Annotated in this window: 53 protein-coding genes and 1 pseudogene (1 of these 54 only partly in view); 33 read left to right on the top strand and 21 right to left on the bottom strand. The window is 71.5% G+C overall.

The window, feature by feature from the left end; genetic code table 11:
- Together AV521_RS17035 and coxB are read right to left on the bottom strand one after the other, a co-directional pair.
- Positions 1-409 (bottom strand): annotated as a pseudogene (locus tag AV521_RS17035) (cbb3-type cytochrome c oxidase subunit I); the annotation flags it as partial.
- Positions 406-1,365, bottom strand: coding sequence for a cytochrome c oxidase subunit II (coxB, locus tag AV521_RS17045; RefSeq protein WP_076089234.1), 960 nt, complete (start codon positions 1,363-1,365; stop codon positions 406-408). The pseudogene AV521_RS17035 and the gene coxB, both read right to left, overlap by 4 nt.
- A 359-nt stretch (positions 1,366-1,724) precedes the next feature.
- On the opposite strand from coxB, the gene AV521_RS17050 reads away from it, so the two are divergent.
- The gene (locus AV521_RS17050; RefSeq protein WP_076089236.1) at positions 1,725-3,101 is read left to right on the top strand and encodes a cysteine desulfurase/sulfurtransferase TusA family protein; all 1,377 of its coding nucleotides are present in this window, start codon (positions 1,725-1,727) and stop codon (positions 3,099-3,101) included.
- 16 nt (positions 3,102-3,117) lie between these two features.
- On the opposite strand, the gene AV521_RS17055 is transcribed toward AV521_RS17050, so the two are convergent.
- Positions 3,118-4,092, bottom strand: coding sequence for a carbohydrate kinase family protein (locus AV521_RS17055; protein ID WP_076089238.1), 975 nt, complete (start codon positions 4,090-4,092; stop codon positions 3,118-3,120).
- A gap of 130 nt (positions 4,093-4,222) precedes the next feature.
- Here AV521_RS17055 and AV521_RS17060 point away from each other — a divergent pair, with 130 nt between their 5' ends.
- Positions 4,223-4,432: a hypothetical protein gene (locus tag AV521_RS17060; RefSeq protein ID WP_076089240.1), complete on the top strand. Its 210-nt coding sequence runs from the start codon at positions 4,223-4,225 to the stop codon at positions 4,430-4,432.
- Between the two features lie 101 nt (positions 4,433-4,533).
- On the top strand, positions 4,534-6,042 hold the full coding sequence (locus tag AV521_RS17065; protein ID WP_076089242.1) for a hypothetical protein: 1,509 nt from the start codon (positions 4,534-4,536) through the stop codon (positions 6,040-6,042).
- 96 nt (positions 6,043-6,138) lie between these two features.
- Here AV521_RS17065 and AV521_RS17070 read toward each other — a convergent pair whose 3' ends face one another.
- On the bottom strand, positions 6,139-6,495 hold the full coding sequence (locus tag AV521_RS17070; RefSeq protein WP_076089244.1) for an iron-sulfur cluster assembly accessory protein: 357 nt from the start codon (positions 6,493-6,495) through the stop codon (positions 6,139-6,141).
- Between the two features lie 264 nt (positions 6,496-6,759).
- Here AV521_RS17070 and nadA point away from each other — a divergent pair, with 264 nt between their 5' ends.
- Positions 6,760-7,956: a quinolinate synthase NadA gene (gene nadA / locus AV521_RS17075; protein ID WP_076089572.1), complete on the top strand. Its 1,197-nt coding sequence runs from the start codon at positions 6,760-6,762 to the stop codon at positions 7,954-7,956.
- A gap of 70 nt (positions 7,957-8,026) precedes the next feature.
- Here nadA and AV521_RS17080 read toward each other — a convergent pair whose 3' ends face one another.
- The 5 genes from AV521_RS17080 to AV521_RS17100 form a co-directional block, all read right to left on the bottom strand.
- Positions 8,027-11,128 (bottom strand): efflux RND transporter permease subunit, encoded by a 3,102-nt coding sequence (locus AV521_RS17080; RefSeq protein WP_076089246.1) that lies wholly within the window; start codon positions 11,126-11,128, stop codon positions 8,027-8,029.
- 129 nt (positions 11,129-11,257) lie between these two features.
- Positions 11,258-11,938, bottom strand: a complete 681-nt coding sequence (locus AV521_RS17085; protein ID WP_076089248.1) for a response regulator transcription factor — start codon at positions 11,936-11,938, stop codon at positions 11,258-11,260.
- The gene (locus tag AV521_RS17090; protein WP_076089250.1) at positions 11,935-13,155 is read right to left on the bottom strand and encodes a histidine kinase; all 1,221 of its coding nucleotides are present in this window, start codon (positions 13,153-13,155) and stop codon (positions 11,935-11,937) included. Before AV521_RS17090 ends, AV521_RS17085 begins: the two co-directional genes overlap by 4 nt.
- 154 nt (positions 13,156-13,309) lie before the next feature.
- Entirely contained in the window at positions 13,310-13,588 is a 279-nt protein-coding gene (locus AV521_RS17095) for a hypothetical protein (RefSeq protein ID WP_076089252.1), read from the bottom strand.
- A 33-nt stretch (positions 13,589-13,621) separates the two neighbouring features.
- Positions 13,622-14,413: a PspA/IM30 family protein gene (locus tag AV521_RS17100; protein ID WP_076089254.1), complete on the bottom strand. Its 792-nt coding sequence runs from the start codon at positions 14,411-14,413 to the stop codon at positions 13,622-13,624.
- Between the two features lie 280 nt (positions 14,414-14,693).
- Here AV521_RS17100 and AV521_RS17105 point away from each other — a divergent pair, with 280 nt between their 5' ends.
- The 3 genes from AV521_RS17105 (at position 14,694) to AV521_RS17115 (ending at position 17,238) form a co-directional block, all read left to right on the top strand.
- Positions 14,694-15,320 (top strand): DUF3043 domain-containing protein, encoded by a 627-nt coding sequence (locus AV521_RS17105; protein ID WP_107480938.1) that lies wholly within the window; start codon positions 14,694-14,696, stop codon positions 15,318-15,320.
- Positions 15,321-15,403: 83 nt separating this feature from the next.
- Positions 15,404-16,105: a bifunctional 2-polyprenyl-6-hydroxyphenol methylase/3-demethylubiquinol 3-O-methyltransferase UbiG gene (locus AV521_RS17110; RefSeq protein ID WP_076089258.1), complete on the top strand. Its 702-nt coding sequence runs from the start codon at positions 15,404-15,406 to the stop codon at positions 16,103-16,105.
- Between the two features lie 56 nt (positions 16,106-16,161).
- Complete coding sequence (locus AV521_RS17115) at positions 16,162-17,238, top strand: S1C family serine protease (RefSeq protein WP_076089260.1); 1,077 nt, start codon at positions 16,162-16,164, stop codon at positions 17,236-17,238.
- 119 nt (positions 17,239-17,357) lie between these two features.
- Here AV521_RS17115 and AV521_RS17120 read toward each other — a convergent pair whose 3' ends face one another.
- The gene (locus AV521_RS17120; RefSeq protein ID WP_076089262.1) at positions 17,358-17,570 is read right to left on the bottom strand and encodes a hypothetical protein; all 213 of its coding nucleotides are present in this window, start codon (positions 17,568-17,570) and stop codon (positions 17,358-17,360) included.
- A 79-nt stretch (positions 17,571-17,649) separates the two neighbouring features.
- Between AV521_RS17120 and AV521_RS17125 the strand changes: the two genes are divergently transcribed.
- Positions 17,650-18,852 carry a bifunctional adenosylcobinamide kinase/adenosylcobinamide-phosphate guanylyltransferase gene (locus AV521_RS17125; RefSeq protein ID WP_076089264.1) on the top strand — a complete coding sequence of 401 codons (1,203 nt, stop codon included), beginning with the start codon at positions 17,650-17,652 and terminating at the stop codon, positions 18,850-18,852.
- Positions 18,853-18,890: 38 nt separating this feature from the next.
- Here the strand turns inward: AV521_RS17125 and AV521_RS17130 are convergent, their stop codons facing one another.
- Entirely contained in the window at positions 18,891-19,874 is a 984-nt protein-coding gene (locus tag AV521_RS17130) for a class I SAM-dependent methyltransferase (protein WP_076089266.1), read from the bottom strand.
- 133 nt (positions 19,875-20,007) lie between these two features.
- Between AV521_RS17130 and cobT the strand changes: the two genes are divergently transcribed.
- From cobT to AV521_RS49300, 3 genes are all read left to right on the top strand, one after another.
- Positions 20,008-21,105 carry a nicotinate-nucleotide--dimethylbenzimidazole phosphoribosyltransferase gene (gene cobT, locus AV521_RS17135; RefSeq protein WP_076089268.1) on the top strand — a complete coding sequence of 366 codons (1,098 nt, stop codon included), beginning with the start codon at positions 20,008-20,010 and terminating at the stop codon, positions 21,103-21,105.
- Positions 21,106-21,249: 144 nt separating this feature from the next.
- Positions 21,250-23,109 carry a phosphatidylglycerol lysyltransferase domain-containing protein gene (locus AV521_RS17140; protein ID WP_076089270.1) on the top strand — a complete coding sequence of 620 codons (1,860 nt, stop codon included), beginning with the start codon at positions 21,250-21,252 and terminating at the stop codon, positions 23,107-23,109.
- 10 nt (positions 23,110-23,119) lie between these two features.
- On the top strand, positions 23,120-23,884 hold the full coding sequence (locus tag AV521_RS49300; protein WP_179023164.1) for a hypothetical protein: 765 nt from the start codon (positions 23,120-23,122) through the stop codon (positions 23,882-23,884).
- On the opposite strand, the gene AV521_RS17155 is transcribed toward AV521_RS49300, so the two are convergent.
- A complete protein-coding gene (locus tag AV521_RS17155; protein WP_076089274.1) occupies positions 23,824-24,588 on the bottom strand; it encodes a hypothetical protein in 765 nt (254 codons plus the stop codon). The genes AV521_RS49300 and AV521_RS17155 overlap by 61 nt on opposite strands.
- 60 nt (positions 24,589-24,648) lie before the next feature.
- On the opposite strand from AV521_RS17155, the gene AV521_RS17160 reads away from it, so the two are divergent.
- From AV521_RS17160 to AV521_RS17200, 9 genes are all read left to right on the top strand, one after another.
- Positions 24,649-25,434, top strand: coding sequence for an adenosylcobinamide-GDP ribazoletransferase (locus AV521_RS17160; protein ID WP_076089276.1), 786 nt, complete (start codon positions 24,649-24,651; stop codon positions 25,432-25,434).
- 67 nt (positions 25,435-25,501) lie between these two features.
- Positions 25,502-26,173, top strand: coding sequence for an RDD family protein (locus AV521_RS17165; RefSeq protein WP_256725576.1), 672 nt, complete (start codon positions 25,502-25,504; stop codon positions 26,171-26,173).
- 166 nt (positions 26,174-26,339) lie between these two features.
- Positions 26,340-27,884 carry a leucyl aminopeptidase gene (locus AV521_RS17170; RefSeq protein WP_076089278.1) on the top strand — a complete coding sequence of 515 codons (1,545 nt, stop codon included), beginning with the start codon at positions 26,340-26,342 and terminating at the stop codon, positions 27,882-27,884.
- Between the two features lie 304 nt (positions 27,885-28,188).
- Entirely contained in the window at positions 28,189-29,577 is a 1,389-nt protein-coding gene (lpdA, locus tag AV521_RS17175; protein WP_076089280.1) for a dihydrolipoyl dehydrogenase, read from the top strand.
- 61 nt (positions 29,578-29,638) lie between these two features.
- A complete protein-coding gene (sucB, locus tag AV521_RS17180) occupies positions 29,639-31,447 on the top strand; it encodes a 2-oxoglutarate dehydrogenase, E2 component, dihydrolipoamide succinyltransferase (RefSeq protein ID WP_076089282.1) in 1,809 nt (602 codons plus the stop codon).
- Between the two features lie 182 nt (positions 31,448-31,629).
- Positions 31,630-32,253, top strand: coding sequence for a GntR family transcriptional regulator (locus tag AV521_RS17185; protein ID WP_076089284.1), 624 nt, complete (start codon positions 31,630-31,632; stop codon positions 32,251-32,253).
- A gap of 277 nt (positions 32,254-32,530) precedes the next feature.
- Entirely contained in the window at positions 32,531-35,242 is a 2,712-nt protein-coding gene (gene aceE, locus AV521_RS17190; protein WP_076089286.1) for a pyruvate dehydrogenase (acetyl-transferring), homodimeric type, read from the top strand.
- 526 nt (positions 35,243-35,768) lie between these two features.
- Complete coding sequence (locus AV521_RS17195; RefSeq protein ID WP_076089288.1) at positions 35,769-36,779, top strand: YafY family protein; 1,011 nt, start codon at positions 35,769-35,771, stop codon at positions 36,777-36,779.
- Positions 36,780-36,835: 56 nt separating this feature from the next.
- On the top strand, positions 36,836-37,354 hold the full coding sequence (locus AV521_RS17200; RefSeq protein ID WP_076089290.1) for a DUF4240 domain-containing protein: 519 nt from the start codon (positions 36,836-36,838) through the stop codon (positions 37,352-37,354).
- 11 nt (positions 37,355-37,365) lie between these two features.
- Here the strand turns inward: AV521_RS17200 and AV521_RS17205 are convergent, their stop codons facing one another.
- Together AV521_RS17205 and AV521_RS46585 are read right to left on the bottom strand one after the other, a co-directional pair.
- Positions 37,366-37,599 (bottom strand): hypothetical protein, encoded by a 234-nt coding sequence (locus tag AV521_RS17205; RefSeq protein WP_076089573.1) that lies wholly within the window; start codon positions 37,597-37,599, stop codon positions 37,366-37,368.
- Positions 37,600-37,683: 84 nt separating this feature from the next.
- Positions 37,684-38,553: a peptidoglycan recognition protein gene (locus tag AV521_RS46585; protein WP_256725595.1), complete on the bottom strand. Its 870-nt coding sequence runs from the start codon at positions 38,551-38,553 to the stop codon at positions 37,684-37,686.
- Between the two features lie 509 nt (positions 38,554-39,062).
- Here AV521_RS46585 and AV521_RS17215 point away from each other — a divergent pair.
- Positions 39,063-40,247, top strand: coding sequence for a MarP family serine protease (locus AV521_RS17215; protein WP_076089292.1), 1,185 nt, complete (start codon positions 39,063-39,065; stop codon positions 40,245-40,247).
- A gap of 15 nt (positions 40,248-40,262) precedes the next feature.
- On the opposite strand, the gene AV521_RS17220 is transcribed toward AV521_RS17215, so the two are convergent.
- Positions 40,263-40,742 (bottom strand): GNAT family N-acetyltransferase, encoded by a 480-nt coding sequence (locus tag AV521_RS17220; protein ID WP_179023166.1) that lies wholly within the window; start codon positions 40,740-40,742, stop codon positions 40,263-40,265.
- Positions 40,743-40,807: 65 nt separating this feature from the next.
- Here AV521_RS17220 and AV521_RS17225 point away from each other — a divergent pair, with 65 nt between their 5' ends.
- Together AV521_RS17225 and AV521_RS17230 are read left to right on the top strand one after the other, a co-directional pair.
- Entirely contained in the window at positions 40,808-41,707 is a 900-nt protein-coding gene (locus tag AV521_RS17225; RefSeq protein ID WP_076089296.1) for a TIGR01777 family oxidoreductase, read from the top strand.
- 215 nt (positions 41,708-41,922) lie between these two features.
- Positions 41,923-43,287, top strand: coding sequence for an NAD(P)/FAD-dependent oxidoreductase (locus AV521_RS17230; RefSeq protein WP_076089298.1), 1,365 nt, complete (start codon positions 41,923-41,925; stop codon positions 43,285-43,287).
- A 111-nt stretch (positions 43,288-43,398) separates the two neighbouring features.
- Here AV521_RS17230 and AV521_RS17235 read toward each other — a convergent pair whose 3' ends face one another.
- Positions 43,399-44,868: a regulator gene (locus tag AV521_RS17235; RefSeq protein ID WP_076089300.1), complete on the bottom strand. Its 1,470-nt coding sequence runs from the start codon at positions 44,866-44,868 to the stop codon at positions 43,399-43,401.
- Positions 44,869-45,115: 247 nt separating this feature from the next.
- Here AV521_RS17235 and lipB point away from each other — a divergent pair, with 247 nt between their 5' ends.
- The 4 genes from lipB to AV521_RS17255 all read left to right on the top strand — a co-directional run bounded on the left by lipB (position 45,116) and on the right by AV521_RS17255 (position 48,252).
- Entirely contained in the window at positions 45,116-45,913 is a 798-nt protein-coding gene (gene lipB / locus AV521_RS17240; protein ID WP_076089302.1) for a lipoyl(octanoyl) transferase LipB, read from the top strand.
- Between the two features lie 140 nt (positions 45,914-46,053).
- Entirely contained in the window at positions 46,054-47,043 is a 990-nt protein-coding gene (gene lipA / locus AV521_RS17245; protein WP_076089304.1) for a lipoyl synthase, read from the top strand.
- Positions 47,044-47,273: 230 nt separating this feature from the next.
- Positions 47,274-47,471: a hypothetical protein gene (locus AV521_RS17250; RefSeq protein ID WP_076089306.1), complete on the top strand. Its 198-nt coding sequence runs from the start codon at positions 47,274-47,276 to the stop codon at positions 47,469-47,471.
- A 91-nt stretch (positions 47,472-47,562) separates the two neighbouring features.
- Positions 47,563-48,252: a DUF4191 domain-containing protein gene (locus tag AV521_RS17255; RefSeq protein WP_076089308.1), complete on the top strand. Its 690-nt coding sequence runs from the start codon at positions 47,563-47,565 to the stop codon at positions 48,250-48,252.
- Positions 48,253-48,289: 37 nt separating this feature from the next.
- Here AV521_RS17255 and AV521_RS17260 read toward each other — a convergent pair whose 3' ends face one another.
- Together AV521_RS17260 and AV521_RS17265 are read right to left on the bottom strand one after the other, a co-directional pair.
- Positions 48,290-48,790 (bottom strand): flavin reductase family protein, encoded by a 501-nt coding sequence (locus tag AV521_RS17260; protein ID WP_079249281.1) that lies wholly within the window; start codon positions 48,788-48,790, stop codon positions 48,290-48,292.
- 266 nt (positions 48,791-49,056) lie between these two features.
- Positions 49,057-49,524 carry an RDD family protein gene (locus AV521_RS17265; protein ID WP_076089312.1) on the bottom strand — a complete coding sequence of 156 codons (468 nt, stop codon included), beginning with the start codon at positions 49,522-49,524 and terminating at the stop codon, positions 49,057-49,059.
- A 210-nt stretch (positions 49,525-49,734) separates the two neighbouring features.
- Here AV521_RS17265 and glnA point away from each other — a divergent pair, with 210 nt between their 5' ends.
- The gene (gene glnA, locus AV521_RS17270) at positions 49,735-51,144 is read left to right on the top strand and encodes a type I glutamate--ammonia ligase (protein ID WP_076089314.1); all 1,410 of its coding nucleotides are present in this window, start codon (positions 49,735-49,737) and stop codon (positions 51,142-51,144) included.
- Between the two features lie 70 nt (positions 51,145-51,214).
- Here the strand turns inward: glnA and AV521_RS17275 are convergent, their stop codons facing one another.
- Entirely contained in the window at positions 51,215-52,204 is a 990-nt protein-coding gene (locus tag AV521_RS17275) for a GlxA family transcriptional regulator (protein ID WP_076089574.1), read from the bottom strand.
- Between the two features lie 90 nt (positions 52,205-52,294).
- Here AV521_RS17275 and AV521_RS17280 point away from each other — a divergent pair, with 90 nt between their 5' ends.
- From AV521_RS17280 to AV521_RS17295, 4 genes are all read left to right on the top strand, one after another.
- Positions 52,295-52,885, top strand: a complete 591-nt coding sequence (locus tag AV521_RS17280) for a cysteine hydrolase family protein (protein WP_076089575.1) — start codon at positions 52,295-52,297, stop codon at positions 52,883-52,885.
- Between the two features lie 109 nt (positions 52,886-52,994).
- A complete protein-coding gene (locus AV521_RS17285; protein ID WP_076089316.1) occupies positions 52,995-53,249 on the top strand; it encodes a hypothetical protein in 255 nt (84 codons plus the stop codon).
- Between the two features lie 163 nt (positions 53,250-53,412).
- Positions 53,413-54,330, top strand: coding sequence for a zinc metalloprotease HtpX (gene htpX / locus AV521_RS17290; RefSeq protein ID WP_076089318.1), 918 nt, complete (start codon positions 53,413-53,415; stop codon positions 54,328-54,330).
- 31 nt (positions 54,331-54,361) lie between these two features.
- Positions 54,362-54,946 carry a hypothetical protein gene (locus tag AV521_RS17295; RefSeq protein WP_076089320.1) on the top strand — a complete coding sequence of 195 codons (585 nt, stop codon included), beginning with the start codon at positions 54,362-54,364 and terminating at the stop codon, positions 54,944-54,946.
- A 16-nt stretch (positions 54,947-54,962) separates the two neighbouring features.
- On the opposite strand, the gene AV521_RS17300 is transcribed toward AV521_RS17295, so the two are convergent.
- Entirely contained in the window at positions 54,963-55,253 is a 291-nt protein-coding gene (locus AV521_RS17300; RefSeq protein ID WP_076089322.1) for a hypothetical protein, read from the bottom strand.
- 138 nt (positions 55,254-55,391) lie between these two features.
- On the opposite strand from AV521_RS17300, the gene AV521_RS17305 reads away from it, so the two are divergent.
- Positions 55,392-56,150, top strand: a complete 759-nt coding sequence (locus AV521_RS17305) for an alpha/beta hydrolase (RefSeq protein WP_076089324.1) — start codon at positions 55,392-55,394, stop codon at positions 56,148-56,150.
- 72 nt (positions 56,151-56,222) lie between these two features.
- Here the strand turns inward: AV521_RS17305 and AV521_RS17310 are convergent, their stop codons facing one another.
- Positions 56,223-56,340 carry the 3' portion of a hypothetical protein gene (locus tag AV521_RS17310; RefSeq protein ID WP_076089326.1) on the bottom strand. The gene runs 197 nt beyond the window's last position, so 118 of the gene's 315 nt are visible here — the last part of the coding sequence; the start codon falls outside the window, past its right edge; its stop codon occupies positions 56,223-56,225.

Below are 56,340 nucleotides of genomic sequence, written 5' to 3' on the forward strand. Positions count from 1 at the left end.
ATGCAGATGATCGTGGTGATGAAGTTGACCGAGCCGAGGATGGTGCCGAAGCCGGAGAAGGCCAGACCCATGATCCACATGTCGGCGCCGACGCCCGGCGAACGGACCGCGTCGGACAGCGGCGAGTAGGCGAACCAGCCGAAGTCGGCCGCGCCCTCCGGGGTGAGGAAGCCGCCCACCGCGATGGTCGAGCCGAACAGGTACAGCCAGTAGGCGAACATGTTCAGCCGCGGGAACGCCACGTCGGGCGCGCCGATCTGCAGCGGCATGATCCNNCGATCGTCTTGTGGTCGGTGGTCGTCATCCACTTGACCACGACATTGCCGGGCTGCTTGCGCCTGACCGGCAGCTCGTCCGCGTACGAGCCTTCAGCCGCCGCGGCACCCTGGGGTTCGTTGAGGATGCTCACAGGTTGTTCGTCTCCCGGTTCTTCTCGTGGCTCGTCTGCGCGATGCCGGCGGGAACGTAACCGGTCTGCCCCTTCTTGGCGAGGTCCTTGAGGTGCTGCTCGTACGCGGCCGGGGAGACGACCTTCACGTTGAACAGCATCCGGGAGTGGTCGACGCCGCAGAGCTCGGCGCACTTGCCGAGGAAGGTGCCCTCATGGTTGGGGGTCACCTGGAACGAGTTGGTGTGGCCCGGGATCACGTCCATCTTCATCAGGAACGGCACCACCCAGAAGGAGTGGATGACGTCACGAGAGGTGAGGACGAAGCGGACCGTCTTGCCCTTGGGGAGCCAGAGCGTCGGACCGGGGTTGCCCGTCTGCGGGTTCCGCGTGGCGGGCGTACCGACGTCGTAGACACCGCCGGCGTTCGCCGGGAAGTCCTTCTTGAACCGGTCTGGAATGGCGTCCAGGTTCTTGTCGGTCTTCGCGTCGCCGGGGACACCGGGGACGTTCTCGACGTAGTTGAAGCCCCAGCTCCACTGGAAGCCGACCACGTTGACCGTGACGTCCGGCTTCTTGGAAAGGTCCAGGAGCTTCGACTCGTCCCGGGCGGTGAAGTAGAACAGCACCGAGATGATGATGATCGGGACCACCGTGTACAGGGCCTCGATCGGCATGTTGTACCGGGTCTGCGGAGGTACCTCGACCTTGGTGCGGCTGCGCCGGTGGAACATGGCGCTCCACAGGATCAGGCCCCACACCAGCACGCCGGTGGCCAGCGCAGCAGCCCAGGAGCCCTGCCACAGGGAGAGGATCCGCGGAGCCTCTTCCGTGGTCGGGGTGGGCATACCAAGGCGGGGGAAGTCCTTGTATGTGCAACCGGTAGCGGTCGCCAGGACCAGGCCCGCGGTCAGTGCCTGCAGCAGCTTCCGCCGCATCGGGCGCCGCGGCGAGCGGTCGGAGCCGTTGGGACTCACGTAGCGCCTTCCCGAGAGTCTCGCCCGCGCGGTCGGCTGCGGCCTTCTCGCTGGTCGGTCGCCGCCCTGCGTCGGGCAGGGGTTTGGATGTTTATGCGGACCAAACCCTAGCCGACGCTCTCCGAGGGTTCGCGGGGAGGGGGGCATACGCGTCGCCTGTCACTCTGTTGGGGTTGGGATGGGTGCCCAATAGCTCGGGTTGTGGGGGTTTGATGGGCGGGTGCGGGTCGCGTTGTGGCTGGTCGCTCCCCCAAGTTCCCGGCTTCGCCCGAACCCGGGGGACTCCCGCCGCGGCGGAGCCCGCATATCGGGCACAGCCCCGCGCCCCTGGAATCGCGTCGGCGTTCTAACGTTGCTGTGTGTCCTACTTTGACGCTGCGTCCGGCGCTCCCCTGCATCCCGTCGCCCATCAGGCACTGATGGCCTCCCTCGACGAAGGGTGGGCCGATCCTGCCCGTCTGTACCGGGAAGGACGCAAGGCGCGGATGCTGCTCGACGCTGCTCGGGAGGCGGCTGCCGAGGCTGTCGGCTGCCGGGCGGACGAGGTGGTGTTCACGGCCTCGGGGACGCGGGCCGTACACAGTGGAATCGGGGGCGCGTTGGCCGGGAGGCGGCGGGTGGGGTGCCACCTGATCGTGTCGGCGGTCGAACACTCCTCCGTACTTCATTCGGCGGAGGCGTTCGAGGCGGACGGGGGGACGGTGACCCGGGTGCCGGTGAACCGGGGCGGTGCCGTGGACCCGTCGGGCTATGCGGCTGCCCTCCGTACGGACACCGCGCTGGCCGTCCTGCAGTCGGCCAACCACGAGGTGGGGACCGTACAGCCGGTGGCCGAGGTGGCCGAGGTGTGCCAGGCCGCCGGCGTGCCGCTGCTGGTGGACGCGGCGCAGTCGCTGGGGTGGGGGCCGGTCGAGGGCGCCTGGTCGCTGCTGACGGCCAGCGCGCACAAGTGGGGCGGGCCGTCCGGGGTCGGGCTGCTCGTCGTGCGCAAGGGGGTGCGGTTCGCCGCCCAAGGCCCGGCCGACGAGCGGGAGTCGGGGCGGGCGCCGGGGTTCGAGAACATCCCGGCCATCGTGGCGGCCGTCGCCTCGCTGCGCGCGGTGCGGGCCGAGGCGGCCCAGGAGTCGGTACGGCTGCGGGAGCTGACGGAGCGGATCCGGGCTCGGGTGCCGCGGCTGGTGCCGGATGTGGAGGTCGTCGGCGACCCCGAGCGGCGGTTGCCCGGGATCGTCACCTTCTCCTGTCTCTACGTCGACGGCGAGGCGCTGCTGCACGAACTGGACCGCGAGGGCTTCTCGGTCTCCTCCGGCTCCTCGTGTACGAGCAGCACGCTGACGCCCAGCCACGTCCTGAAGGCGATGGGTGTGCTGAGCGAGGGCAACGTCCGGGTGTCCCTGCCGATGGGGGCCGCCGAGGAGGATGTGGAGCGGTTCCTGGAAGTGCTCCCGGGGACCGTGGCGGGCGTCCGCGAGAAACTGGGCGCACCGGCCCCCGAGACGGTCGTACAAGCCGAGGAGCTCGTCGTCGACTCTCTCGGCAAGCGCTGCCCGATCCCGGTCATCGAACTGGCCAAGGTGTTCGGTGACGTACCGGTGGGCGGCACGGTCCGGGTCCTCTCCGACGACGAGGCCGCCCGTCTGGACATCCCGGCGTGGTGCGAGATGCGGGGGCAGGAGTACGTCAGGGAGGAACCGGCGGACAAGGGAACGGCATACCTGGTCCGCCGGGTGAGGTGACCGGCCTCAGGGGCGCTCAGCCCAGGTGGGCCTGAACCTCCTGGGCGGCGTCATCCCCGTACGCCTTGGTGAACCGCTCCATGAAGTGCGCCCGCCGCAACCGGTACTCCTGCGTCCCCACGGTCTCGATGACCAGCGTCGCGAGCATGCAGCCCACCTGAGCGGCGCGCTCCAGCGAGACACCCCACGCCAGTCCCGACAGGAACCCGGCGCGGAAGGCGTCGCCGACACCCGTGGGGTCGGCCTTGCGCTCCTCCTCGGCGCAGCCGACCTCGACCGGGTCCTCGCCGGCCCGCTCGACGCGTACGCCGCGCGAGCCCAGCGTGGTGACGCGGTGGCCGACCCTGCCCAGGATCTCGGCGTCGCTCCAGCCGGTCTTGGTCTCGATGAGGCCCTTCTCGTACTCGTTGGAGAACAGGTACGTCGCGCCGTCCAGCAGGACGCGGATCTCGTCGCCGTCCATCCGGGCGATCTGCTGGGAGAAGTCGGCGGCGAAGGGGATCTCGCGGGAGCGGCACTCCTCCGTGTGGCGGAGCATCGCCTCCGGGTCGTCGGCGCCGATGAGGACGAGGTCGAGGCCGCCCACCCGGTCGGCGACGGTCTTCAGCTCGATGAGGCGGGCCTCGCTCATCGCGCCGGTGTAGAACGAGCCGATCTGGTTGTGGTCGGCGTCGGTGGTGCACACGAAGCGGGCGGTGTGCAGGGTCTCGGAGATCCGGACCGACTCGGTGTCCACACCGTGCCGGTCGAGCCAGGACCGGTACTCGTCGAAGTCGGAGCCGGCCGCGCCGACCAGGATCGGCCGGGTGCCGAGCTGGCCCATGCCGAAGGCGATGTTCGCGGCGACGCCGCCGCGGCGCACGTCCAGATTGTCGACCAGGAAGGAGAGCGAAACCGTGTGCAGCTGGTCCGCGACGAGTTGGTCGGCGAAACGGCCGGGGAAGGTCATGAGGTGGTCGGTGGCGATGGAGCCGGTGACTGCGATGCGCACGACGGGAAATCTCCTGCGGGAGGCTGGATTGACAGTTCACGCTACCCGGTCGGGCGTCGGCACTGTAGGCGGCGAAACTACCCGATAGTAGATCTTTCTTCGCGGCCTTGAGCAGGCCTACGGTGCGTTCATGACGAATCTCAGATTCCGTTCCGCCGACCTGGCCGAGTTCGAGGGCGATCTCGCCGCGCTGCGCGGTGACTGCGCCCGGATGGCTCCGCACTGGACGGTCCCCGAGCACTCCGAGTCCCGGCCGGTGCCGCCGTCCCTGATCCACGGGGTGACCGTGCCGGCGAAGTCCGCGCGGCTGCTGGACGCGATGTCCGACTACGGCGACTGACGCGCGGGCGCGTTTCGCAGGGAACCGCACGCTCCCCTCCCGCGTCCCATCGCCGTCCCCCACGCGGGGGATGCGGGATACGACCAGCGAGGAGCGATGCGGTGAACACCGAGGGATCCGAGAACCGCGAGCACCCCGACGGCTCCGGGCATGCGGAGAGCGCCGCGAGCCAGGAGGGTGCGGCGGACCTGCCGGGTGGGCGGCGCCGGTCGAGGTTCGCCGTTGTCTCCGTCGCCGCGGCCGTACTGCTGGTCGGCGGTGGTGGTGCCTACCTCGCGGCGGGCAGCGGCGCGGGCGGTCGTACGGGCGGCCCCGGTACGGCGGGCGGCGGTGCCACTCCCCCACCGCTCGCCCTGGACGGCTTCAGCGGCGGCACGGGCGGCATCGCTCCGGGCGAACCGGACCCGTACGGCGCCACCTATGTGGCCGCCGGTGAGCTGCCGGCCGGTCCCGGCTCCGCCCCGGTGTACGCGCCGAAGGGCGAGGTCGGCAAGGACGCGGTGGCCCGGCTGGCCAGGGCGCTCGGTGTCGACGGCACGCCGGTGGCCGAGGGACCGGTCTGGCGGGTCGGCGGCAGGGACGGCTCCGGGCCGAGCCTGCAGGTGAACCGGGACGCGCCGGGCAGCTGGACCTTCAGCCGGTATGCGCCGGGCACCGACGACTGCAGGAAGGGTGACCTCTGTACGCACGACCCGATGGCCCCCACCGGTGCCCCGGTGAGCGTGGCGAAGGCGACCGCGGCCGCCTCTCCGGTGCTGAAGGCGGCCGGGCTGGACGACGCGAAGACCGACGCGAGCCAGGTCATGGGCGCCCAGCGGGTGGTCAACGCCGAGCCGGTGGTCGGCGGGCTGCCGACGTACGGCTGGACGACCGGCCTGACCGTGGACAAGCAGGGCGAGCTCGTCGGCGGGCACGGGCTGCTCGGGGCGCCCGTGAAGGGCGACACGTATCCCGTGCTGAGCGCCGTGAAGACGCTGAAGCTGATGGACGCGGCGCCGAAGGACGACCACCGGATGGGGATCGGCGGCTGTACCAGTGCCGTGTCACCGAAGGACCGGCTGGAGCAGCCCTGCACCGGCTCCACCGGGGTGCCCAAGCAGGGAGCGGACCGGGTCACCGTGGCGAAGGCGGTGTTCGGGCTGGCCGCGCACTCCGTCGCCGGGCGGCAGACGCTGGTGCCGTCCTGGCTGTTCGAGGTGCGGGAGCCGGCGGGCCAGGGCACGTCCACGGTGACGTATCCGGCGGTCGATCCCCGGTACGTGGCCTCGGCGACGGCTCCCTCCGGCGGGCCGAGCACGGCGCCGAAGCCGCACGGTGTGCGGGTCACCGGCTACACAGCCGACGACCGGGAGCTGAACGTGAGCTTCTACGGCGGGGTGTGCGCCGACTACAAGGCCTCGGCGAAGGTGAGCGGCGACCGGGTGACCGTGACCGTCATCGAGCGGCCCTGGCCGGACAAGGTGTGCGTACTGATCGCCAAGGAGTACGTGAAGACCGTACGGCTGGCCGCGCCGCTCGGCGGACGGACAGTGGTCGGCGACGACGGCGCCCGCATCCCCCAGGCCAAGCCGGGCTCGCTGCGCCCGGATACGTCGGCACAGGCTCGTTAGCCTCCAGGCGTCCGACGAAGGCGGCGGCCCCCGTGCAGGGGGCCGCCGCCTTCGTCAGACCGTCGGACAGTGGCCCGTGGCCACCGGTCCCCCGGCTCAGCTGAAGGAGTCGCCGCAGGCGCAGGAGCCGGTCGCGTTCGGGTTGTCGATCGTGAAGCCCTGCTTCTCGATGGTGTCCACGAAGTCGACGGTGGCGCCGCCCAGGTACGGAGCGCTCATCCGGTCCGTGACGACCTTGACCCCGCCGAAGTCCTTCTCCACGTCGCCGTCGAGCGAGCGCTCGTCGAAGAAGAGCTGGTAGCGCAGGCCGGAGCAGCCGCCGGGCTGGACGGCGACACGCAGCGCGAGGTCGTCGCGGCCTTCCTGGTCGAGCAGGGCCTTGACCTTGGCCGCGGCGGCGTCGGTCAGGATGATGCCGTCGGTGACGGTGCTGGTCTCGTCCGATACGGACATCTACATCTCTCCCGGGTTGTACGGAGACTGCTTGCCGACGAGTGCAACCGGCGCTTCCGCGGATTCATTCCGGGCCGGGCAGTCGCGTTGTCGCGTTTTTGCTTCCGCTTTCATGCTCGCACATGCCCCACGGCGTCGGCAGCGGCCTGTGGAGGGACCTGAGCGGGATTCACGTCACATCGACGTTATGGCCATCGTCAAAGTGACGTGAACCAGTTATGATAGATAGCGTCAGTTAGACGAAAAGTAGAAAGGGTGCGTGTCGTGACCACCGCCCAGACCCCGGAGCTCGACGTGCAGCCGACTCCGCTCGCCCTGCTGCTGCTCGGCCGTGAGGCCGACCCGAAGAGCGAGCGGGGCGTCGAGTGCCCCGGCGACCTGCCTTCGCCGTCCGACCCGGACCTGGTCGCGCGCGCCCGCGCGGCCAAGGAGAAGCTCGGCGACAAGGTCTTCGTGCTCGGCCACCACTACCAGCGCGACGAGGTCATCCAGTTCGCGGACGTCACAGGCGACTCCTTCAAGCTGGCCCGGGACGCGGCCGCGCGCCCGGAGGCCGAGTACATCGTCTTCTGCGGTGTGCACTTCATGGCCGAGTCGGCCGACATCCTCACCTCCGACGACCAGAAGGTCGTCCTGCCCGACCTCGCTGCCGGCTGCTCGATGGCCGACATGGCGACGGCCGAGCAGGTCGCCGAGTGCTGGGACGTCCTGACCGAGGCCGGGATCGCCGAGCAGGTGGTCCCCGTCTCGTACATGAACTCCTCCGCCGACATCAAGGCGTTCACCGGCAAGCACGGCGGCACGATCTGCACCTCGTCGAACGCCAAGCGCGCCCTCGACTGGGCCTTCGAGCAGGGCGAGCCCTCGACAACGAAGGTGCTGTTCCTGCCCGACCAGCACCTCGGCCGTAACACCGCGGTCCGGGACATGGGCATGTCCCTGGACGACTGCGTGGTCTACAACCCGCACAAGCCCAACGGCGGACTCACCGCGGAACAGCTGCGGGCCGCGAAGATGATCCTGTGGCGGGGTCACTGCTCGGTGCACGGCCGCTTCAGCCTCGAATCGGTCGACGACGTGCGCGCCCGCATCCCCGGGGTGAACGTCCTGGTCCACCCGGAGTGCAAGCACGAGGTCGTGGCGGCGGCGGACTACGTCGGCTCGACCGAATACATCATCAAGGCCCTGGAGGCCGCCCCGGCCGGCTCGAAGTGGGCCATCGGCACGGAGCTGAACCTGGTCCGCCGGCTGGCGAACCGTTTCGCACCCGAGGGCAAGGAGATCGTCTTCCTCGACAAGACGGTCTGCTTCTGCTCGACCATGAACCGCATCGACCTGCCCCATCTGGTCTGGGCGCTGGAGTCCCTGGCCGAGGGCAGCCTGGTCAACCGGATCGAGGTCGACAAGGAGACGGAGGCGTTCGCCAAGCTGGCGCTGGAGCGGATGCTCGCCCTGCCGTAGGGCTCAACAGCACGAATGCAGGGGCTCGGCCCGCAGGACGCGGGCCGAGCCTCGGTGTTCGCAGGAGTGCTCAGACGCCGGCGGGCTCCAGGGCCTTCTCCTGCTCGGCCTCCTTCTTGGCCGTCCGCTTCTTCGCCCGGCGCTCCTTGCGGAGCTCCAGCATCGCGTAGAGCGTCGGGACCAGGAGCAGGGTCAGCAGGGTCGACGTGATCAGGCCGCCGATGACGACCACCGCGAGCGGCTGGGCGATGAAACCGCCCTCGCCGGTGACGCCCAGCGCCATCGGCAGCAGGGCGAAGATCGTCGCCAGGGCCGTCATGAGGATCGGGCGGAGACGGTGTCGGCCGCCCTCGATCACGGCCTCGACCACGCCGTAGCCCTGCCCTCGGTACTGGTTGATCAGGTCGATCAGCACGATCGCGTTGGTCACCACGATGCCTATCAGCATCAGCATGCCGATCATCGCCGGGACGCCCATGGGGGTGCCGGTGGCGACCAGCAGGCCGATCGCGCCGGTCGCCGCGAACGGGATGGAGACCAGCAGGATCAGCGGCTGGGCCAGCGAACGGAAGGTCGCGACCAGCAGCATGAAGACGATCGCGATCGCCGCCAGCATGGCCAGGCCCAGGTTCTTGAACGCGTCGTTCTGGTCCGACGTCACGCCGCCGATCTCGGCCTTCGCACCGGCCGGAAGCTTCAGCTCCTTGAGCTTCGACTGGAGCTTGGTGCTGATCGCACCCGTGTTGTCACCGGTCGGCTTGGCCGTGATGGTCGCGGCACGCCGCCCGTCGATCCGGGTCAGCGACACCGGGCCGTCCACCAGCTGCACCGTGGCGATGTCGCCGAGCTTCACCGGGCCGAGGCGCAGCGCCTTCAGCTGTGCCAGCGTGGTCGCGGGCTTCGCCGAGCGCACCACGACATCGCGCTCGGTGTCGTCGAGGATCGCCTTCGCCGCCGTCGTACCGCGCACGGCCTGCGCGACCGCCGCGCCGAGCTTCTGGTCGTCGAACCCGGCCGCGGCCGCCTTGGCGTTGGCCTTCACCGAGATCCGCGGCACGCTGGTCGAGAGGTCGCTGGTGACGTCCGTGACGCCGTCCAGGCCGGCGACCGTGGAGCGGACCTGCTCCGCCGCCGTGCTCAGCGCCTGCGGGTCGGACGCCTTGACCACCACGCTCAGGTTCTGGTTGCCGAAGCCGCCACCGGCCGACACGGTGGTCGTACCGATGCCCTGGAGCTTCTTCAGGCCGTCCTCGATGTGCTTCTGCACCTTGTCGTACGACTTCGAGTCCTTCAGCATCACCTGGTACGACGCCTGGTTGGTATCGGTGCTGCCGCCGAAGGCCGCCATGAAGCCGGAGGAGCCGACGGTGACCTGGTAGTCCTTGACGCCGTCGGTGGATGCGAGGAGCTTCTCGACCCGCTGGGCCTGCCGGTCCGTCTCGGCGAGGCCGGTGCCGGGCTTCAGCTCCTGCTTGACGGTGAGGACCTCCTGCTCACCCTGGTCGAAGAAGTTCGTCTTGAGCAGGCCGCCCATGCCGAACGTGACGACGAGGACCACGATCGCGATGAGCACGCTGGTGAGGCGGCGGCGCGTGGCGAAGCGCAGGACGGGGACGTAGGCGCGCTGGAGGCGGCTGTTCGCCTCCTTCTCCTCGGCCCGGCGGCGGGCCTCCGCCGTGTCCTCGGGGGTGCCCTTCGGAGCGCGCAGGAACCAGCACGACAGCACCGGGACGACCGTCAGCGACACCAGCAGGGAGGCCAGCAGGGCCGCCGTCACCGTGATGCTGAACGAGCCGAACAGGGCGCCCACCATGCCGCCGACCAGGCCGATCGGCAGGAACACGGCGACGGTGGTGAGGGTGGAGGAGGTGACCGCGCCGGCCACCTCGCGCACGGCGTTCAGGATCGCGTCCCTGCGCTCCTCGCCGTAGCCGAGGTGCCGCTTGATGTTCTCCAGGACCACGATCGAGTCGTCGACGACGCGGCCGATGGCGATGGTCAGCGCGCCGAGCGTGAGCATGTTCAGCGACAGGCCGCGCGTCCACAGCACGATCAGGGCGAGGACGACGGACAGCGGGATGGACACGGCCGTCACCAGCGTCGAGCGGATCGACGCGAGGAAGACCAGGATGACCATGACCGCGAAGAGCAGGCCGAGCGCGCCCTCGGTGGTCAGACCCTTGATGGACTTCGAGACGGCCGGGCCCTGGTCGCTGACGACCGTGAGCTTCGCGCCGGAGCCGAGCTGCTCGCGCAGGTCGGCCAGCTTGTCCTTGACCGCGCCGGAGATGGTGACCGCGCTGCCGTCGTGGTCCATCGTCACGTTGACGGCGAGACTGGGCCGGCCGTCGGTGCGGGTGATGGAGTCGGCCGGGGCCGGCTGCTCCTTGACGGTGGCCACGTCACCGAGGCGGACGGGCTTGCCGCCGCTCTCGCCGGTGACCATCAGGTCCTGGATCTGCCCCAGCGAGGTGAAGCCGCCGCCGACCTGGACGGCGTGGTTGGCGCCGTTCTCGTCGAAGGAGCCGGCCGGGACGGTCGCGCCGCCGGCCTGCAGGGCCTGGCCGAGCGCGGCGGGGGTGAGGCCCGCCCGGGAGAGCGCGGCGTCATTCGGGGTGACCGTGACCTGCAGGTCGCGGACGCCGGTGACCTGGACACGCCCGACGCCGGAGATGTCCTTCAGCGTCGGTACGACGGTCTTGTCCAGCTGGTCGGCGAGGGCCTGCTGGTCCTTGTCGGAGGTGACGGCGAGGACCACGGTCGGCATGTCGTCGGTGGAGCCGGAGACGACCTGCGGATCGACGCTCGCCGGGAGCTGGTTGCGGGCCCGGTTCACGGCCTGCTGGACGTCGGAGACGATCTGCTTGGTGTCGTTGCCGTAGTCGAAGGACGCCATGATCACGGCGTTGCCCTCACTGGCGGTCGAGGTGACACCCTTGACGCCCGAGACGCCCTGGAGGTTGTTCTCGATCGGCTCGACGACCTGCTTCTCGACCACATCGGGCGAGGCACCCTGGTACGGCGCGATCACCGACACCATGGGCAGGTCGATGGTGGGCAGCAGCTGCTGCTTGATCTGGGGTATCGCGATCAGCCCGAAGACGAGCGCGACGAGCGACATCAGGCCGATCAGGGCCCGTTGCCGGAGGCTGAATCTCGACAGCCAGGACATGGATGAGGGTCTCTCTTCTGGGAGCGGCAGACCCTCTCACCCTGAGCCATCACAGAGAGCCGAACCGTAGGCCCAGGGTCCATTTCCTTATCCGGGCCCTACTGCGCCCGCAGTACGCCCGGGTGGAGATCAGTCCATCCTCGGACGCACCAGCCCGGACTCGTACGCGATCACGACGAGCTGCGCCCGGTCGCGCGCGCCCAGCTTGGCCATGGCCCGGTTGACGTGCGTCTTCACCGTCAGCGGGCTGACCGCCAGGCGCTCGGCGATCTCATCGTTGGAGTGCCCGCCGGCGACCTGGACCAGCACCTCGCGCTCGCGGCCGGTGAGCGCGCCGAGCCGCTCCGAGCGGGCCGGGTCACGGCCGTCGTCACCGTCGCCCTGAGCGAGGAAGCGGGCGATCAGCCCCTTGGTGGCGGCGGGTGACAGCAGGGCCTCACCGCCCGCCGCGACCCGGATGGCGTTCAGCAGCTCCTCCGGCTCGCTGCCCTTGCCGAGGAAGCCGGAGGCGCCCGCGCGCAGGGACTGGACGACGTAGTCGTCGACCTCGAAGGTGGTCAGGATGACCACGTGGACCTGAGCGAGGGAGGGATCCTCGCTGATCATCCGGGTCGCGGCAAGCCCGTCCGTCCCCGGCATCCGGATGTCCATGAGGACGACGTCGGGGCCCTGCTCCTTGGCCAGCCGGACCGCTTCGGCACCGTCGGAGGCCTCCCCGACCACCTCCATGTCGGGCTCGGAGTCGACCAGCACCCGGAACGCGCTGCGCAGCAGTGCCTGGTCGTCGGCGAGCAGGACACGGATCGTCATGCGGGTTCCCCCGGGGCCGTCGTACGGGTCTTGAGGGGCAGGATCGCATGGACGCGGAAGCCGCCGCCGTAGCGGGGTCCGGTGGTGAGGGTGCCGCCGAGGGCGGTGACCCGCTCGCGCATGCCGAGCAGTCCGTGCCCGCCGCCGGCCCCGGGCACCCCGGCCGCGCCCGAGCCGTCGTCCAGGACGGTGACCTCGATGTTCGGTCCCACGCGTACGACGCTGACCTCGGCCTTGGCATCGGGCCCCGTGTGCTTCTGGGCGTTCGTCAGGGCTTCCTGGATGATCCGGTACGCGGCCAGGTCGACGGCGGCAGGCAGTTCGGTGCCCTGGTCGGCGCGGGCGACCGCCACCGGCAGGCCCGCGTTGCGGAAGGTGGCCGCCAGCTCCTCCAGGCGGCTCAGGCCGGGGGCGGGCTCGGTCGGAGCCTCGGGGTCGCCGGACTGGCGGAGCAGGCCGACGGTGGCGCGCAGCTCGTCGAGGGCGGAGCGGCTGGCCTCGCGGACGTGCGCGAGAGCCTCCTTGGCCTGGTCGGGCCGCTTGTCCATGACATGCGCGGCCACCCCGGCCTGCACGTTCACCAGGGCGATGTGGTGGGCGACGACATCGTGCAGATCGCGGGCGATCCGCAGCCGCTCCTCGGCGACCCGGCGGCGGGCCTCCTCCTCACGGGTGCGTTCGGCTCTCTCGGCCCGCTCCCGGATGGCCTGGACGACCGCGCGCCGGCTGCGTACGGCGTCCCCGGCGGTGGCACCGATGCCGGTCCAGGCGAGCACGCCGAGGTTCTCCTGCGCGTACCAGGGCAGGGGGCCGCCGAGCATGGCTGCGGCGGTCAGCACGGTCATGGTGAGCAGGCCGACGCGCCAGGTGGTGGTGCGGTCGGTGGTCGAGGCGACGGTGTACAGAGCGATCACGGCGGACATCGTGACCGGGGCGCGCGGGTCGCCGGTGACGCACTCGATCACGGAGAGGGTGCCGGTGGCGGCGAGGACCGCCTTCGGGGCGCGGCGGCGGAAGACGAGGGCGGCCGCGGAGAGGACCATGAGGAGCAGGCCCTGGGGGTCGGGTGTGCGGACGCCCCAGGTGACGCCGTTGTTCCCGCTCGGGGTCACAAAGGATCCGGCGACCATGCACACCAGCACGCCAGCGGCGATGGCCGCGTCCAGGGCCCAGGGGTGGGCCTTGAGGCTGCAGCGGGCGCGGTCGAGAGTGCTCACGACTATGAACAGTACGGGTGCCGTGTCGGTGCCCTGTACTGGCGTGCGGTTCGCTCACCGGCGCTCGCAAGCCACGACGGACCCGCAGCCGCCGGAGCACCACGCGCCCCGGGCTGTCAGGCGTCCAGCCGCCGAACCCCTCGCAGAGACCGGCTCAGCCCGGGATCAGGCCGTCGTCGCTGAGCATGTCCCGGACCTGCTCCAGCGATGCGTCCGGTGCCGGAAGGATCAGCTCCGAGGGCTCCAGGGCGTCGGCCGGCAGAGGCGTGCCGAGGCGGCGGACGGAGTCGAGGAGGGCGCCGAGTGTGTGGCGGAAGCCGGCCTCGTCGCCGCCCTCCACCTCCTCCAGCAGCTCGTCGTCGAGCTTGTTCAGCTCGGCGAAGTGGGAGTCGGCCAGATCCCACTGGCCCTCCCCCATGATCCGTACGATCACGTCGGCCTCCTCGGCTCGGGCCCCGGTGCCGGACTACTGCTTGTCGAAGCGCGGGGTGTCCTGCGGCTGCTGCTGGGTCTGCCCCTGGCCGGTGCCGCCCTCGATGGCCTGCTGCGGGGAGCCTCCGGCCAGCTCGGCCTTCATGCGCTGCAGCTCCAGCTCTACATCCGTACCACCGGAGATGCGGTCCAGCTCGGCGGCGATGTCGTCCTTGGCCATGCCGGTCGGGTCGTCCAGGGCGCCGGAGGCGAGCAGCTCGTCGATGGCGCCGGCCCGGGCCTGGAGCTGCGCGGTCTTGTCCTCGGCACGCTGGATGGCGAGGCCGACGTCGCCCATCTCCTCGGAGATACCGGAGAACGCCTCGCCGATCCGGGTCTGGGCCTGGGCGGCGGTGTAGGTGGCCTTGATGGTCTCCTTCTTCGTACGGAACGCGTCCACCTTGGCCTGCAGGCGCTGGGCCGCCAGGGTGAGCTTCTCCTCCTCGCCCTGGAGGGTGGCGTGCTGCGTCTCAAGGTCGGTGACCTGCTGCTGGAGGGCGGCGCGCCGGGACAGCGCCTCGCGGGCCAGGTCCTCGCGGCCGAGCGCGAGCGCCTTGCGGCCCTGGTCCTCCAGCTTGGTGGACTGCTGCTGCAACTGGTTGAGCTGGAGTTCCAGGCGCTTGCGGCTGGTCGCCACGTCGGCGACCCCGCGACGCACCTTCTGCAGCAGCTCCAGCTGCTTCTGATACGAGTAATCGAGGGTCTCGCGCGGGTCCTCGGCCCGGTCAAGGGCCTTGTTCGCCTTCGCGCGGAAGATCATCCCCATACGCTTCATGACACCGCTCATGGGCTTCGCGCGCCCCCTTCTGACGGACTCCAGCTCACAGATCCTGCGACAGGTCCCACAGTACGGGCCCTGACTCCATTACCGCACTGTTCGGGGACGGATACGCTCATCCCCAAGGACGACTGCGGACGGTATCGCTCCGGCGTGAGGAGTAGGTGGTCCTCGGGGTGGGCCTTTTCGAGGTTCCTCGGTGACCGCCGGGTGAAGCGCCTGCAACGTCCCCTCTGTCCCCCTACAGACGTCCGGTGTTGCCGGATCGTTCCCCGCCGGGCTGGGGTCCATGCCGGTGCAGCCCGTACCCTTGGGTTTTGTGTTCCGTAGCCGTGCCAAGGACGAGAAGGCCTCCGCCGACAAGACGCCGGTAGCCCTCTCCAAGCAGCCCCGTGACCCGCAGGCCCCGAAGGGCAGGCCCACGCCCAAGCGCAGTGAGGCCCAGACCCAGCGGCGCAGCGTGGCCAACACGCCGACCAACCGCAAGGAGGCCGCCAAGCGTCAGCGCGAGGACCGGCGCCAGGCCCTGCAGCGGCAGCGCCAGGCGCTGGCCACCGGTGACGAGCGCTATCTGCCCGCCCGGGACAAGGGCCCGGTGCGCAAGTTCGCCCGCGACTGGGTGGACTCGCGGTTCAACGTGGCGGAGTTCTTCCTGCCGCTCGCCGTGGTGATCCTCGTGCTGAGCGTGGTGCGGGTGCCGGCGATCCAGTCGATCGCGCTGCTGATGTGGCTGGTGGTGATCGTGCTGATCGTGGTGGACGCGGCGATCAGCGGGTTCCGGCTGAAGAAGCGGCTGAAGGAACGGTTCCCGGACGCGAACACGCGCGGCGCGGTCCCGTACGCCCTGATGCGGTCCCTGCAGATGCGCCGGCTCCGGCTGCCGAAGCCGCAGGTCAAGCGCGGAGAGCGGCCCTGAGCTCAGACGCCTTCACCGGGGGCGCGGCAAAGGCCTGGCTGAACAAGCTGGGCCGGCTGCGGGATGTCGTACGACAGGAGCTGGTGGCCCGGCAGCTCGACGAGCAGATAGCCGGGCGGTTCCCGGTCGGGCAGCGGCTGCGGGTGCTCGACGTGGGCATGGGCCAGGGCACGCAGGCGCTGCGGCTGGCCCGGCTCGGCCATCAGGTGACCGGGGTCGAGCAGGACCCGACGATGATCGCCGCCGCGCGTGAGGCGCTGGCCGCGCAGCCGGAGGGCATCCGCGCGCGGGTGCGGCTGGTGCAGGGCGACGGGCGCGACACCGGTGTGCACTTCCTGCCGGGCAGCTTCGACGTGGTGCTGTGCCACGGTGTGCTGATGTACGTCGAGGAGCCGGACCCGCTGCTGGCGGGGCTGGCCCGGATGCTGGCGCCCGGCGGGCTGCTGTCCCTGCTGGTCCGCAACGGCGACGCGCTCGCCCTGCGGCCGGGCCTGTCCGGGGACTGGGCGGGCTCCCTGGCCGCCTTCGACACCACCGCGTATCGCAACCGCCTCGGCCTGGACGTCCGGGCCGACCGGCTGGCCGGCCTCACTGCCACGCTCGCCGGGATCGCGGCCCCGCTGCACGCCTGGTACGGCGTGCGGGTCTTCACGGACACGGCCACGGACGACACGCCGATCCCTGACGACCTGGAGACACTGCTGGCCGCCGAGGAGCGGGCCGGTCGCACCGACCCCTACCGCGGGGTGGCGGCGCTGCTCCACCTGTGCGGCGTACGGGGCTGATCCCGTTCGGGGGAACACCACGGGCCGGTCGATCACCGTGCGGTGAGACTCGGGGTATGGACGCTTCCCGTACCCCTGCCCTGGGCAAGGCCGTGTCTGCCGCCGCGCTGGTGTGCTGCGCCCTCCTCGCCGTCGGCTGCTCACCGGCCGCCGATCAGGCCGCACAGGACACCGACAGAGCGCCGACCGGGCGGGCGGCCGTGCCGATGGCCGCGAACGATCTGCAGGACCAGTACCAGAAGGTCATCAAGGAGGTCCTGCCGTCGGTCGTGCAGATCCAGGCGCGCCACGACCTGGGCTCCGGGGTGGTGTACGACGACAAGGGCCACATCGTCACCAACGCGCACGTGGTCCGGGCGGAGAAGACCTTCAAGGTGACCGCGGCCAACAACGAGGAGCCGCTCACCGCGCGCCTGGTGTTCTCCTACCCCGAGCAGGACCTGGCCGTGATCAAGCTGGACAAGGTGCCGGCCGGGCTGAAGGCGGCGACGTTCGGCGACTCCGAGAAGGTGGATGTCGGCCAGATCGTGCTGGCCATGGGCTCCCCCCTCGGACTGTCGTCCAGCGTGACCCAGGGCATCGTCTCGGCGACCGGGCGGACCGTCAGCGAGACCGCGGGCGGGGGTACGGGCGCGACCATCGCGAACATGGTGCAGACCTCGGCCGCCATCAACCCCGGCAACAGCGGCGGCGCCCTGGTCAACCTGGACGGTCAGGTCATCGGCATCCCGACGCTCGCCGCCGCCGACCCCGCCCTCGGGGGCAGCGCGGCGCCCGGCATCGGGTTCGCGATCCCGGCGTCGATGGTGAAGACGATCGCCGGGCAGATCGTCAGGGAGGGCAAGGTCGTCGACTCGGGGCGGGCCGCGCTCGGCATCACCGCGCGGACCGTCGTGGACGACCGCTACCAGCCCGCCGGGGCGGCGGTGGTCAGTGTCAAGAGCGGCGGCGCGGCCGACCAGGCGGGCCTGGCGCCGGGCGACGTCATCACCAGGCTCGGAAACGAGCCGATCACCACCGTCACCTCGCTCTCGGAGGCGCTGGCGGCGGACAAGCCGGGCCAGCGGACAACGGTGACCTACCAGCGTTCCGGCGCCGAGAAGTCGGCGAAGGTGACGCTCGGCGAGCAGTGAGGGAGCGAGGCGGGAAGGGGTACGACCCCGGGCCGTACCCCTCGGGGCGGCTGGCGCCTGTCCGGCGGATCAGGTCGCAGGAAATCGACGGCACCCCGTCTGGATCCGTCGGACAAGCCCTAGGCCGCGTCGGCGTGCAGGCTCATCGGCCCGTAGATCTCGGTGCCCTCCTCGAACAGCCGCACCTGGTCGGCCCCGCCCTCCAGCAGCGCCTTCCAGTGCTCCCCGATCCAGGACTCGGCATCCCCCTGCGTGGTGAACTCCTCGGGCTGCACCGCGGGCTGGACCTCCGTCCCGTCGGCCTTCTCGAACCGCCACGTCCATGCCGTCATCCGGTCCTCCTTCGATCCGACACCTGCTGGAAGACTAGCCGGAAGCGCAAGACCTGAACGGACAGGCGAAAATCGACCCGTGGAAGTGACTCTGCTCGGTACCGGTGCCCCGGCCGGACTGCCCCGGCCCGACTGCCCCTGCGCCGCCTGCGCGACCGCGCTGGGGCCGGATGCCCGGGCAGCGACGGCCGTACTGGTGGACGGGACGCTGCTGCTCGACCTGACACCGGGCGTGGCGTTCGCGGCGGCGCGGGCCGGGCATTCGCTGGGCGGCGTACGGCAGGTGCTGCTGTCGCATCCGCACGACGGGCCGTCGGTGGAGGTGCCGGCCGGGCTGCCGCAGCCCGGGCGAGTGCCGGACGGGCGGGAGTTGGCGCTGCTGACGGGGCATCGGGTGCGGGCCGTGGCGATGGACGCGGGCGGCACCGGGTACGCGGTGACCGGGCCGGACGGACAGCGGCTGCTGTATCTGCCGCCGGGCGGGGCGCCGGCCGGTCTGGAGGCGGCGACGGCGGAGTCGTACCACCTCGTCCTCGCGGACGTCGTGGGCCGCCCGGACGCGTTGGCCCGGCTGCGGGCGGTGGGTTCGGCCGGTGCGACGACGGATGTGGTCGCCGTCCATCTCGACCACGACGTGCCGCCGGGCGCGGAGTTGCGGCGCCGGCTGGCGGCGGCCGGGGCGCGGGCGGTGCCGGACGGTGCGACGCTGGCGGTCGGCGCGTACGAGGACGTACCGGACGTGCCGCGCCGGACGCTGGTGCTGGGCGGGGCGCGCTCGGGCAAGTCGGTGGAGGCCGAGCGACGGCTGGAGTCCTTCCCGGACGTGCTGTACGTGGCGACCGGCGGGACGCGGGGCGGGGACAGCGAGTGGGCGGAGCGGGTGGCCGTGCACCGGGAGCGGCGGCCGGGATCGTGGCGTACGGCGGAGACGACGGATCTGGTGCCGCTGTTGCGGGAGGACGGGCCGCCGTTGCTGATCGACTGTCTGTCGCTGTGGCTGACGGATGTCATGGACTCCGTGGGGGCGTGGGACGACGCGGAGTGGGCGGGCGGTGGGGAGAAGGCGCTGCGGGAGCGGGTGCGGGAGCTGGCGGCCGCCGTGCGGGGTACCCGGCGGACCGTTGTCGCCGTGTCGAACGAGGTGGGGTCGGGGATCGTGCCGGCGACCGCGTCCGGGCGGCGGTACCGGGATGAACTGGGGCGGCTGAACACGGCGTTCGGGGCGGAGTGCGAGCAGGTGGTGCTGGTGGTCGCCGGTCAGGCGTTGGTGCTCCGGGGTTGAGCGGCGCCGGGTGCCGCGGCGGGACCACGCACTCGCGGTCAGCGGACGGCCTTGCGCGCCACGATTCTGTACGCGTTGGAAAAGGGAGTGCGGCGGACGAACGGCGCCAGGACGTGGTCGAGGGCGGACGCCACGTCCAGCAAGGGTGCTGCGGCAAACCTCAGCAGGGCGTGGGGAGCCGAGGCCAGGGCGACGGCTCCCGAGAGGTCGTAGGGGATGTGCGGGGCGTGGCGGTCCGTGATGAGGATCGCGCAGCCCAGCGCCTCCAGTTCCGCGCGCAGGTTGGGCAGGGGCATCAGGTGGAGGTGGCGGGGCTGGCCGTGGGGGAGCCACCATCTGCCGAGGAGGGCGGCGAACGCGCTGCGTGGGTTGGCGACTTCCAGGACCAGGTGGCCGCCGGGGCGCAGCACCGTCAGGGCCGCGCGGAGTTCGGCGCGCGGGTCGGGGGTGTGCTCCAGGTGGCGGAACATGCTGACCACGTCGTAGCGGCCGCGCAGCCGGGCCGCCGTCCCGGGGGTGGCGAGGTAGCCGCGGTGGGCCTCCTCGACCCGCTCCTCCAGCTGCGCCTGCTGCACCCGGGCCGTCGGGTCCAGGCCGTCGAAGCTCGTGTACGGGAAGAACTCCTTGGCCGCCTCGGGAAAGCCGGCGTGGCCCGTGCCCACGTCCAGCCAGCTCTCCGCCTCGGCCAGCGCCGACAGCTTGTAGGCGGTGGCGCGGTGCCGGCGGCGGACCGCGCGGGTGGACAGCACCCGGGCGGTGAACTCCTCCAAGTGCCGTACGTAGAAGTCCCGGTGGTAGAAGGCGAGCCCCTCCGCCGTGAGCCGGGGGTTCTGGAAGGCGTGGCCGCAGTCACGGCACTGGTCGAGGACGAACCTGCCCGGCCGGTGGCGCAGCGGGTCGCCGGCCCGCACCCGGGTGCGCAGCCGTGCGGAGCCGCACCAGGGGCAGTTCTCGCGGCGCGGTTCCAGGAACGGGTCAAAGGACCGCGCGAGGGTCTTCGGGGTGACGGGCGAGGTCGGCATGGGCTGCTCCCTGAGCGACATTCCACGACAAAACGGAAAGTATGGGATCCAGATCTTGGGTGCAATGACGTCGTAGGGGTGTGGTGGCCATGTGGCGCGGAAGCGTTCGTTCTCTGGCGGTACTGTTCGGCGAATGAGCAGGCTTAATCTGGACGACTTCACCGATCTGATCGAGCGCCCGGACGGGGGCGTGCGCCGTGACGCCGAGGCCCGACGGGAGCGCCAGATCGTGCCGGGCGGGGCGCTGGGCCGCCTCGACGAGCTGGGCGAGTGGCTGGCCGCCGCACAGAGCGCCGTACCGGTACGGCCCATCGAGCGGCCGCGGGTGATCCTCTTCGCCGGTGACCACGGCATCGCCGAACTGGGTGTCTCGGCACGGCCCGCGGGCGGCGCGGAGCAGCTGGTCCGGGCGGTGCTGGAGGGTGCGAGCCCGGTGTCCGTGCTCGCACGCCGGCAGGAGGTGCCCGTGCGGATCGTGGACATGGCCCTGGACTGCGCACCGGACGCCTTCCCGGAGGACGTCGCACGGCACCGGGTGCGGCGCGGCAGCGGCCGTATCGACATCGAGGACGCGCTCACCCTGGACGAGGCCGAGGCGGCGCTGCGCGCGGGTGTCGCGGTCGCCGACGAGGAGGCCGACTCGGGTACGGACCTGGTGGTGCTCGGGGACGTCAGCGTGGGCGGGACCACGGCCGCGGCGGTGCTGATCGCCGCGCTGTGCGGGACCGACGCGTCGGTGGTGACCGGGCGGGGCGGGTTCGCGATCGACGACCTGGCGTGGATGCGCAAGTGCGCGGCGATCCGGGACGCGCTCAGGCGGGCACGGCCGGTGCTCGGGGACCAGTTGCAGCTGCTGGCGACCGTGGGCGGGGCCGACCTCGCGGCGATGACCGGCTTCCTGCTGCAGTGCGCGGTGCGGAAGCTGCCGGTGATCCTGGACGGCGTCGTGGCCGCCGCCTGCGCGCTGGTCGGGCAGCGCATCGCCTTCCGGGCGCCGGACTGGTGGCTGGCCGGGCACGACAGCGGGGAGCCGGGGCAGGCGAAGGCCCTGGACCGGATGGCCCTGGAGCCGCTGCTGGAGCAGGGCGTGAAGGTCGGCGAGGGCACGGGAGCCCTGCTGGCGCTTCCCCTGGTACGGAGCGCTGCCGCGCTGGCTGCCGAGCTTCCCGAGAAGCCGGAGGCCGAGAAGGAGCCGGAGGAGAAGGAGCCGGAGGAGAGGGAGAGCGAGTAGTCGGGTTTCGGCCGGTTCGGCACCCCCCACTGTCTCAAGGGTGCGGGAGGACCGGCGGAAGCCACGGGCGGAGCCCCAGGGGACAGAGGGCGCCCCGGCGGAAAAGTGCGGTTCGTCAGGGCAGCGCCCATATGATCCTGACCCATGGGAGATGCCCGAAATGCCGCGCCGTCACAAGCCGAGCCGGGGCGCCCGGTTGAGGAGGGGCGGCGGTCGGCCGGGGCCTCCCGGCGGGCCGCCGCAGTCGCCGTCTGGTATCTGCGGACCATCGCCTTCATCAACTTCCTGAGCGCGGTCTGGGTCTCGCTCGGCCAGGACGTGCGCCGGCACAACCAGGACGACTTCTTCACGCCGTATCTGCTGACGGCCGGCTTCGCCTCGGGTGTCTTCACCACGTTCCTGGCGATCACCATGCGGCGCAGAAAGCGCGCCGCCTGGATCCTCAACCTCGTGCTCAGCGGGCCCTTCCTCGTTCTGTTCGCGTTCGCCATGGTCTTCCCGGAGCTGCGCCGGTACGCACAGAACTGGATCTCGCTGGGGCTCACGGCCGCCTTCGTCGGCGCGCTGGTCGTGGGCCGGCGCGAGTTCTACGCCAAGGGCGACCGGTCCAACCCCCGGCTCGCGGCCACGGTCGCGGTCTGCGGCGGGCTCACCGCGAGCCTGCTGGCCGGGCTGCTCGTGACGGTCACCAACCAGGCGCCGGACGCGGCCAGTTCGACCTTCCTGGAGCGCTGGCACTACGGCACCCTGCGGCTCGTGTCGGTGGCGGCCGACGAGTCCCGCTTCCCGGGCATCGACCCGCCGAACTGGACCAACGTCACGATCAACGTGCTCAGTACGGCCCTCGTCCTCGCCGTGCTCTACGCCGCCTTCCGCTCCCGGCGCGCCGTCGACCCGCTCACCGAGGACGACGAGAAACAGCTGCGGGCCCTGCTGGAGCGGCACGGCGAGCGGGACTCGCTGGGCTACTTCGCCCTGCGCCGGGAGAAGAGCGTGGTGTGGTCGCCGACCGGGAAGGCGGCCGTCGCCTACCGGGTGGTCGGCGGGGTGAGCCTGGCGTCCGGGGATCCGCTCGGCGATCCGGAGGCGTGGCCGGGCGCGATCGCGCCGTGGCTGGCCGAGGCGCGGGCGCACGGGTGGATCCCGGCGGTGATGGGGGCGAGCGAGGAGGCGGGCACGATCTACGCCCGGCACGGTCTGGGCGCCCTGGAACTCGGCGACGAGGCGATCGTGGAGGTCGCCGACTTCACGCTGGAGGGCCGGGCGATGCGAACGGTCCGCCAGGCCTACAACCGGGTGAGGCGGGCCGGGTACCAGGTGCGGATCCGGCGACACGAAGACATCCCAGACATCCCAGATGTCACGGCCGTCCCAGCGGACTCGGCGGACTCGGCGGACTCGGCGGACTCGGCGGACGAGATGGCGTATCTCGTCGAGCGGGCGGACGACTGGCGGGACGGGGCGACCGAGCGCGGCTTCAGCATGGCGCTCGGCCGGCTCGGGGACCCCGAGGACGGGCAGTGCGTGATGCTGGAGTGCACGGACGCCGAGGGCCGGCTGCGCGCCCTGCTGTCGTTCGTGCCGTGGGGGCCGCACGGGCTGTCCCTGGACCTGATGCGCCGTGACCGGGACTCCGACAACGGGCTGATGGAGTTCATGGTCATCGAACTGCTGCGGCGGGCCGGCGAGATCGGGATCACGCAGGTCTCACTCAACTTCGCGATGTTCAGGTCGGTCTTCGAACGTGGTGCGCGCCTCGGTGCCGGTCCGGTGCTGAGGCTGTGGCGGTCGCTGCTCAGCTTCTTCTCCCGCTGGTGGCAGATCGAGTCGCTGTACCGCGCCAACGCCAAGTACCGGCCCATCTGGGAGCCGCGGTTCCTGCTCTTCGAGAAGAGCGCGGACCTGCTGCGCATCGGCCTCGCCGCGGCCCGTGCCGAAGGCTTCCTGGAGGCGCCGGGACTGCCGAAGTGGCTGCACCGCAGGCACCTGGACACGCACCGATGAGGAACATCCGATGAGAACGCTCGCCCGCTGGGCCCGTGAGGAGTGGGGGCTGCTGTACGTCACCGTACGGGAAGCCCTGCTGAAGCGGCGCCTGCGGGCGGTGCCGATGACGCTCGGGGCGGTGTGCCTGACGTCCCTTCTGCAGTATGTGCAGAACCGGGAGTGGGGCTACCAGTTCGTGCAGAACGTGGGCGCCGTACGGGCCGAGGACCCGCTGGGACTGGCCCTGCTCCGCACTCCCCTGTCGCTGTACGTGCCGGCGCTGGATCTGCCGGTGTGGGGCGCGCTGGCGCAGATCCTGCTGGTGTTCGGGATCGCCGAGGTGGCCATCGGCTGGTGGCGGACGCTGGTCATCGCCTACGTCGCCACGCTCGCCGGCACCCTGTACGCGCGCGTCGGCATCTCGCTCGGCGCACACGCCCCGTTCGGGCTGCCGTGGACGGACGCGCAGGTGGTCGACACCGGCCCGTCGGCGGCCGTGGTGGGGCTCGCCGTGTTCGTGGCCTGGCGGTACGGCGCCTATATGACGGCGGGCGCGGTGACCTTGGCCATGGTGGCCGAGGTGCTGATCAAGGAGAACCTGGCGGGCAAGGAACATCTCGCCGCGCTGATGGCGGTGGGGCTGCTGTGCCTGATCGTGGCCGTGCGGCACCGCCGCGGGCACGGGCTGCGGCTCCGGATGCGGCGCGGATACGGCCGGCTGACGCGGCGCGGTCAGCGGCGGTCGGGCAGCCGGACCGGACGCGGGTCGGGTTTGCCGCCGATCAAGTCGTGAAGGGCGCGGCGCGGCTTGGCCCAGCGGCGGTCGTGGTGGTAGGCGCGCAGGGCGGCCTTGGCGCGGGCGCGCGGGCGGCGGCCGTAGAAGCGGCGGGCCCACGGGGAGTCGGGGCGGGCCAGCCGGACGGCGCCGACCAGCGCGACCAGCGGCACGACCGCGCCGAAGACCGCGATGCGCGTCTTGCCCTTGCTCAGGGCGACGAGCGCGAAGAGGAAGTTCACGCCGATGGTGGTGAGGGCACCGCCGCGGTCCTGAAGTTCCTCCGGGGACAGGTCGTTGACGCCGAACGGGGAGAATCCGGCGAGCAGCAGCCCGACGAGCGCGGCGGTGAGCACGACGACCTCGACGCTCTTGCGGCCCTCCTCGCTCCAGTAGACGTCGTCCAGGTGCAGGATCAGCGCGAACTCGTCCAGCACCAGCCCGGCACCGATGCCGAACACGACGGCGGCGACGGCCCCGCCCGCGCCGTGCCGGTCGCTGGCCACGGCGCCGAATCCGCCGACGACGGTGAGGACGACGCCGGGCACGACGTGGTGGATGTGCAGCCCGCCCGCCTTGACGTTGCCGAACGGGCCCTTGCCGGCCCGGATCAGGCGGGTGATCACGCGCGTGACGACGAAGGTGAGCACGAAGGAGGTGAGGGCGAGCAACAGCGGGAGCTTGCCCGGTTCGACGATGTTCCGTACCCACCAGTGCCCCATATGCGCACCTTATCCCCGGGTGCGGCGGGCGGCTCCGCGACCGCCGGGTAACCTTCGCCGGTGCTCAAGTCCTCCCCTCACGACGGCCTGCGCTTCGCCTTCGGCACCCTCACCGTGCTGCCCGTCCGGGTGCGCCGCTGGGACCGGGGGGCCGCACGCGCAGGGATGCTGACCGCCCCCGTGGCCGGGCTGGTCGTCGGCGTCTGCGCGGCCGGACTCGGGCTGCTCCTGCTCCTGCTGGGCGCCGGCCCGCTGCTCGCCGCGGTCGGCTCCGTGGCCGTACCCGCCGCCCTGACCCGCGGGCTGCATCTCGACGGGCTCGCCGACACCGCCGACGGGCTGGGCAGCGGCAAGCCCGCGGAGGACGCGCTACGGATCATGAAGCAGTCGGACATCGGCCCGTTCGGCGTCATCACCCTGGTCCTGGTGCTGCTGGCCCAGGTCGCGGTACTGGCACAGCTCTACGGCGACTCCTGGGGGCGGGGAGCACTGGCGGCCGTCGTCTCGGCCGCAGCGGCCAGGCTCGCGCTCACGCTGGCCGCCCGCACCGGAGTGCCGGCCGCCCGGCCGGAGGGGCTGGGGGCGGCGGTGGCCGGTGTGGTGCCGCTGCCTGGCGCCCTCGCCATGGCGGCCGCCGTCACGATCGGTGCGGCCGCGTGGGGCGCGGCCCTCGGCCCGTACGGTGCGCTGCGCGCGGCGGCCGCGGTACCGCTGTCCCTGGCCACGGCCGAACTCCTGCTCCGCCGCTGCGTGCGCCGGTTCGGCGGGGTGACGGGGGATGTCTTCGGCGCACTGGAGGAAACGGCGGCAACGGCCGCGCTCGTGGTCCTGGCCTTCGGCCCCTAGGGCCTGCTGTCGGCCGCTAGGATCTTTGCCCGTACACGGACAGAGAGTTGTGATTCGGGGGACTTCCGTGCTGAGGCTGCGCCGCGCCATCGCCTGGTTCATGGATTTCGCGTTGGTGGCGGCGGCAGCCGCTCTGTTCGCGATCCTCACCTTCCACAGAATCAGCGCGCTGGTGACCGACGTGCCCTCGCTGGCCGCGAAGGGCGGCCTCGACCTGGTCACTTCGCGCGGTGACGTCATCGGCGCCTCCGAGCAGCTCGGCCTGTCCCTGTGGGACGGGATCGTGCTGGACGTGGAGGAGGCCCTCGGCGCGCTCGTCGTCGTCACGTTCCTCTACCAGTGGGCCTGTCTCACACTGCTCGGCCGCACCCTCGGCAAGGGCATGCTCGGTCTGCGCGTCACCCCGCGGGTGTCCCGGCACGCCCTGCGCCGGGCCGCCGTCACCACCGCCGCCGACGTCGCGGTGTACGCGCTGGCCTGTGTCCTGCTGATCGAGCAGCAGTTCGCGCTGTCGGTGCTGGTGTGGGCCGTCGCGGTGGTGCTGTTCCTGGTCAACGCCCTGACGGTGCTCTTCCCCGGCCGCCGCTCCCTCGCCGACCGGCTGGCCGGCACCTCCGTCGTGGGTGCGTTCCAGCGGTCCCAGGGCCTTACGGGCACCGATGGCCGTGGCTCGTTCGCGGGTGCGCGGGAGGCGGAGATGGCCACGACGCCACGCACAGGTGAACATGCGCAGGAATGAGCGAGGGCGCACACGCGCGTAGTCTCGTTCCGGGTGTTCGCCGACAGGGTGAAGGCCCCGGTTGCCACCTGCGCCCAGGTCTGGACCTAAGGTCGGCTCTCGGGCCCGGTCGACCCACCCCACTTCGGCCACAGCAACTTCACATCGGAAGCGAGAACTCACCACCGTGACTGCTCTGACTCTCAGCACCGCAGCGGCGCCCGGCCTGCGGGCCGACGCGATCGTGATCGGTGTCGCCAAGGGCACCAAAGGCCCCGTCGTAGCGCCGGGCGCCGAGGCCGTGGACAAGGCGTACGACGGCAAGCTGGCCGGCGTCCTGGAGGCCCTCGGTGCCTCGGGTGCCGAGGGCGAGCTGACGAAGCTGCCCGCACCGGCCGGCTTCAAGGCCCCGATCGTCGTGGCGGTCGGCCTGGGCGCGGGGCCGGACGCCAAGAGCGAGAACGAGGGCGACGAGGCCTACGGCGCCGAGGCCCTGCGCAAGGCCGCCGGCGTGGCCGCCCGGGCGCTCGCCGGCTCGAAGAAGGCGGCGTTCGCGCTGCCGGTCGACGGCCCGGGTGCCGTCGGCGCGATCGGCGAGGGCGTGCTGCTCGGCGCGTACTCCTTCGACGTCTACAAGGACAACGCCAAGGACGCCAAGGCCAAGAACGGCAAGGCGCCGCTGGCCGAGGCCGCGCTGCTCGGCGGCAAGCCGCGCGACGCCGCCCACAAGGGTGCCGTCGCCCGCGCCGTCGCGGTCTGCGAGGAGCTGAACCGCGCCCGGGACCTGATCAACACCCCGCCGAACGACCTCACGCCCGAGGCGTTCGCCGCGGTCGCGCAGGCCGCGGCCAAGGAGCACGGCATCAAGGTGCAGGTGCTCGACGACAAGGCCCTGGTCAAGGGCGGCTACGGCGGCATCCTCGGGGTCGGCGGCGGCTCGGCGGCGACCCCGCGCCTGGTCAAGCTGACGTACACCCACCCGAAGGCGGAGAAGCACCTCGCCTTCGTCGGCAAGGGCATCACCTACGACTCGGGCGGCATCTCGCTGAAGCCGGCCGGTCACAACGAGACGATGAAGTGCGACATGAGTGGTGCCGCCGCCGTGTTCGCCTCGGTCGTCGCCGCCGCGCGCCTCGGCCTGGAGGCCAACGTCACCGGCTGGCTGGCGCTGGCCGAGAACATGCCGTCGGGCTCCGCCGTGCGCCCGGGTGACGTGCTGCGCATGTACAGCGGCAAGACGGTGGAGGTGCTCAACACCGACGCCGAGGGCCGGCTGGTGCTCGCCGACGCGCTGTGGGCGGCCTCGCAGGAGAAGCCGGACGCGATCGTGGACGTCGCGACCCTCACCGGCGCGATGATGCTGGCGCTGGGCAGCCGGACGTTCGGGGTCATGGCCAACGACGACGCGTTCCGCTCCGCGGTGCACGAGGCGGCGGAGGAGGTCGGCGAGCCGGCCTGGCCGATGCCGCTGCCGGAACACCTGCGCAAGGGCATGGAGTCCCAGGTCGCGGACCTCGCGAACATGGGTGAGCGGATGGGTGGCGGGCTGGTCGCCGGTCTCTTCCTGCGCGAGTTCGTGGCGGAGGGGATCACCTGGGCACACCTCGACATCGCCGGTCCGGCGTTCAACGAGGCCGGGCCGTTCGGGTACACGCCGAAGGGCGGCACGGGTTCCGCCGTGCGGACGCTGGTGCGGCTCGCGGAGCTCACCGCCTCCGGCGACCTGGGCTGAATCGCCTGAGCGCTCGGTCCATTCCGTAGTACGGCGACTGCAGGGGCGTGGGGGTTCGCGCCCACGCGGCGGAGCCGCAAATCGGCACAGCCCCGCGCCCCTGCTCGTGCGCACCCTCGTTTTCAGCTGTACGTGGGGTGTCTCACACCCCGGCCCGGCGTCTCGTCCGCCTCGAACAAGTGCAAAGATGGAGCCCGGCAGGACAGGGCCCCCACCGAAGGGCCGAAGCATCAAGCGGCCGGACACCAGCCGCCCGCCGGTCATCGAAGACCGGCGCAAGGCGCACATGCATGGAGGACGTGACGTGGCGAACGACGCCAGCACCGTTTTCGACCTAGTGATCCTCGGCGGTGGTAGCGGTGGTTACGCCGCGGCCCTGCGCGGGGCGCAGCTGGGCCTGGACGTCGCCCTGATCGAGAAGGACAAGGTCGGCGGCACCTGCCTGCACCGGGGTTGCATCCCCACCAAGGCCCTGCTGCACGCGGGCGAGATCGCCGACCAGGCCCGCGAGAGCGAGCAGTTCGGTGTGAAGGCGACCTTCGAGGGCATCGACGTCCCGGCCGTCCACAAGTACAAGGACGATGTGATCTCGGGCCTGTACAAGGGTCTGCAGGGGCTCATCGCCTCCCGCAAGGTCACCTACATCGAGGGTGAGGGGCGTCTGTCCTCCCCCACCTCGGTCGACGTGAACGGCCGGCGCATCCAGGGCCGCCACGTGCTGCTCGCGACCGGCTCCGTGCCGAAGTCGCTGCCGGGCCTGGAGATCGACGGCAACCGGATCATCTCCTCCGACCACGCCCTCGTCCTGGACCGCGTGCCGCAGTCCGCGATCATCCTGGGCGGCGGTGTCATCGGCGTCGAGTTCGCCTCGGCGTGGAAGTCCTTCGGTTCCGACGTCACGGTCATCGAGGGCCTGAAGCACCTCGTCCCGGTCGAGGACGAGAACTCTTCGAAGCTGCTTGAGCGCGCGTTCCGCAAGCGCGGCATCAAGTTCAACCTCGGCACCTTCTTCCAGAAGGCCGAGTACACGCAGGACGGCGTGAAGGTCACCCTGGCGGACGGCAAGGAGTTCGAGGCCGAGGTCCTCCTCGTCGCCGTCGGCCGCGGCCCGGTCTCGCAGGGCCTGGGCTACGAGGAGGCCGGGGTCGCCATGGACCGCGGTTACGTCCTCGTCGACGAGTACATGCGCACCAACGTCCCGACCATCTCCGCCGTCGGTGACCTGGTCCCGACGCTCCAGCTCGCGCACGTCGGCTTCGCCGAGGGCATCCTGGTGGCGGAGCGTCTGGCCGGTCTGAAGGTCGTTCCGGTCGACTACGACGGTGTCCCGCGGGTGACGTACTGCCACCCGGAGGTCGCCTCCGTCGGTATCACCGAGGCCAAGGCCAAGGAGATCTACGGCGCGGACAAGGTCGTCGCTCTGAAGTACAACCTGGCGGGCAACGGCAAGAGCAAGATCCTGAAGACCGCGGGCGAGATCAAGCTCGTCCAGGTCAAGGACGGTGCCGTGGTCGGCGTCCACATGGTCGGCGACCGTATGGGCGAGCAGGTCGGCGAGGCCCAGCTGATCTACAACTGGGAGGCGCTGCCGGCCGAGGTCGCCCAGCTCATCCACGCCCACCCGACGCAGAACGAGGCGCTCGGCGAGGCGCACCTGGCGCTCGCCGGCAAGCCGCTGCACTCCCACGACTGAGCCTTCGGTCAACGGGCGCGACGACACAGACTTCCGCAATTCGTTAGGAGCAACCGAAACCATGGCGGTTTCCGTAACCCTTCCGGCGCTCGGTGAGAGCGTCACCGAGGGCACTGTCACCCGCTGGCTGAAGGCCGAGGGCGAGCGCGTCGAGGCCGACGAGCCGCTGCTGGAGGTGTCGACCGACAAGGTCGACACCGAGATCCCCTCGCCCGTCTCCGGTGTCCTGTCCTCCATCAAGGTCGCCGAGGACGAGACCGTCGAGGTCGGCGCCGAGCTGGCCGTGATCGACGACGGCACGGGTGCCCCCGCTGCCGCCCCGGCCCCCGCCGCCGCCGAGGCCCCGGCTCCGGCCCCGGCCGCTCCGGTGGCTGAGGCCCCGGCCCCCGCCCCGGCCCCCGAGGCCCCGGCCCCCGCCCCGGCCCCCGAGGCCCCGGCCGCCCCCGCCGCTCCGGCCGGTGGCGCCCAGGGCACGGACGTGGTCCTGCCCGCGCTCGGTGAGTCCGTCACCGAGGGCACCGTCACCCGCTGGCTGAAGTCGGTCGGCGACTCCGTCGACGCCGACGAGCCGCTGCTCGAGGTCTCCACGGACAAGGTCGACACCGAGATCCCGGCGCCCGCCTCCGGCGTGCTGCTCGAGATCGTGGTGAACGAGGACGAGACCGCCGAGGTCGGCGCCAAGCTCGCCGTCATCGGCGCCCCCGGTGCCGCTCCGGCGGCTGCCCCGGCTCCGGCCGCCCCGGCCCCCGCCGCCGCTGCCCCCGCGGCCCCGGCTGCCCCGGCCGCTCCGGCCCCGGCCCCGGCCGCTCCGGCTCCGGCTCCCGCTGCTGCCGCCCCGGCCCCGGTCGCCCCCGCGGCTCCGGCGCCCGCCCCGGCTCCGGTCACCCCGGCCACCGCGCCGACCTCCCCGACCGCCACCCAGGCGACCGACGAGGGCGCCTACGTCACCCCGCTGGTGCGCAAGCTCGCCGCCGAGAACGGCGTCGACCTGGCCGCCGTCAAGGGCACCGGCGTCGGCGGCCGTATCCGCAAGCAGGACGTCATCGCCGCCGCCGAGGCCGCGAAGGCCGCAGCCGCCGCCCCGGCTCCGGCCGCCGCCGCTCCGGCCGCCGGAGCGGCGAAGAAGGCCCCGGCGCTGGAGGTCTCCCCGCTGCGCGGCCAGACCGTCAAGATGCCCCGCATCCGCAAGGTCATCGGCGACAACATGGTCAAGGCGCTGCACGAGCAGGCCCAGCTGTCGTCGGTCGTCGAGGTCGACGTGACCCGCCTGATGAGGCTGCGCGCCCAGGCCAAGGACTCCTTCGCCGCGCGCGAGGGCGTCAAGCTCTCCCCGATGCCGTTCTTCGTGAAGGCGGCGGCCCAGGCGCTGAAGGCCCACCCGGTCATCAACGCCAAAATCAACGAGGCCGAGGGCACGATCACCTACTTCGACTCCGAGAACGTCGGTATCGCGGTGGACTCCGAGAAGGGCCTGATGACCCCGGTCATCAAGCACGCCGGCGACCTCAACATCGCGGGCATCGCCAAGGCCACGGCGGAGCTGGCCGGCAAGGTCCGCGCCAACAAGATCACCCCGGACGAGCTGTCCGGCGCGACCTTCACCATCTCCAACACCGGTTCGCGCGGCGCCCTGTTCGACACGATCATCGTGCCGCCGGGCCAGGTCGCGATCCTCGGCATCGGTGCCACGGTCAAGCGTCCGGCCGTCATCGAGACCGAGGAGGGCACGGTCATCGGCGTCCGCGACATGACCTACCTGACCCTCTCCTACGACCACCGCCTGGTGGACGGCGCCGACGCGGCCCGTTACCTGACGGCGGTCAAGGCGATCCTGGAGGCGGGCGAGTTCGAGGTCGAGCTGGGCCTGTAAGCCCACTGGGCTCTTCGCCTGTGCGGCACCCCGTCCGGAGCTTTCCGGGCGGGGTGTTCGTGTTTGTCGGCGCGCGTTGCGTGTAAGCCTCGTCTCACCTGCGCAAAAGCACCCCCACGTGCCCCACCCACGGAGCGAACCCGCCGTATTGTCTAAACGTCAGCCCTCCCTAAGGAGCCTCCATGACCGCGCCCGTCGTCCACTCGCTGCGCGAACAGATCCGCGAGCACATCGTGGAAGGAATCGTCAGCGGGCGCTGGCAGCCGGGTGAGCGCATCGTGGAGCGCCGTATCGCCACCGAGCTGGAGGTCAGCCAGACCCCGGTCCGTGAGGCCCTGCGCGAGCTGGAGTCCCTCCGCCTGATCGAGTCCGCGCCGAACAAGGGCGTGCGGGTGCGGAACCTGACCGCGGCCGACCTGGAGGAGAGCTACCCGGTGCGGGCCGGGCTGGAAGCCATCGCGGCGGAGCTGGCGGCCGACCGTCTGGCCGAGGACTGCTCGGCCCTGGAACCGCACGTCCTGGCCCTGTACGAGGCCGACCGCGAGGCCGACGGCACCGCCCAGGTCCGTCACACGGTCGGCTTCCACCGCGAGCTCGTGCGCGCCGCGCACAACTCGGTGCTCCTGCACACCTGGGAAGGGCTCGGCATCGAGGTCTTCACGGCGCTGTCCATCCGCTGGCTGGGCACGGTCCAGCAGTCGTACGCGGAGGAGCACGAGGAGCTGGTGGCCGCCTTCAAGCGCCGGGACCCCCGTATCGCGGAGATCGTGAAGGCCCATGTACTGGGCTGCGCCCCGAGGGCCTAGCCCCGTTCTGCGCGATCTCGACCACGCGAGCACAACCCCGCTCACCTGCGAAAACACCACCCAACAACGGCACGGGGTGCCCCCGTCGAAGGCACCCCGTGCCGACTTTCTCGGAATCGAGAGGTTTTGCCCCTCAACCCTTTGATCGATCATCGATCAGGGAGTTAAAGTCGCCGACGGACTTCCACCGAAGTCCAGCCCTGTCCTGCCAAAGACCAAGGGCACCCCCGAGCCCTTACCGATGAGGGAACCCCCTTCGACTGAGGAAGGCGGCGACATGACCGACCCCAACGCCATCCAGCCGAGCGCGCTCGACCAGCTCCCCGACCGCGACCCGGAGGAGACCGCCGAATGGCAGGCCTCCCTCGACGCCGTCGCCCGGGAGGCCGGGCCGCACCGCGCCGCGTACCTGATGCGGCGCACGCTGGAGCGCGCCGAGGCGGGCGGCATCGCGCTGCCGAAGCTCCTCGAGACCGACTACGTCAACACCATCCCCACCTCCGCCGAGCCGGGCCTGCCCGGTGACCCGGAGATGGAGGCCCGCATCACCGCGTGGAACCGCTGGAACGCGGCCGCGATGGTGACCCGTGGCTCGAAACACGGCGTCGGCGGCCACATCGCCACCTTCGCCTCCGCCGCCTGGCTGTACGAGACCGGCTTCAACCACTTCTTCAAGGGCAAGGAATCCCAGGAGGCCGCCGGCTCCGGCGACCAGCTGTACATCCAGGGCCACGCCTCCCCCGGTATCTACGCCCGCGCCTTCCTCGACGGCCGGCTGAACGAGCACCACCTGGACAACTTCCGCCAGGAGGCAGGCGGCAACGGCCTGCCGTCGTACCCGCACCCGCGCCGTCTGCCCTGGCTGTGGGAGTTCCCGACGGTGTCGATGGGCCTCGGCCCGCTGTCCGCCATCTACCAGGCGCGCTTCAACCGCTACCTCACCAACCGCGGCATCAAGGACGTCTCGTCCTCGCACGTGTGGGCGTTCCTCGGCGACGGCGAGATGGACGAGCCGGAGTCGACGGCGGCCCTCGCGCTCGCCGCCCGCGAGGAGCTGGACAACCTCACCTTCGTCATCAACTGCAACCTGCAGCGCCTCGACGGCCCGGTGCGCGCCAACTTCAAGATCGTGCAGGAGCTGGAGGCCCAGTTCCGCGGCGCCGGCTGGAACGTCGTCAAGACGCTCTGGGGCACCGCCTGGGACGAGCTGTTCGCCCTCGACACGACTGGCGCGCTCGTACGCCGCCTGCGTGAGGTACCGGACGCGCAGATCCAGACGTACCAGACCCGTGACGCCGCCTACATCCGCGCGGACTTCTTCGGCAAGGACCCGGCGCTCGCCGAGATGGCGAAGCTGCTGAGCGACGACAAGATTCTTGAGGTGTTCCACCTCTCTCGCGGTGGTCACGAGGCCCGCAAGGTCTACGCCGCGTACAAGGCCGCCGTCGAGCACAAGGGCGCGCCGACCGTGATCCTGGCCCAGACGGTCAAGGGCCACACCCTCGGCGACGGCTTCGCGTCGAAGAACGCCAACCACCAGATGAAGAAGCTGACGGTGGACGAGTTCAAGACGATGCGCGATCTTCTTGAACTCCCCATCTCCGACAGCCAGTTCGTCGACGGTGTGGTGCCCTACGGTCACCCGGGCGCCGACTCCCCCGAGGTCCGCTACCTCCACGAGCGCCGCGCGGCCCTCGGCGGCCCGGCCCCCGCCCGTCGTACGCACGCCCTCGCCCCTCTCCCCGCCCCCGCCGAGAAGGCGTTCGCCTCCTTCGACAAGGGCTCCGGCTCGCAGAACGTGGCCACCACGATGGCCTTCGTCCGCCTGGTCAAGGACCTGGTCCGCGACAAGGAGACCGGTAAGCGCTGGGTGCCGATCGTCCCCGACGAGGCGCGCACCTTCGGCATGGAGAGCCTCTTCCCGTCCCTCGGGATCTACTCGCCCAAGGGCCAGACGTACGAGCCGGTCGACCGCGACCAGCTGATGTACTACAAGGAGGCCAAGAACGGCCAGATCCTCAACGAGGGGATCACCGAGGCCGGTTCGATGGCCGACTTCATCGCCGCGTCCACCGCGTACGCGACGCACGGCGAGGCGATGATCCCCTTCTACATCTTCTACTCGATGTTCGGCTGGCAGCGCACGGCCGACCAGATGTGGCAGCTCGGCGACCAGCTCGGCCGCGGCTTCCTCGTCGGCGCGACGGCCGGCCGTACGACCCTCACCGGTGAGGGCCTGCAGCACGCCGACGGCCACTCGCCGGTCATCGCCGCCACCAACCCGGCCGCGCTGACGTACGACCCCGCGTTCGCCTACGAGATCGCGGTGATCGTCCGTGACGGTCTGCGCCGGATGTACGGCGAGGCCAAGCCGGGCGAGGACCAGAACGTCTTCTACTACCTGACGGTCTACAACGAGCCGCTGCCGCAGCCCGCCAAGCCGGCCGGCCTCGGCATCGACGAGGGCATCGTCAAGGGCCTGTACCGCTTCAACACGGTCGAGTCCGCGGGCCTGTCCCCGGCCGCCAACGCCCCGCGTATCCAGCTGCTGGGCTCCGGTACGGCGATCCACTGGGCCCTTCAGGCGCAGAAGCTGCTGGCCGAGGAGTGGGGTGTGGCCGCCGACGTGTGGTCCGCGACCTCCTGGTCGGAGCTGCGCCGGGACGCGATGGAGGCCGACGCGGCCCTGCTGCGCGGCGAGGAGCGCGTGCCGTACGTCCGCCAGGCGCTGCAGGGCGCCGAGGGCCCGGTCCTCGCCGTCTCCGACTACATGCGCCAGGTCCCGGACCAGATCGCGCAGTGGGTCGAGCAAGACTACTCCTCGCTGGGCGCCGACGGCTTCGGTCTGTCGGACACCCGTGAGGCCGCCCGCCGCCACTTCGGCATCGACGCCCAGTCGATCGTCGTCGCGGCCCTGGCCCAGCTCGCCAGGCGCGGCGAGGTGAAGGCCACGGCGGTCAAGGAGGCCCGGGAGAAGTACGGGCTGTAGGAGCCGGCACAACTGAGCGCCGTTGCGGCGGACGGAGGATGGCGACGCCCTCTGTCCGCCGCCCGGCGTTTCGTCGGAGCGTGTCAGCGCCTCGTGCGGTTCGGTCAGCCGGCGCGGATGCCTGCGCGTTTTCGACCAGTCCGCCGACCGGGGTGAGTCTGCTGTCGGCGGTGACCGCGGCCACGGTGTCGCGCAGTCCGGTCAACGCGCCCTCCGAGAGGATCCGGCCTGCCCTGCCCCCGGCCTCGGCGACGACGGACTCGGCCTGCCGTTCGGCCGCCTGCACCGTCTGCCGGGCCCGGCGCTCGGCGTCCCCGCGGAGCCGCCCGGCCTCCAGGCGCAGTTCCTCGGCATGCTCCTCGATCTCCGTCAGCCGCCTCTCCGCCTTCTGCTGCCGGGGGGTGCGTGCCAGGTGTCGCCGGGCTGGGGGGCACCTCCCACGCCTTGAGGCCGTGGGAGAGGGAATGGCCGGACGGGCTCTGGGCGATCGCCGCCGGGCCGGCAGGCTTCGTGGCAGGCTGGCCGCATGCGTGCGGCCCGGCTCATCAAGATGGTGCTCCTCCTGCAGTCCCGGCCCTCCATGACCGCCGCCGAACTCGCGCGGGAGCTGGAGGTGTCGGAGCGGACGGTCACCCGGGACGCGCAGGCGCTGTCGGAGGCGGGGGTGCCGGTGTACGCGGACCGGGGGCGGGCCGGCGGGTACCGGCTGGTCGGCGGCTACCGGACGCGGCTGACGGGCCTGGCCAGGAGCGAGGCGGAGGCGCTGTTCCTGAGCGGGGTGCCGGGGGCGCTCAGGGAGATGGGCCTGGAGGACGCCGCCTCCGCGGCCCGGCTGAAGGTCTCCGCGGCGCTGCTGCCCTCGCTGCGGGACGCCCCGGACAGCGCCGCCCAGCGGTTCCATCTGGACGCGCCGGCCTGGTTCCAGGAGCCGGAGACGCCCGCGCTGCTGTCGGTGGTCGCGGAGGCGGTGTGGGACGACCGCCGGGTCACCGCCCGGTACCGGCGGGGTGCGGACGAGGTGGAGCGGCTGCTGGAGCCGTACGGGCTCGTTCTGAAGGCGGGCGTCTGGTACCTGTGCGCGCGGGTGGCGGACGGCGACTCCTCGGGCGACGGCGCCTCCCGTACGTACCGGACCTACCGGATCGACCGGTTCAGCGCCGTGGATCCTCTGGAGGAACGGTTCGCCCGTGATCCGGAGTTCGGCCTGCCCGGATACTGGGCCGAGCAGGCCGAGCGGTTCGCGCGCTCGATCCTGCGCGCCGAGGCCGTCGTACGGCTGTCCCCGCTGGGCGTGCGCAGGCTCCGGTACGCCGTCGAGCCGGTGGCGGCGCGCGCGGCGCTGAGCGGGCCGGGCGAGCCGGACGGGGCGGGCTGGGTGACGGTGACGCTGCCGGTGGAGTCCGAGGAGGTCGCGTACACGCAGCTGACGGCGCTCGGGGCGGAGGCCGAGGTGCTGGCTCCGCAGAGCCTGCGGGAACGGCTGGCGGCGGACGCGGTCCGGCTGGCGGCGCTCTACGGCCGTACCGGCACGGGATAACGATCCGCCTTACTCCGCGTGCGTCCCACGGGTGGAGGCCCGATGCTGGTGCCGTGATGGACGAGACGGAGTTCTGGGAGCTGATCGACGCCACCCGCGAGAGTGCCGAGGGCGATCCCGAGGAACAGGCCGACGCGCTCGTGGACCGGCTGCTCCAGCTGGACCCCGAGCTGGTCCTGGACTTCGCCCGTCACTTCGAGGCGCGTTACAACCGCGCCTACCACTGGGACCTGTGGGGCGCCGCCTGCGTGTTGCTGGACGGGGCCAGCGACGACGCGTTCGACTTTTTCCGCTGCTGGCTGATCGGCCAGGGCCGGGAGGTCTACGAGGGCGCCCTGCACGAGCCGGACTCGCTGGCCGAGCTGCTGGGCGAGTTCGACGAGGAGATCGACGGCGACGGCGAGGAGCTGGGCTACGCGGCCGACGAGGCCTACGAGCAGCTGACCGGCACCGTCGCACCGGACCTGGGCATCGCCCCGGCGCCCGCCGAGCCCGAGGGCACGCCGGTGGACTTCGAGAACGAGCGGGCCCTCGCCGAACGGTTTCCGCGGCTGTGGGACCGCTTCCGGGAGTAGCCGGACCCGGCTCAGCCGGCCGTGCGCCCGCGGGTGGCGCCGGCCGGCAGAAGGGCCTGGCTCCGGTCGGTCCGTACCGCGTGATGCAGCGGCGCGGCGTTGGCGCGGCCGAGGGCGGACGCGGTGGCCGCGGCCGGGCCGAGGACGACGGCGGCGGCCGCGCAGAGCGCCGCCCAGGTGCCGCGCGTGACCGGTGCACGACGGGTCCGCTCCGTGGTCCCGTCGTGCGTACGAGTGCTGTTCATGACCCCCACCTTCATGACCACCTCGGGTCGGCTGATGTCGTCCCCGACCGTACGGCGCGGGGCTCGGAGAAGGCTGCGTGGCGTCTAGGGGATTCCTGTGAGCGGCGCGGGGGCCGTCCGGCCCGGGAGAACAGGGGCGGTCCAGCCGGGGAAGGCGGGCCCGGCCCGGCCCGGAAGAACCGGAATGATCCGGCTGGGCAGAGCCGGGGTGGTGCGGCCCTGGAGACGGGCGGCCTGGTCCCTGATCTCGGGGAGGCGGGCGGTGAGGGCGGCGCCGGGGCAGTCGGTCATGTAGCCGTCCTTGTGGCCGGCCAGGGCGGGCAGGGTGACGGAGGCGCCGACCTTGAAGCGGCTGAGGCTGTTGCTCGAGACCAGGCTGACGCTCGTGCGCGGGTCGATGTCGGCGAGGCCGAGCTTCCAGGCGGCCAGGGCCGCGATCGCGTCGGTCATGGCCTTGGGCACGGGGACCCCGGCGGTGAAGGTGCCGATCGCGGCGATACCGGCGGTGCGACGGTTGAAGCCCATGGTGTGGGCGCCGATGACGGCCCGCTCGGCGCCTCCGGCGCGGCCTTCGTAGATGGTGCCGCAGCGGTCGACGAGGAAGTTGTAGCCGATGTCGTCCCAGCGACGGTCACCGGTCTGGCCGGCGTACAGGTGGCGGATGATCTTCGGCACGTCGTCGCAGTCGTAGCCGCCCGGCGAGTCGGTGTGGTGGAGGAAGACGGCGACCACCTTGTCGTCGTAACGCGGGGGCGGCTGGGTGTGTCCGGTGGGGCCCAGCCAGACGGAGCGGGGCACGATGTGCGGCCGGGCGGCGCGGTGGCCCGCGGCCGGGGCGCGGGCCGGTACCGGCTCGTCCTCGTCGAGGCCGACCACGGTGGTCCGCTCGAAGCCACGGGCGCACAGGGCGAGCGCGACGACCGCCAGCAGGCAGGGCAGACCGCCGAGCAGCACCAGCAGGGGACCGGGTATGCGCCGACGGAACAGGCTCCGTATCCCCGGCGCGCCCGGTGTCTCCGGCGCCTCGGGCGTCCGCGGGGTCCCGGGCAGGTCCGGTATACCCGGTGGCTCGGGACGCTCGGACGGGTTCGGTCTGTCCGCCGGCCCCGGTGGCTCGGGTCTCTCCGTCGGCCCCGGTGGCTCCGGCGTCTCGTTCTCCGGTGTCCCCGGTGTCTGCGGGGTCCCGGAGGTGTCAGTGCCCGGTGTCCCCGGTATCGGGGAGGTTCCGGGCTTCTCCAGCGTTCTTCGGAGGGCGAACATGATCCCACTCTCCGGCCGCCGGGCCCCGCCCGCGATGTGCGCTGTGCCACCTGGCGGAACCATCGTCCCGGTCCGGGACGTTTCTGGGGGTACACACATACGTGGCCGGTTCGCCGCCCGGTGGCCGTTCTCGCGTATGGGTGGGTGACTGATCACCGGGCCCGTCCCGTCCGTACTGAGGGGTCCGAGAGAAAGGCGGCTCCGTGGACCTGCTCGACCTGGTGCTTGTGCTGGTGATCCTCGTCTACGCGGCGTCCGGATACCGGCGCGGCCTGGTGGCCGGCTGTGTCTCGCTTGCCGGGTTCGTCGGCGGCGCCGTCATCGGTGTGTGGGTGCTGCCCTGGGTGACCCGTCTGGCGGAGCGCGGCACGGCACAGGCGACGGTGCTCGCGGTGGTGACGGTCCTGGTGCCGGCGGTGGTGGGCCACGAGCTGGCGGGCCGGCTGGCGCTGCGGCTACGCGGGGAGCTGGACCGGGGCCCGCTGCGGGTCGTGGACGGGATAGGGGGCGCGGCGGCGAACTCGGTCGCCGTGCTGATCGTGGCCTGGGTGGTGGCGAGCGTGCTGGGCGCGGCCCCGTCCCAGACGCTGGCGACGGCGATACGGAACTCGACGCTGCTGGGCGCGGTGCAACAGGCGATGCCGGACACCACGCCCGCGTGGTTCTCACGGGCCACGTCGGCGCTGACCGAGGCGGGTTTCCCGCAGGTCTTCAACCCGTTCGAGAACGAGTCGACGGCCCGGGTTGCCCGCCCCTCCGGCGACAGCGTCACACCGGCGGCGACGAGCGCCGCGAAGCTGAGCACGGTCAAGATCGAGGGCGTGTCGGGCAACGAGGGCCGCGAGGGCAGCGGTTTCGTCTACGCCGCACACCATGTGATGACCAACGCCCATGTGGTGGCGGGCATCGACCAGCCGAGCGTGCGCGTGGGCGGAGTCGGGCGGTCGTACGAGGCCCGGGTGGTGCTCTTCGATCCCGACCGGGACGTGGCGGTGCTCTATGTGCCGGGCCTGCACGCCCCGGTGCTGCGCTTCGACACGACCGCGGCGCGCGGTGACTCGGCGGTGGTCGCGGGCTATCCGCAGGACGGCGGCCTGAACCTCCAGGCGGCGACGGTGGCGAGCCGGGTCCAGGCCACCGGCCAGAACATCTACAACGACGCCACGGTCACCCGGGACATCTACTCGATCCGCTCCACGGTCCGCCCGGGCAACTCCGGCGGCCCGCTGCTGACCACACACGGCAAGGTGTTCGGGGTGGTCTTCGCCCGCTCCACCTCGGACGCCGAGACGGGGTACGTGCTGACGGCGGACGAGGTGTCGGGCGACGCACGGCGCGCGGCCACGGCGACGGTGCCGGTGGACACGGGCCAGCTGGTCAGCTCCTAGGACAGGCCCTGGCCGTCACAGTTTCCGGCCCATGAGTACGTCGTCGACGTAGGCGCCGTCGAGGAGGAACTCCTCCGGCTGCACGCCCTCTACGGCGAACCCCTCGGACTCGTACAGCGCGCGGGCCGGGGCGTTGTGCCCGAGCACGCGCAGGGTCAGCCGCCGCGCACCGCGGCTGCGCGCCTCCCCGGCGGCGGCCCGGATCAGCGCGCGCCCGAGGCCCTGCCCGCGTGCCTCGTCGGCGACGGCGAGGCCCTGGATCTGGAGCACGTGTGCGTTCGAGGCGAGCGGGGTGGGGCGGGCGATGCGGATGTAGCCGACGACGCGGCCGTCGGCCTCGGCGACCAGGTAGTCCCGCGGGACGTGCCGCTCGTCGAAGAACGGCCCCTCCGGTGGCGGCGAGACGGCGTGCAGGGTGGACCAGGTGGCGCGGTCGAGGAGGGCGAGTGCCTCCTCGTCCCCGGCGACGGCGACGCGTATGGATGGCTCCGGCATGGCGATCACCTTACGACGGGTGTCCGCAGCACCTCCCGGGGTTTCGGCCCGGGCATGCTGGAGCCATGGAACGTCTCCGTATCGCGGTGGCCGGCGCGTCCGGGCTCATCGGCAGCGCCCTGGTCAGGTCCCTGACGGCGGACGGGCACGAGGTGGTCCGGCTGGTGCGCCGGTCGGCCGCGGGCCCGGGCGAGGTCTCCTGGGACCCGGCGGGGCGGTCCGTCAATGCGACCGCGGCCGGGCTGACCGGCTGTACCGCGGTGGTCAATCTGGCCGGGGCCGGGATCGGCGACCGGCGCTGGACGCCGTCGTACAAGCGGCTGCTGCGGGACAGCCGGGTGCTGGGCACGGCCACGCTGGCGGAGGCGGTCGCCACGCTGGCCGAGCCACCGCGGGTCTTCGTCAACGGCAGCGCGATCGGCATCTACGGCGACACCGGCGACCGGGCCGTGGACGAGCAGGCGCCGCCGGGTGACGGCTTTCTGCCCTCGCTGTGCGTGGAGTGGGAGGAGGCGGCGGCGCCCGCGCAGGAGGCGGGCGTGCGCACCGTGTTCGCGCGTACGGGGCTGGTGGTGGCCCGGGACGGCGGGGCGTGGGGACGGCTGTTCCCGCTGTTCCGCGCGGGGCTCGGGGGGCGGCTGGGCGACGGGCGGCAGTACTGGTCGTACATCGCGCTGCACGACGAGGTCGCCGCGCTCCGGTTTCTCATCGACGGCGACACACTGTCCGGGCCGTTCAACCTGACGGCTCCCGAGCCGCTGACGAACCGTGAGATCACGGCGGCGATGGGGCGCGTGCTGCACCGTCCGGCCCCGTTCGCGGTACCGGCGCCGGTGCTGCGGGCGGTGCTGGGCGAGATGGCCGGGGATGTGCTGGGCAGCCAACGGGTGGTGCCGAAGCGGCTGTTGGAGTCGGGGTTCCGGTTCGCGTTCCCGGGGATCGAGGAGGCGATCCGGGCGGCGTGACGGACCCGATCCCGGCGGCCCGACGTACGCCAGGGATGTCCTGCGACCTCCTGTGACCTCTTGTGACCGTATGCGACCTCCATGCGACCGTGCTCTGCCCATGCGCGACTGTTTGTGACCGTTCACAGACCTAACCTCGACCCGAACTCGGGTATCCCCGGAGCCTGTTGGGGGCATGACGTCTCCACCGGCCGCGCAACCACAGGAGGGGCCTCGTGCTTGAGCCCGCGTACCAGGTGGACGTCGTCATCGTGGGAGCCGGAATCGCCGGACTCTCGGCGGCCCATCGGCTGACCAGCGCAGGAATCTCGACCGCAGTCCTTGAGGCGGCCCCGTACGTCGGCGGCCGTATGTCGACGGAGAAGGTCGACGGCTTCCGGCTCGACCGCATCGGACAGCTGCTGTCCACGTCCTACCCCGAACTGCGCACCACCCCCGGCCTGGACTCCCTGATCCTGCGCACCTTCGCGCCCGGCGTCCTGCTGCACCGCGACGGACGCACCCAGCGCGCGGGCGCACCGGCGACCGGCGGGAGCGCACGGGGCGCACTGCACGTCGTGCGCGCCCTCGCGAGCGCCCCCAGGGGGCCGGCGGCCGCCCCCGGGCGGGTCGGCGCGCCGGTGGGCGGCGCCGTCGACCAGGCCCGGCTCGGCGCCGCGCTCAGCCGGATCGCCGCCACGCCCGTCGAACGCATCCTGGCTCGCCCGGAGATGCCCGCCGGCCAGGCCCTGGCCCAGCGCGGGATGCCGCCGCGCACCATCGACGGCTTCCTGCGCCCGCTGCTCGCCACGCTGCTGTGCGACCCGGAGCTGACCACCTCCAGCAGGTGCGCCGACCTCGCGCTGCGCTCCTTCGCGAGCGGCCGGCTCTGCGTCCCGGAGGGCGGCGCCGATGTGCTGCCCGAGCTGCTGGCGCGGGGGCTGCCGCCCGGCACCGTGCGCACCGGCGTGCGCGTGACTTCGGTGTGCACCACCTCGGTGACCACCGCCGAGCACGGCGAGATCCGCTGTCGTGCGGTACTGCTCGCGACGGACGCGCGGGCCGCGGCGGAGCTGCTGCCGGGCCTCAGAGTGCCGGACTTCCACCCGGTGACCGTGGTCCACCACACCACCGACGACCCGGCGGCGGCCTTCGCGACGGGCACCTCGCTGCTGCTCGACGCCGACCGCGGCGGACCGGTGGCCCACACCGCGGTGCTCAGCAACGTGGACCCGAGCCGGGCGCCGGTCGGCCGGGTGCTGATCTCCTCGACGGTCCTCGGCACACCGCCCGAAGGGGTCGACACCGCGGTCCGCATCCACCTCTCCCGCCTGTACCGCACCTCGACGCGCCGCTGGGAGACCCTGGCCGTGCACCACACACCGCAGGCGGTCCCGACCATGCGCCCACCCCACGACCTCCGTCGCCCGGTACGCCTCCTGGCCGGCCTGTACGTCTGCGGCGACCACCGCGACACCAGTACGGTCCAGGGCGCGCTGCACTCGGCCCACCGAGCCGCTGCCGCGATGCTGGCGGACCTGGGCATGGCGGGATCGATGCACCGCGCGGACCCGGCCCCGACCCTGCCAAGGGCGGCGTGACACCCTGGCTGGTGCCCCGGCAGACAACGTTCGCCCGTCAAGGAGCGGCGTCCGGTCCCTGCCGAGAGGGCGTACCGGACCTTGACGCGGCGAACGTTGCCTGTTGAAGCACTAGCCCAACGCCGCCACCTTCTCCCGGTACCCCCGCACCGGTGCCGCATCGCGATACGGCTCCAGCCGGCGTTCGAAGTCCCGCACGTACTCGATCGCGCGAGCGGACCGCATCTCCGCGGCCTGGCCGGCGGCCTCCGCGGCGAGCACACACGCCTGGTCCAGTTCACCGAGGCCGAGGCGGGCCGTGGCGAGGACGACGCGGCAGAAGAGACGGCTGCGGGCATAGGAGGGCGCGCGCAGCTGGAGGGCGCGCTCGGCGTGCTGCGCGGCCGCCCGGAACTGCTGCAGATCCCGGTGGCAGTGCCCGAACTCGTCGGCGAGCTGCGCCTCGTCGAAGAACTTGGCCCAGTACGGCACCTCGTCCCCGGGCCGGGCCGCCTCCAGGGCGCGCTCGGCCCGCACGAGCGCCGCCGTGCACGCCCGCACCTCACCGAGCACGCCGTGCGCCCGTGCCTCGCAGGCGTGCAGCAGCGCCTGCACAACCGGCGGGCCGCCGGTCCCCATACCCTGCTGGGCGACACGGGCCAGCTGCATGGCCTCCCGGCCGTGGCCGAGATAGACGGCCTGGCGGCTCATGGTGACCAGCACATAGGAGCCGTACGCCCGGTCGCCGGCCGCCTGGGCGAGCCGCAGGGCCTGCACGAAGTACCGCTGGGCAAGTCCGTGCGCGGCGATGTCGTACGACGTCCAGCCCGCGAGCCGGGTCAGGTCGGCCGCGGCGCCGAAGAGCCGGCGGCCGGTCTGCTCGTCGTAGCTGCCGCGGAGCATCGGCTCGCACTCGTGCTCCAGATAGCGCACCAGGGCCTGCCGGGCGTGACCGCCGCCGAAGCGGTCGTCGAGGGTGCGGAACAGTTCGCCGACCGAGCGCAGCGCGTTGATGTCGCCGTTGGTGACCCGATGGCCGGGGGCCCGCTCGGCCTGCCCGCGCGCCCGGGGCGGGATCACCAGCGCCGGCCGGCCCTGGGGCTTGGCCGGGGCCGGGCGGCCCTGCGGGGGCACGCGGGCCGCCGGTTCGCGGGCCACCTTGTCGTCGGGCTTGCCGATCAGCCAGTCCCGGCTGGGCACCACGAGCCCCGCCGGGGTGAACGCGATCTTGCGCAGCTCGGCGTGGCTGCCGGAGTCCTTGCGCCACAGCCCGCTGACGATGTCGACGGCCTCGTCGGGGGTGGCCGCGAACTCCAGCCCGGCGTACACCGGGGCGCAGGCGTCCAGCCCGAGGTCCTGGGCCGTGAGGCGGCGCCCGAGCCGGCGGGTGAAGACCTCGGCGATGAGGGCGGGCGTCGTGCCCCGCGGCTGCTGTCCGCGCAGCCAGCGGGTGACGGAGGTCTTGTCGTATCTGAGGTCCAGCCCGTGCTCCAGGCCGAGCTGGTCGACGCGACGGGCCAGACCCGCGTTGGAGAACCCCGCTTCTGCGATGAGCGCGGCGAGTTGGCGGTTGGGGGTGCGCTGCGCGGGTCGATCCGTCATCTGCGGTGCGGTCTCCTGCCTTCCGTGCTTCTGAAGTGCCCGGTTTCCCTTTGAGCAGCCTTTATGGCCGCACGAACGGCGCGAATGTAGCGGAGAGTGAGCAGGCGATCGCACATTCCGCAGGGCATTCATCCGATCGTGTGAGGAACGCCCGCAGGGCTGACGTACACGGGTCGGACGTACAGTGGCGTGGGCGCGTTACGTGCCTGACACACCGGTCGCTCGGTCGCTGAGGGAGGCGCTTGCCGTGAGTGAGTTGCGGTTCGTCCGCATGGGGTTCGGTGCGGATGCCGTCGATTACCAGGAGGCCTGGGACGAGCAGCGCCGGGTGCACGCGGCCCGGTTCGCCGACGAGGTCCCGGACACCGTGATCCTCCTGGAGCACCCGCCGGTCTACACGGCGGGCCGCCGCACCGAGGACGGCGAGCGCCCGCTGGACGGCACCCCGGTCATCGACGTGGACCGCGGCGGCAAGATCACCTGGCACGGCCCGGGCCAGCTGGTGGGCTACCCGATCCAGAAGCTCCCGCGCCCGGTGGACGTCGTCGCGCACGTACGGCGCCTGGAGGAGGCGCTCATCCGCACCTGCGCCGAGTTCGGCCTGGAGACCACCCGGGTCGAGGGCCGGAGCGGCGTGTGGGTGCTCGGCGACCCGGTCGAGCGGCGGCCGGCGCTCGGCGGGCTGTCCCTGGACTTCGACCCGCGGCTGCAGGACGAGGAGTTCGACCCCCGCCTCAACGGCCCCGAGTACGCCCCCTCCAACGCGGGCCAGCGGCGCGAGGACCGCAAGATCGCCGCGATCGGCATCCGGGTGGCCAAGGGCGTCACCATGCACGGCTTCGCGCTCAACGTGAACCCCGACAACAAGTGGTTCGACCGGATCATCCCGTGCGGGATCCGGGACGCGGGCGTGGCCTCGCTCGCGGGCGAGCTGGGCCGGGACGTCACCATCGAGGAGGTCCTGCCGGTGGTCGAGCGGCACCTGACGGACATCCTGGAGCACGCTGAGCTGAAACCGCGGGTGACCGAGAAGACCTCCGCCTGATATCGCGCCCCGCTCGCGGGGGGAATGCACCCTGCGGTTGCGGGGTTGGCCTCAGCGGCAGGGCGCAATGAGCACGGGCGTACGCTGGAGTGCGCCGAAGAATCGAAGATTCACGCAAGTCAAACAGCAGGGAGCCGGTCGTGTCCGCAGTCGCACCCGACGGACGCAAGATGCTGCGCCTGGAGGTCCGCAACAGCCAGACCCCCATCGAGCGCAAGCCCGAGTGGATCAAGACCCGGGCGAAAATGGGTCCCGAGTACACGAAGATGCAGAACCTCGTGAAGAGCGAGGGCCTGCACACGGTCTGCCAGGAAGCCGGCTGCCCGAACATCTACGAGTGCTGGGAGGACCGCGAGGCGACCTTCCTCATCGGCGGCGACCAGTGCACCCGGCGCTGTGACTTCTGCCAGATCGACACCGGCAAGCCCGAGGCCCTGGACCGGGACGAGCCGCGCCGAGTCGGCGAGTCCGTGGTCACGATGGACCTGAACTACGCCACCATCACCGGCGTCGCCCGCGACGACCTGGAGGACGGCGGCGCCTGGCTGTACGCCGAGACCGTGCGCCAGATCCACGCGCAGACCGCGGACCGCGAGGGCGGCCGTACGAAGGTCGAACTGCTGGCCCCCGACTTCAACGCGATCCCCGAGCAGCTCGCCGAGGTCTTCTCCGCCCGCCCCGAGGTCTTCGCGCACAACGTCGAGACCGTCCCGCGGATCTTCAAGCGGATCCGCCCCGGCTTCCGCTACGAGCGCTCCCTGAAGGTCATCACCGAGGCCCGCGACTACGGCCTGGTGACCAAGTCCAATCTGATCCTCGGCATGGGCGAGACCCGCGAGGAGATCAGCGAGGCGCTGAAGCAGCTGCACGAGGCGGGCTGCGAGCTGGTCACCATCACCCAGTACCTGCGCCCCTCCGTCCGGCACCACCCCGTCGAGCGCTGGGTGAAGCCGCAGGAGTTCGTCGAGCTGAAGGAGGAGGCCGAGCAGATCGGCTTCTCCGGCGTGATGTCGGGTCCGCTGGTGCGGTCGTCGTACCGCGCCGGGCGCCTCTACCGGATGGCGGTCGAACAGCGCGAGTCAGCTGCTCCGCAGCGGGGCGGTTCGCACATCGCCGCACAGGCGGTGTGAGCGGCGCGTGTGAATTCGCGCACAAGCAATTACCGGCCAGTAATGGCCGAGTCGACGCGGCTCTGACCGTCCTCGCTGATGAGGGCGGACATCAGGGCCGCGTCAGCGTTTCAGTGCTCTGTATCAAGGCTTCATTGGTGTTTGACCGGTCGGACACGCCCTGGTAACACCAATCAGTGACTCTGGTATCACGCCTCGTACACCACCCGCTCCGAGGGGGGACCTCGATCATGCAGGCCGCGCCCGTACGCGCCACCGCCATCCCGTCCTTCACCGACGCTCTCCGCGCCGTCGAGTCCCTGCTCATGAGCGGCGGTCAGCGCACCGCCCGCCGTAACGCGTGGACCTCCGTGCTGGAGGACCGCCGGCGCGCCAAGGACCGGGTCGAGGCGCAGCGTGTCCTGGAGCAGGCCACGGGCCGCTCCTGACCCCTCCCCCCGTCTCTTCCCCGCTCCTTCCCTCCGTTCCCTCCGGGCACTGCCGTCGTCCGCACTCCCGGGGCCACGTAGACTTCGTGGCATGGCGAGGAAGGAACCCGCGGCGGACGCCGCGAACGCAGGGCGACTGAAGCAGATCGCTCTCACATACAAGATGACCCGCAAGGCCGACAAGAAGATCGGTCTTGTCCTCGGGGCCGTCGGCATCGGCACCTTCGCGGTCTTTCTCGCGATCGGCTTTCTTCTCGGCCACCCCGTCTATCTGGGCATCTTCGGCCTGCTGATCGCCGTACTGGCGACGGCGATCGTGTTCGGCCGGCGGGCCGAGCGGGCCGCCTTCGGCCAGATGGAGGGCCAGCCGGGCGCCGCGGCCGCCGTGCTGGACAACATCGGCCGGGGCTGGACGACGACTCCGGCGGTGGCGATGAACCGCAGCCAGGACGTGGTGCACCGGGCCGTGGGGAAGGCCGGCATCGTGCTGGTCGCCGAGGGCAACCCGAACCGGGTGAAGAGCCTGCTGGCCGCCGAGAAGAAGAAGATGAACCGCATCGTCGCGGACGTCCCCGTGCACGACGTGATCGTCGGCACCGGCGAGGACCAGGTCGAGCTGAAGAAGCTGCGCACGACCATGCTGAAGTTCCCGCGCGTGCTCACCGGCCCCCAGGTGACGGCCACCAACGACCGGCTGCGGGCCATGGGCGACCTGATGAGCAACATGCCGCTGCCAAAGGGGCCCATGCCCAAAGGCATGCGGATGCCGAAGGGCCGCTGAGCCTCGTAACCCCCCGGGGTTCCTTGAGGCGCGGCCGTCAGGACAGCGTCCGGAACTCCCGCCCGCAGTAGACCATCGGGGCGCCCTCGCCCAGCCGTACCCCCGTTACCCGGCCGATCAGGATCGTGTGATCCCCGGCCGGGTAACGCGCGTATGCGGCACAGTCCAGCTGCACCGGCGCCCGCTGCACCGCCGGCAGCCCGGTGGGGCTCGGCTGGAGCAGGGCGTCGGAGAACTTGTCCGCGCCCTTGGTGGCGAACAGCAGGGCCAGCGGCTGATGCTCCGGGGCCAGCACGCTCACCGCGAAGTGGTCGCACCGGGCGAAGACCGCCGCCGAGTCGGCCGCCTCCGCGAGGCACACCAGGACCAGTGGTGGCTCCAGGGAGACGGAACAGAAGGAGCTGGCCGTGAAGCCGCGCGGGGTGCCGTCCTCGCAGCGGGCGGTCACCACCACCACGCCCGACGGAAAGCGCGCCATGGCGTCCCGGAACTCCTCCGGCGTCACCTCGGGCGCCATCACATCCTGAGCATCGGTCATACCGCGTACCACCCGTCCCGAAGTCCGGCCTGCGTCGGCCCTGGGCAGGCCGACGACAGTCCGTGTCCGGGCCGTCACGGCCATCGATCACGACTATGCCGTCGGTGTGGGGAGCGGGCAACCGAAGGAATGGGTTACGGAGCGTTGCCGGGTGCGGGTGCGTCGTGGCTTCTCACGACCCACCATCGGGCCCGCGCCCGGCAATGGCGAGGCCCCTCAACGGCGATCAGAGGCCCCTCAACCGCGATCAGCCGGGTCCGGCGCCCTCAGATCCGCACTTCGACGGTCTGCGCCAGCCGGTCATGCATGCCACGCCCGTCGCGGTCCCAGATCAGCGCCGGAATCGCGAGGCACAGCAGCACCGTACGGACCAGCGCGCGCCCCGGGTTCACCGTGCCGGTCCGCAGGGCCACCACCCTGATGCCGAAGAGACGCTTGCCCGGTGTGAAACCGATCGTGCCGACGGTCAGGGCGCTCATGACGAAGAAGACGCCGAGTGCCCAGTTGCTGGTAGCGGGGCTGTAGCCATGGGTGATCAGCCCGTATGCGATCAGGACACTCAGACCCCAGTCCACCGCGAGCGCGCCGAGCCGTCGGCCCGGGCGGGCCACGGAGTTCGGCCCCTCCTCCGGGAGGCCCAGCTGCTCACCCCGGTAGCCGAAGTCCGCACCGGCCTCTTCCATGGCCGCGCGGGGCCCGGAGAGCCACGATCCGAGTGCTTGCCTGTTGTCCACGCGTCCACGGTACTGTGCCCGGTTTCGGGCACTACGCCGAGGGGTGTGTCGGGGCTACGGTGGACAGGTGACCGGTTAACTTCTGCGAAACAAATGGGTCACGCCCGAGAAATCACCCGTCCCTAGGGTCGAGACCAGCGTGTGCCACCGCACTGGCCGCACGAACGATCTACCACCCCGGCGAGGACGGTCGGGAGTAGGAGGAGCTGGATGTTCCAGAACGCCGACGAGGCCAAGAAGTTCATCGCGGACGAGGACGTCAAGTTCGTCGACGTCCGGTTCTGCGACCTGCCGGGCGTCATGCAGCACTTCACGGTGCCCGTTGAGGCGTTCGACCCGGACGAGGAGCTGGCCTTCGACGGATCGTCGATCCGCGGCTTCCAGGCCATCCACGAGTCCGACATGGCGCTGCGCGCCGACCTCTCCACGGCCCGGGTGGACCCGTTCCGCCGGGACAAGACGCTCAACATCAACTTCTTCATCCACGACCCGATCACGGGCGAGCAGTACTCCCGTGACCCGCGCAACGTGGCGAAGAAGGCGGAGGCGTACCTGGCGTCGACCGGTATCGCCGACACCGCGTACTTCGGCCCCGAGGCCGAGTTCTACGTCTTCGACAGCGTCCGCTTCGCCACCACCGCGAACGAGTCCTTCTACCACATCGACTCCGAAGCGGGTGCCTGGAACACCGGTGCCGTCGAGGACAACCGTGGTTACAAGGTCCGCTACAAGGGCGGCTACTTCCCGGTCCCGCCGGTCGACCACTTCGCCGACCTGCGCGCCGAGATCTCCCTGGAGCTGGAGAAGAACGGCCTGAAGGTCGAGCGCCAGCACCACGAGGTGGGCACCGCCGGTCAGGCGGAGATCAACTACAAGTTCAACACGCTGCTCGCGGCCGCCGACGACCTGCAGCTCTTCAAGTACATCGTGAAGAACGTGGCCTGGCGCAACGGCAAGACCGCGACCTTCATGCCGAAGCCGATCTTCGGTGACAACGGCTCGGGCATGCACGTGCACCAGTCGCTGTGGAGCAACGGCGACCCGCTGTTCTACGACGAGGCCGGTTACGCGGGCCTGTCGGACACCGCCCGTTACTACATCGGCGGCATCCTCAAGCACGCCCCGTCGCTGCTGGCCTTCACGAACCCGACGGTGAACTCGTACCACCGTCTGGTGCCGGGCTTCGAGGCGCCGATCAACCTGGTGTACTCGCAGCGCAACCGCTCCGCGGCCATGCGTATCCCGATCACCGGCTCCAACCCGAAGGCCAAGCGCGTCGAGTTCCGCGCCCCGGACTCCTCCGGCAACCCGTACCTGGCCTTCTCGGCCCTGCTCCTCGCGGGTCTGGACGGCATCAAGAACAAGATCGAGCCGGCCGAGCCGATCGACAAGGACCTGTACGAGCTGGCTCCCGAGGAGCACGCGAACGTCGCCCAGGTCCCGACCTCGCTGCCGGCCGTCCTCGACTCGCTGGAGGCCGACCACGAGTTCCTCCTCCAGGGCGACGTCTTCACGCCGGACCTGATCGAGACGTGGATCGACTTCAAGCGCACCAACGAGATCGCACCGCTCCAGCTGCGTCCGCACCCGCACGAGTTCGAGCTGTACTTCGACGTGTGACAGACGTCCGACTCCCGGATCCCCCGGGTTCGGAAGGCCCCTCGGCTCAGCCGGGGGGCCTTCGGCGTGTTCAGGCCGTGTGCCGGAAGCGGCGGCGGTACTCCGTCGGGGTCGCATCCAGCTGGCGGCGGAAGGCGCGGATCAGGGTGTCGACGGTGTGGAAGCCGCAGGTCGCGGCCACCCGGTCGAGGGTGTCGTCGGTGGTCTCCAGCCGGCTGCGGGCCGCCTCGACCCGGGCGGACTCGATGTACGACGCGGGGGTCGTCCCCAGTTCGGTCCGGAACAGCCGGGTCAGCTGGCGTTCGCTGACATGGGCGTGGGCGGCGAGGTCGGCGACGGTGAGGCGGCTGTTGACGTGCTGGGCGATGTGCCGGCGCAGGTCGTCCATGCGCCGGGTGGTCGAGACGGGCTCGATGGGGACGCTGAACTGGCTCTGGCCGCCCGGTCGCTTCAGGTACATCACCAGCTGCCGGGCCACGCGCAGCGCGACGGCCTCGCCGAAGTCCTCGGCGACGAGGGCGAGCGACAGATCGAGGCAGGCGGTGATGCCGGCGCCGGTCCACACCTTGCCGTCGCGGATGAAGATCGGGTCGGCGTCGACCTCGACGGCGGGGTGCTCGGCGGCCAGCTGCGGCGCGGTCGACCAGTGGGTCGTGGCACGCCTGCCGTCGAGCAGCCCGGCTGCGGCGAGCAGATGCGCTCCCACACACACGGAGGCGACGCGCCGGGCCCGGCCGGCAAGGGTGCGCACCCAGCGGACCAGGCCCTCGTCGGTCACGGCGCGTACCCGGCGCCGTTCGTCGACCTCGACCGCGCCGGGCACCAGCAGGGTGTCGATGGTGCGCCGGGTGGCCTCGGCGAAGGTGACGTCGGGCAGGACGCGCACCCCGGCCGCGGTGGTGACCGGGTCCATGGTCTCGGCGGCCAGGACGACCCGGCAGCCTGCCGCGTCGTCGGTCTCCCGGCGCAGCAGCGCGAACACCTCGGGCGGGCCGGTGACGTCGAGCAGGTCGACGCCGTCGAAGAGAAGGACGACGACGAACCGTTCCACGCTGCTCACGAGGGCCCCGATCTCCCGTCCCACTGATGTCCGGATCTGCAAGTTACATGACATTGCCGCCACGGGGAGGCCACTCATAGCGTGATGACCATGGCTACGACGACTCTGCGTGATCTCAACGGCTTCGATCAGACCCCGGCCTCGCTCGCCGGCTCGACCCTGATCCTCATCGACTACCAGAACACCTACACCCGCGGCGTGATGGAACTGGCGGGCTGGCAGGCCGCCCTCGACGCGGGCGCCGGCCTGCTGGCCCGGGCGCGGACCGCGGGCGCGACGGTCGTCCACGTCGTCAACGACGGCGGCGCGGGCACGCCGTACGACATCCGCGAGGAGATCGGGCGGATCCATCCGCGGGTCGCGCCGGCCGAGGGCGAGGCGGTGGTCGTCAAGCAGGTGCCGAACGCGTTCCTCGACACGGATCTGGCCGCGCACGTGGACGCCGCCGGGCACAAGGACGTGATCATCGCGGGCTTCATGACGCACATGTGCGTCGTCTTCACCGCTCAGGGCGCGTTCCTGCGCGGCAACCGGCCCACCGTCGTCGCCGACGCCTGTGCGACCCGGCCGCTGGGCGCCGCCGTCGCCGAGGTGTCCGCCGAGCAGCTCCACCACGGCGCGCTCGCGACGATCGAGGACCTGTGGGGCGTCGTCGTCCCGTCCGCGGCGGCTCTCGGCTGAAATCCGCCCGCCCCGGCCCCGGGGCGGGCAACCTTTCCCGCTTCCCAGGCTTCCTACTCTCGGGGGATCATCCCTCCTGACCCTGCCGGACTAGAGAGGTTTAACGGGGATGACGGAACAGGACGACTGGGAGCGGGAATTCGATCACCGTTGGGCGAATTCCGCCGAGCACAAGGAGCCCTCCGCCCGGGCCCGGATGCTCGCCGCGCGCTGGAAGGACAACCCGCCGAATCCGGCGCCCTTCCGCGCCGACCCCGATCCGGCGCGGCGCCGGTCGTCGTGGGCGTCCACGGCCATGGTCTTCGGCTGTGTGATCGCGGTCATGGTGCTGATCGGGCTGGTGCAGTTCGGCTCGGCGCGCTAGCCCGTCGTAGCGGGCGGCGAGGGACGGACAGGGGACGTACAGCGACCGCCGGCGACTGACAGGTACGCTTTGCTGCTCCTAGGGCCGTTCTCAACCACTTCATGGGAGTCGGCAGGTGCACACTGGACAGCGGGACGAGTGCCTGACTGCGGGGTGATGCAAGATGCAGAGCCGCTTCCGGAGCGATCGACGGCTGACCGTGCGCATGGGGCTCACGCTGTTCCTGCTCGGTCTGCTGTACGTGGGCTTCATCGCAGCGTTGATCACGCTGCTGAGGTCCTGGGTGCTGGTCGTCGTGCTGGTCGGAGCGATGTTCGTGGCACAGTTCTGGTTCTCCGACCGGATCGCCATGTTCGCGATGCACGGCCGGGTCGTGGAGCGCGAGGAGTATCCCGAGCTGCACGCGGTGGTGGACCGGCTGTGCGCGATCGCCGACATGCCCAAGCCGGTGGTCGCGGTGTCCGACATGGACATGCCGAACGCCTTCGCGACCGGCCGCAATCCCGACCACGCCGTGGTCTGCGTGACCACAGGCCTGCTACGGCGGCTGGAGCCGGCCGAGCTGGAGGGCGTGCTGGCGCACGAGCTGTCGCACGTCGCGCACAAGGACGTCGCCGTGATCACGGTCGCGTCCTTCCTCGGGGTGCTGGCGGGCCTGATCGTGCGGTTCGCCTTCTACTCTCAGGTCTTCGGCGGAGGCCGCAGGGACCAGAACACGGCAGTCGTCTTCGCCACGATCATGGGCGTCTCCGCAGCGGTGTACGCGATCAGCTTCCTGCTGATCAGGGCGCTGTCCCGGTACCGGGAGCTGGCGGCCGACCGGGCGGCGGCGCATCTGACCGGGCGGCCCTCGGCGCTGGCGTCGGCGCTCACCAAGGTCTCCGGGGACATCGCCCGGATCCCGACCAAGGACCTGCGCACCGCCCAGGCCTTCAACGCCTTCTACTTCACCCCGGCGACCGGGAAGGAGCCCGGTGTCGAGCGGTTCTTCTCCACGCACCCGACCCTGGAGCAGCGGCTGGAGCAGCTGGGCCGGATCTCGGCGGAGCTGGGCGAGGCCGCCACTCCCGGGGCGGGCTGAACACATGGCACTGCGGAAGGCGGGCTGAGCGTTGGGGCTGCTGGACATCCTGCTGGGCCGTACGAAACCGGTCGCGCCCGATCTCGACCAGCTCTTCGCGCTGCCCTCGGCGGCCGTGACCCTCCAGGCCGCGGCCGGTTTCACCCCGACCGGGACGGGGGCGGTGTGCTTCGCCACGGTCGAGGGGGCGGCCTTCGAACAGACCCACCGGGAGGTGCAGGCGCTGCTGGACGCGGACACCGACCGCAGCGGCCCGCCGGTGGAGCTGCGGCGGGACGACTACGGCTACTCCTGGCTGGTCTCCGCGCGCAGCCCGGAGCAGCTGCCGGAGCTGGTCAACGATCTGCACGCGGTGAACAGCGCGATGGAGGTCAACGGCTTCGGACCGCAACTGCTGTGCTCGCTGGCCGCGTTCACGGACGACGGCGGCCGCAGGCTGGCGCTGGTCTATCTCTACAAGCGCGCCGCGTTCTACCCCTTCGCCCCGCTGTCCGGCAGCGGGGAGCGGCGGGACAGCGCGCTCGAACTCCAGGTGAAGGCGGCCCTCGCGAACGATCTGCGGATCGAGCAGGACCTGGGCCGCTGGTTCCCGGTGTGGGGCGCCCCCGGTCTGTGACCGGGGACGCCGTCGCTCACCTGCTCTTCTCGCGCTCCTGCCGGCGGGACTCGAAGGGGCGCTCACGGCGGTAGCGGCGCTCCCACCTGGCCTGCCGGTCCCGGCGCTCGCGGTAGGTGCGGTAGCTGTCGGGCGGGGGCGGGGTGCCCGCGCCGGTGCCGGTGCCGGTGGCCGGTGGTGTGCCGGGGGAACCACGACCGTGCGTCGCGTACAGATACAGCAGCGCGACGGCAGCGAGCCACCACAGATGGTTTCCGATTCCGAGGATCACCAGGACGACGGTCCCGGACACGACGATGCCACGCATGACGGACCTCCTCCGTGGGATGAGGGTGGCTGGGGTGGAGTGTGTCGGCTTCGTGCCGTTTGTTCAGCGTAGGGACGACGAGAGGAGGACCGCATCCCGTTTTCCGCCCGGGCGGGGCCGCCGTGAGTGAATGGCCCCATGAGCGAACTCTCCGGTTTCACCCACGACTTCGACGGCGAACGGCTCAGCGGAGTGACCGCCGGCCCACCGGGCCGGGCCACGGCGGTACTGCTGCACGGCGCCGGAAACGGCAGCAAGGACCGCCTCCTCCCCCTGCTCACCGAGTTCGCCGAGCACGGCTGCCACACCCTGGCCTTCGACTTCTCGGGGCACGGCGAGAGCACGGGATCGCTCGGGGAGCTGAGTCTGCGCCGCCGCTTCGAGCAGGCGGTGGCGGTACTCGACGCACACGCCCCGGCGGGCGTACCGCTGATCCTGGTCGGCTTCAGCATGAGCGGGCAGACGGTCGCCGATCTCGTACGGCACTACGGCCCCCGGGTCGCGGCCGTCGGGCTGTGCTCGCCCGCCGTCTACGCCCCCGAGGCCTGGGAGGTGCCGTTCGAGAACCGCCAGGGCCGGTTCAGCGAGATCATCCGTACGCCGGACGGCTGGCGGAGTTCGCGGGCCCTGGAGGCGCTCCGGGCGTACGAGGGCCGGGCGGTGCTGGCGGTCCCCGGCACCGACGCGGTCATCCCGCCGGCCGTGACCGAGGCCGTACAGGACGCGCTGTCGGCGCGGTCCCGGTACACCCGCTTCGAACTCCCCGAGGCACAGCACCGGTTGGGCCTCTGGTTCCGTGACCACGCCGAGGACCGGCGGGAGTTCGTGATCCGTCTGCTGGACGGCTCACCCGGACACGAGCCGCTGACCGCCACGTCGGCCCGGCCACGGCCCTAGTACTCCAGGCAGGCGCGCCGGGTGCCCCAGGACGCGGGGCACCCGGCATCGGCGACGGTGTCGGTGTCGGTGTCAGCGGTTGTAGCGCATGAAGGCGCGGACCATGTGGCAGGTGGTGTCGGAGGGCGGGCGCATGCCGATTTCCTCCGCCTTGCTGCGGATGTTCTCGTCGCGGGCCTGGGCCGGGAGG

Source organism: Streptomyces sp. IMTB 2501, from assembly GCF_001953885.1.
GTDB lineage: Bacteria > Actinomycetota > Actinomycetes > Streptomycetales > Streptomycetaceae > Streptomyces.

What these genes read in the sequence shown, in the direction of transcription:
- AV521_RS17260 (WP_079249281.1), bottom strand. Translation starts at nt 48,790, where the DNA reads ATGACCGATGCTCAGGATGTGATGGCGCCCGAGGTGACGCCGGAGGAG.
- AV521_RS17115 (WP_076089260.1), top strand. Translation starts at nt 16,162, where the DNA reads ATGGACGCTTCCCGTACCCCTGCCCTGGGCAAGGCCGTGTCTGCCGCC.
- AV521_RS17130 (WP_076089266.1), bottom strand. Translation starts at nt 19,874, where the DNA reads ATGCCGACCTCGCCCGTCACCCCGAAGACCCTCGCGCGGTCCTTTGAC.
- AV521_RS17285 (WP_076089316.1), top strand. Translation starts at nt 52,995, where the DNA reads ATGACGGAACAGGACGACTGGGAGCGGGAATTCGATCACCGTTGGGCG.
- AV521_RS17235 (WP_076089300.1), bottom strand. Translation starts at nt 44,868, where the DNA reads ATGACGGATCGACCCGCGCAGCGCACCCCCAACCGCCAACTCGCCGCG.
- htpX (WP_076089318.1), top strand. Translation starts at nt 53,413, where the DNA reads ATGCAGAGCCGCTTCCGGAGCGATCGACGGCTGACCGTGCGCATGGGG.
- aceE (WP_076089286.1), top strand. Translation starts at nt 32,531, where the DNA reads ATGACCGACCCCAACGCCATCCAGCCGAGCGCGCTCGACCAGCTCCCC.
- AV521_RS17080 (WP_076089246.1), bottom strand. Translation starts at nt 11,128, where the DNA reads ATGTCCTGGCTGTCGAGATTCAGCCTCCGGCAACGGGCCCTGATCGGC.
- AV521_RS17155 (WP_076089274.1), bottom strand. Translation starts at nt 24,588, where the DNA reads ATGGGGCACTGGTGGGTACGGAACATCGTCGAACCGGGCAAGCTCCCG.
- AV521_RS17305 (WP_076089324.1), top strand. Translation starts at nt 55,392, where the DNA reads ATGAGCGAACTCTCCGGTTTCACCCACGACTTCGACGGCGAACGGCTC.
- AV521_RS17100 (WP_076089254.1), bottom strand. Translation starts at nt 14,413, where the DNA reads ATGAGCGGTGTCATGAAGCGTATGGGGATGATCTTCCGCGCGAAGGCG.
- AV521_RS17200 (WP_076089290.1), top strand. Translation starts at nt 36,836, where the DNA reads ATGGACGAGACGGAGTTCTGGGAGCTGATCGACGCCACCCGCGAGAGT.
- AV521_RS17280 (WP_076089575.1), top strand. Translation starts at nt 52,295, where the DNA reads ATGGCTACGACGACTCTGCGTGATCTCAACGGCTTCGATCAGACCCCG.
- AV521_RS17205 (WP_076089573.1), bottom strand. Translation starts at nt 37,599, where the DNA reads ATGAACAGCACTCGTACGCACGACGGGACCACGGAGCGGACCCGTCGT.
- AV521_RS17195 (WP_076089288.1), top strand. Translation starts at nt 35,769, where the DNA reads ATGCGTGCGGCCCGGCTCATCAAGATGGTGCTCCTCCTGCAGTCCCGG.
- AV521_RS49300 (WP_179023164.1), top strand. Translation starts at nt 23,120, where the DNA reads ATGAGAACGCTCGCCCGCTGGGCCCGTGAGGAGTGGGGGCTGCTGTAC.
- AV521_RS17070 (WP_076089244.1), bottom strand. Translation starts at nt 6,495, where the DNA reads ATGTCCGTATCGGACGAGACCAGCACCGTCACCGACGGCATCATCCTG.
- AV521_RS17185 (WP_076089284.1), top strand. Translation starts at nt 31,630, where the DNA reads ATGACCGCGCCCGTCGTCCACTCGCTGCGCGAACAGATCCGCGAGCAC.
- AV521_RS17105 (WP_107480938.1), top strand. Translation starts at nt 14,694, where the DNA reads ATGCCGGTGCAGCCCGTACCCTTGGGTTTTGTGTTCCGTAGCCGTGCC.
- AV521_RS17120 (WP_076089262.1), bottom strand. Translation starts at nt 17,570, where the DNA reads ATGACGGCATGGACGTGGCGGTTCGAGAAGGCCGACGGGACGGAGGTC.
- AV521_RS17060 (WP_076089240.1), top strand. Translation starts at nt 4,223, where the DNA reads ATGACGAATCTCAGATTCCGTTCCGCCGACCTGGCCGAGTTCGAGGGC.
- AV521_RS17300 (WP_076089322.1), bottom strand. Translation starts at nt 55,253, where the DNA reads ATGCGTGGCATCGTCGTGTCCGGGACCGTCGTCCTGGTGATCCTCGGA.
- AV521_RS17085 (WP_076089248.1), bottom strand. Translation starts at nt 11,938, where the DNA reads ATGACGATCCGTGTCCTGCTCGCCGACGACCAGGCACTGCTGCGCAGC.
- AV521_RS17140 (WP_076089270.1), top strand. Translation starts at nt 21,250, where the DNA reads ATGGGAGATGCCCGAAATGCCGCGCCGTCACAAGCCGAGCCGGGGCGC.
- AV521_RS17225 (WP_076089296.1), top strand. Translation starts at nt 40,808, where the DNA reads ATGGAACGTCTCCGTATCGCGGTGGCCGGCGCGTCCGGGCTCATCGGC.
- AV521_RS17255 (WP_076089308.1), top strand. Translation starts at nt 47,563, where the DNA reads ATGGCGAGGAAGGAACCCGCGGCGGACGCCGCGAACGCAGGGCGACTG.
- AV521_RS17250 (WP_076089306.1), top strand. Translation starts at nt 47,274, where the DNA reads ATGCAGGCCGCGCCCGTACGCGCCACCGCCATCCCGTCCTTCACCGAC.
- cobT (WP_076089268.1), top strand. Translation starts at nt 20,008, where the DNA reads ATGAGCAGGCTTAATCTGGACGACTTCACCGATCTGATCGAGCGCCCG.
- sucB (WP_076089282.1), top strand. Translation starts at nt 29,639, where the DNA reads ATGGCGGTTTCCGTAACCCTTCCGGCGCTCGGTGAGAGCGTCACCGAG.
- AV521_RS17220 (WP_179023166.1), bottom strand. Translation starts at nt 40,742, where the DNA reads ATGCCGGAGCCATCCATACGCGTCGCCGTCGCCGGGGACGAGGAGGCA.
- glnA (WP_076089314.1), top strand. Translation starts at nt 49,735, where the DNA reads ATGTTCCAGAACGCCGACGAGGCCAAGAAGTTCATCGCGGACGAGGAC.